55 protein-coding genes and 1 pseudogene (2 of these 56 cut by a window edge) are annotated in these 56,404 nt (G+C 58.2%); 27 read left to right on the forward strand and 29 right to left on the reverse strand.

The window, feature by feature from the left end; translation table 11 throughout:
* Positions 1–760, reverse strand: the 5' portion of a protein-coding gene (locus JFU47_RS32280) for a DEAD/DEAH box helicase (RefSeq protein ID WP_076027971.1). It extends 914 nt beyond the left edge of the window; only the first 760 of its 1,674 coding nucleotides appear in the window; it begins with the start codon at positions 758–760; the stop codon falls past the left edge of the window.
* Between the two features lie 110 nt (positions 761–870).
* Here JFU47_RS32280 and JFU47_RS33230 point away from each other — a divergent pair, with 110 nt between their 5' ends.
* Both JFU47_RS33230 and JFU47_RS32290 read left to right on the forward strand, forming a co-directional pair.
* Positions 871–1,104 (forward strand): hypothetical protein, encoded by a 234-nt coding sequence (locus tag JFU47_RS33230; protein ID WP_240050526.1) that lies wholly within the window; start codon positions 871–873, stop codon positions 1,102–1,104.
* Between the two features lie 88 nt (positions 1,105–1,192).
* On the forward strand, positions 1,193–1,984 hold the full coding sequence (locus JFU47_RS32290) for a crotonase/enoyl-CoA hydratase family protein (protein ID WP_201188427.1): 792 nt from the start codon (positions 1,193–1,195) through the stop codon (positions 1,982–1,984).
* A 112-nt stretch (positions 1,985–2,096) separates the two neighbouring features.
* Here the strand turns inward: JFU47_RS32290 and JFU47_RS32295 are convergent, their stop codons facing one another.
* Positions 2,097–2,852, reverse strand: a complete 756-nt coding sequence (locus JFU47_RS32295; RefSeq protein WP_201188429.1) for a spermidine synthase — start codon at positions 2,850–2,852, stop codon at positions 2,097–2,099.
* A gap of 149 nt (positions 2,853–3,001) precedes the next feature.
* On the opposite strand from JFU47_RS32295, the gene JFU47_RS32300 reads away from it, so the two are divergent.
* Positions 3,002–4,348, forward strand: a complete 1,347-nt coding sequence (locus JFU47_RS32300) for a class II 3-deoxy-7-phosphoheptulonate synthase (protein ID WP_201188431.1) — start codon at positions 3,002–3,004, stop codon at positions 4,346–4,348.
* A 117-nt stretch (positions 4,349–4,465) separates the two neighbouring features.
* Here JFU47_RS32300 and JFU47_RS32305 read toward each other — a convergent pair whose 3' ends face one another.
* Both JFU47_RS32305 and JFU47_RS32310 read right to left on the reverse strand, forming a co-directional pair.
* Complete coding sequence (locus tag JFU47_RS32305) at positions 4,466–5,695, reverse strand: winged helix-turn-helix domain-containing protein (RefSeq protein ID WP_201188433.1); 1,230 nt, start codon at positions 5,693–5,695, stop codon at positions 4,466–4,468.
* A gap of 64 nt (positions 5,696–5,759) precedes the next feature.
* On the reverse strand, positions 5,760–5,975 hold the full coding sequence (locus JFU47_RS32310; protein WP_033057173.1) for a DUF1127 domain-containing protein: 216 nt from the start codon (positions 5,973–5,975) through the stop codon (positions 5,760–5,762).
* 95 nt (positions 5,976–6,070) lie between these two features.
* Here JFU47_RS32310 and JFU47_RS32315 point away from each other — a divergent pair, with 95 nt between their 5' ends.
* Positions 6,071–6,925, forward strand: a complete 855-nt coding sequence (locus JFU47_RS32315) for a LysR substrate-binding domain-containing protein (RefSeq protein ID WP_140680114.1) — start codon at positions 6,071–6,073, stop codon at positions 6,923–6,925.
* Here JFU47_RS32315 and JFU47_RS32320 read toward each other — a convergent pair.
* Positions 6,915–7,664 (reverse strand): sulfite exporter TauE/SafE family protein, encoded by a 750-nt coding sequence (locus JFU47_RS32320; RefSeq protein WP_140680115.1) that lies wholly within the window; start codon positions 7,662–7,664, stop codon positions 6,915–6,917. The genes JFU47_RS32315 and JFU47_RS32320 overlap by 11 nt on opposite strands.
* A gap of 112 nt (positions 7,665–7,776) precedes the next feature.
* On the opposite strand from JFU47_RS32320, the gene JFU47_RS32325 reads away from it, so the two are divergent.
* The 4 genes and pseudogenes from JFU47_RS32325 to JFU47_RS32340 form a co-directional block, all read left to right on the forward strand.
* A complete protein-coding gene (locus JFU47_RS32325; RefSeq protein WP_095128929.1) occupies positions 7,777–8,733 on the forward strand; it encodes a LysR family transcriptional regulator in 957 nt (318 codons plus the stop codon).
* Between the two features lie 69 nt (positions 8,734–8,802).
* Positions 8,803–9,264, forward strand: coding sequence for a MarR family winged helix-turn-helix transcriptional regulator (locus tag JFU47_RS32330; protein WP_201188540.1), 462 nt, complete (start codon positions 8,803–8,805; stop codon positions 9,262–9,264).
* Between the two features lie 366 nt (positions 9,265–9,630).
* A complete protein-coding gene (locus tag JFU47_RS32335; protein WP_123366218.1) occupies positions 9,631–10,050 on the forward strand; it encodes an organic hydroperoxide resistance protein in 420 nt (139 codons plus the stop codon).
* 8 nt (positions 10,051–10,058) lie between these two features.
* A pseudogene (locus JFU47_RS32340) lies at positions 10,059–10,346 on the forward strand (alpha/beta hydrolase fold domain-containing protein); the annotation flags it as partial.
* Between the two features lie 122 nt (positions 10,347–10,468).
* Here JFU47_RS32340 and JFU47_RS32345 read toward each other — a convergent pair.
* Both JFU47_RS32345 and earP read right to left on the reverse strand, forming a co-directional pair.
* Positions 10,469–11,038, reverse strand: a complete 570-nt coding sequence (locus JFU47_RS32345) for an elongation factor P (protein WP_032626910.1) — start codon at positions 11,036–11,038, stop codon at positions 10,469–10,471.
* A 48-nt stretch (positions 11,039–11,086) separates the two neighbouring features.
* Positions 11,087–12,229: an elongation factor P maturation arginine rhamnosyltransferase EarP gene (gene earP, locus JFU47_RS32350; RefSeq protein ID WP_201188435.1), complete on the reverse strand. Its 1,143-nt coding sequence runs from the start codon at positions 12,227–12,229 to the stop codon at positions 11,087–11,089.
* A 124-nt stretch (positions 12,230–12,353) separates the two neighbouring features.
* On the opposite strand from earP, the gene JFU47_RS32355 reads away from it, so the two are divergent.
* Positions 12,354–12,764, forward strand: a complete 411-nt coding sequence (locus JFU47_RS32355; protein ID WP_201188436.1) for a hypothetical protein — start codon at positions 12,354–12,356, stop codon at positions 12,762–12,764.
* A gap of 14 nt (positions 12,765–12,778) precedes the next feature.
* On the forward strand, positions 12,779–13,261 hold the full coding sequence (locus JFU47_RS32360) for a GreA/GreB family elongation factor (RefSeq protein ID WP_056740335.1): 483 nt from the start codon (positions 12,779–12,781) through the stop codon (positions 13,259–13,261).
* Positions 13,262–13,270: 9 nt separating this feature from the next.
* Here JFU47_RS32360 and cysB read toward each other — a convergent pair whose 3' ends face one another.
* The 5 genes from cysB to JFU47_RS32385 all read right to left on the reverse strand — a co-directional run bounded on the left by cysB (position 13,271) and on the right by JFU47_RS32385 (position 17,260).
* Positions 13,271–14,245 (reverse strand): HTH-type transcriptional regulator CysB, encoded by a 975-nt coding sequence (cysB, locus tag JFU47_RS32365; protein WP_008148549.1) that lies wholly within the window; start codon positions 14,243–14,245, stop codon positions 13,271–13,273.
* 146 nt (positions 14,246–14,391) lie between these two features.
* A complete protein-coding gene (locus JFU47_RS32370; protein ID WP_129436980.1) occupies positions 14,392–14,895 on the reverse strand; it encodes a universal stress protein in 504 nt (167 codons plus the stop codon).
* Positions 14,896–14,989: 94 nt separating this feature from the next.
* Positions 14,990–15,895 carry a 5'-nucleotidase gene (locus tag JFU47_RS32375; RefSeq protein WP_008148545.1) on the reverse strand — a complete coding sequence of 302 codons (906 nt, stop codon included), beginning with the start codon at positions 15,893–15,895 and terminating at the stop codon, positions 14,990–14,992.
* Between the two features lie 25 nt (positions 15,896–15,920).
* On the reverse strand, positions 15,921–16,877 hold the full coding sequence (locus tag JFU47_RS32380) for a putative 2-dehydropantoate 2-reductase (protein ID WP_201188437.1): 957 nt from the start codon (positions 16,875–16,877) through the stop codon (positions 15,921–15,923).
* Positions 16,874–17,260 (reverse strand): thioredoxin family protein, encoded by a 387-nt coding sequence (locus JFU47_RS32385; protein WP_201188438.1) that lies wholly within the window; start codon positions 17,258–17,260, stop codon positions 16,874–16,876. Before JFU47_RS32385 ends, JFU47_RS32380 begins: the two co-directional genes overlap by 4 nt.
* Here JFU47_RS32385 and JFU47_RS32390 point away from each other — a divergent pair.
* Entirely contained in the window at positions 17,259–17,702 is a 444-nt protein-coding gene (locus JFU47_RS32390) for a PilZ domain-containing protein (protein ID WP_201188439.1), read from the forward strand. The genes JFU47_RS32385 and JFU47_RS32390 overlap by 2 nt on opposite strands.
* Before the next feature lie 182 nt (positions 17,703–17,884).
* Positions 17,885–18,961 carry a 3-deoxy-7-phosphoheptulonate synthase gene (locus tag JFU47_RS32395; protein ID WP_007899930.1) on the forward strand — a complete coding sequence of 359 codons (1,077 nt, stop codon included), beginning with the start codon at positions 17,885–17,887 and terminating at the stop codon, positions 18,959–18,961.
* 71 nt (positions 18,962–19,032) lie between these two features.
* Here the strand turns inward: JFU47_RS32395 and JFU47_RS32400 are convergent, their stop codons facing one another.
* A complete protein-coding gene (locus JFU47_RS32400) occupies positions 19,033–19,320 on the reverse strand; it encodes a GNAT family N-acetyltransferase (protein ID WP_008057026.1) in 288 nt (95 codons plus the stop codon).
* 638 nt (positions 19,321–19,958) lie between these two features.
* Here JFU47_RS32400 and oprI point away from each other — a divergent pair.
* A complete protein-coding gene (gene oprI, locus JFU47_RS32405; RefSeq protein WP_002553018.1) occupies positions 19,959–20,210 on the forward strand; it encodes an outer membrane lipoprotei OprI in 252 nt (83 codons plus the stop codon).
* Between the two features lie 124 nt (positions 20,211–20,334).
* Here oprI and JFU47_RS32410 read toward each other — a convergent pair whose 3' ends face one another.
* The 3 genes from JFU47_RS32410 to JFU47_RS32420 form a co-directional block, all read right to left on the reverse strand.
* The gene (locus tag JFU47_RS32410; protein ID WP_140680125.1) at positions 20,335–21,306 is read right to left on the reverse strand and encodes a L,D-transpeptidase family protein; all 972 of its coding nucleotides are present in this window, start codon (positions 21,304–21,306) and stop codon (positions 20,335–20,337) included.
* 102 nt (positions 21,307–21,408) lie between these two features.
* Positions 21,409–21,702 carry a hypothetical protein gene (locus tag JFU47_RS32415; RefSeq protein ID WP_003226812.1) on the reverse strand — a complete coding sequence of 98 codons (294 nt, stop codon included), beginning with the start codon at positions 21,700–21,702 and terminating at the stop codon, positions 21,409–21,411.
* 56 nt (positions 21,703–21,758) lie between these two features.
* Positions 21,759–22,364, reverse strand: coding sequence for an arylesterase (locus JFU47_RS32420; RefSeq protein ID WP_140680126.1), 606 nt, complete (start codon positions 22,362–22,364; stop codon positions 21,759–21,761).
* A gap of 10 nt (positions 22,365–22,374) precedes the next feature.
* On the opposite strand from JFU47_RS32420, the gene JFU47_RS32425 reads away from it, so the two are divergent.
* Genes JFU47_RS32425 through greB form a run of 3 tightly spaced genes read left to right on the forward strand, consistent with a single transcriptional unit; the run spans position 22,375 to position 26,094 of the window.
* A complete protein-coding gene (locus tag JFU47_RS32425; protein WP_140680127.1) occupies positions 22,375–23,058 on the forward strand; it encodes an ABC transporter ATP-binding protein in 684 nt (227 codons plus the stop codon).
* Entirely contained in the window at positions 23,058–25,562 is a 2,505-nt protein-coding gene (locus tag JFU47_RS32430; protein WP_201188440.1) for an ABC transporter permease, read from the forward strand. The genes JFU47_RS32425 and JFU47_RS32430 overlap by 1 nt, the downstream gene beginning before the upstream one ends.
* Before the next feature lie 34 nt (positions 25,563–25,596).
* On the forward strand, positions 25,597–26,094 hold the full coding sequence (gene greB, locus JFU47_RS32435; RefSeq protein WP_129436988.1) for a transcription elongation factor GreB: 498 nt from the start codon (positions 25,597–25,599) through the stop codon (positions 26,092–26,094).
* 18 nt (positions 26,095–26,112) lie between these two features.
* On the opposite strand, the gene JFU47_RS32440 is transcribed toward greB, so the two are convergent.
* From JFU47_RS32440 to JFU47_RS32450, 3 genes are all read right to left on the reverse strand, one after another.
* On the reverse strand, positions 26,113–26,421 hold the full coding sequence (locus JFU47_RS32440; protein WP_046056997.1) for a hypothetical protein: 309 nt from the start codon (positions 26,419–26,421) through the stop codon (positions 26,113–26,115).
* A gap of 247 nt (positions 26,422–26,668) precedes the next feature.
* Complete coding sequence (locus tag JFU47_RS32445) at positions 26,669–27,103, reverse strand: DoxX family protein (RefSeq protein ID WP_123366204.1); 435 nt, start codon at positions 27,101–27,103, stop codon at positions 26,669–26,671.
* A 103-nt stretch (positions 27,104–27,206) separates the two neighbouring features.
* The gene (locus JFU47_RS32450; protein WP_201188441.1) at positions 27,207–28,628 is read right to left on the reverse strand and encodes a transglycosylase SLT domain-containing protein; all 1,422 of its coding nucleotides are present in this window, start codon (positions 28,626–28,628) and stop codon (positions 27,207–27,209) included.
* Positions 28,629–28,863: 235 nt separating this feature from the next.
* Between JFU47_RS32450 and JFU47_RS32455 the strand changes: the two genes are divergently transcribed.
* Entirely contained in the window at positions 28,864–29,670 is an 807-nt protein-coding gene (locus tag JFU47_RS32455; RefSeq protein ID WP_046047539.1) for a TatD family hydrolase, read from the forward strand.
* A gap of 57 nt (positions 29,671–29,727) precedes the next feature.
* Here JFU47_RS32455 and JFU47_RS32460 read toward each other — a convergent pair whose 3' ends face one another.
* Positions 29,728–30,957, reverse strand: a complete 1,230-nt coding sequence (locus JFU47_RS32460) for an acyl-CoA dehydrogenase (RefSeq protein ID WP_033057213.1) — start codon at positions 30,955–30,957, stop codon at positions 29,728–29,730.
* Between the two features lie 165 nt (positions 30,958–31,122).
* Here JFU47_RS32460 and JFU47_RS32465 point away from each other — a divergent pair, with 165 nt between their 5' ends.
* From JFU47_RS32465 to JFU47_RS32475, 3 genes are all read left to right on the forward strand, one after another.
* Positions 31,123–32,052, forward strand: a complete 930-nt coding sequence (locus JFU47_RS32465; protein WP_008148497.1) for a LysR family transcriptional regulator — start codon at positions 31,123–31,125, stop codon at positions 32,050–32,052.
* 196 nt (positions 32,053–32,248) lie between these two features.
* Complete coding sequence (locus JFU47_RS32470) at positions 32,249–32,650, forward strand: MerR family transcriptional regulator (protein ID WP_076027992.1); 402 nt, start codon at positions 32,249–32,251, stop codon at positions 32,648–32,650.
* Positions 32,651–32,793: 143 nt separating this feature from the next.
* Positions 32,794–33,693, forward strand: a complete 900-nt coding sequence (locus JFU47_RS32475) for a hydroxymethylglutaryl-CoA lyase (RefSeq protein ID WP_140680134.1) — start codon at positions 32,794–32,796, stop codon at positions 33,691–33,693.
* Between the two features lie 663 nt (positions 33,694–34,356).
* On the opposite strand, the gene JFU47_RS32480 is transcribed toward JFU47_RS32475, so the two are convergent.
* Positions 34,357–36,051: an AMP-binding protein gene (locus JFU47_RS32480; RefSeq protein WP_201188442.1), complete on the reverse strand. Its 1,695-nt coding sequence runs from the start codon at positions 36,049–36,051 to the stop codon at positions 34,357–34,359.
* Positions 36,052–36,255: 204 nt separating this feature from the next.
* On the opposite strand from JFU47_RS32480, the gene JFU47_RS32485 reads away from it, so the two are divergent.
* From JFU47_RS32485 to JFU47_RS32500, 4 genes are read left to right on the forward strand one after another with little or no spacing between them, the layout of a single operon-like run.
* Complete coding sequence (locus JFU47_RS32485; protein ID WP_046047545.1) at positions 36,256–37,419, forward strand: isovaleryl-CoA dehydrogenase; 1,164 nt, start codon at positions 36,256–36,258, stop codon at positions 37,417–37,419.
* A 12-nt stretch (positions 37,420–37,431) separates the two neighbouring features.
* Positions 37,432–39,039, forward strand: coding sequence for a carboxyl transferase domain-containing protein (locus tag JFU47_RS32490; protein WP_201188443.1), 1,608 nt, complete (start codon positions 37,432–37,434; stop codon positions 39,037–39,039).
* A 13-nt stretch (positions 39,040–39,052) separates the two neighbouring features.
* Positions 39,053–39,868: a gamma-carboxygeranoyl-CoA hydratase gene (locus tag JFU47_RS32495; RefSeq protein ID WP_140680138.1), complete on the forward strand. Its 816-nt coding sequence runs from the start codon at positions 39,053–39,055 to the stop codon at positions 39,866–39,868.
* Positions 39,868–41,823 carry an acetyl/propionyl/methylcrotonyl-CoA carboxylase subunit alpha gene (locus tag JFU47_RS32500; RefSeq protein ID WP_201188444.1) on the forward strand — a complete coding sequence of 652 codons (1,956 nt, stop codon included), beginning with the start codon at positions 39,868–39,870 and terminating at the stop codon, positions 41,821–41,823. Before JFU47_RS32495 ends, JFU47_RS32500 begins: the two co-directional genes overlap by 1 nt.
* 39 nt (positions 41,824–41,862) lie before the next feature.
* Here the strand turns inward: JFU47_RS32500 and JFU47_RS32505 are convergent, their stop codons facing one another.
* Complete coding sequence (locus JFU47_RS32505; RefSeq protein WP_201188445.1) at positions 41,863–42,513, reverse strand: LexA family protein; 651 nt, start codon at positions 42,511–42,513, stop codon at positions 41,863–41,865.
* A gap of 129 nt (positions 42,514–42,642) precedes the next feature.
* Here JFU47_RS32505 and JFU47_RS32510 point away from each other — a divergent pair, with 129 nt between their 5' ends.
* Positions 42,643–42,984, forward strand: coding sequence for a DUF6124 family protein (locus tag JFU47_RS32510; protein ID WP_123366193.1), 342 nt, complete (start codon positions 42,643–42,645; stop codon positions 42,982–42,984).
* Between the two features lie 654 nt (positions 42,985–43,638).
* Here JFU47_RS32510 and JFU47_RS32515 read toward each other — a convergent pair.
* The 3 genes from JFU47_RS32515 to JFU47_RS32525 form a co-directional block, all read right to left on the reverse strand.
* Complete coding sequence (locus JFU47_RS32515) at positions 43,639–44,469, reverse strand: inositol monophosphatase family protein (RefSeq protein ID WP_201188541.1); 831 nt, start codon at positions 44,467–44,469, stop codon at positions 43,639–43,641.
* A 390-nt stretch (positions 44,470–44,859) separates the two neighbouring features.
* The gene (locus tag JFU47_RS32520; RefSeq protein WP_201188446.1) at positions 44,860–46,239 is read right to left on the reverse strand and encodes a DEAD/DEAH box helicase; all 1,380 of its coding nucleotides are present in this window, start codon (positions 46,237–46,239) and stop codon (positions 44,860–44,862) included.
* Complete coding sequence (locus JFU47_RS32525) at positions 46,236–46,817, reverse strand: hypothetical protein (protein WP_201188447.1); 582 nt, start codon at positions 46,815–46,817, stop codon at positions 46,236–46,238. Before JFU47_RS32525 ends, JFU47_RS32520 begins: the two co-directional genes overlap by 4 nt.
* A 111-nt stretch (positions 46,818–46,928) precedes the next feature.
* Here JFU47_RS32525 and JFU47_RS32530 point away from each other — a divergent pair, with 111 nt between their 5' ends.
* Together JFU47_RS32530 and JFU47_RS32535 are read left to right on the forward strand one after the other, a co-directional pair.
* Positions 46,929–47,180 (forward strand): helix-turn-helix domain-containing protein, encoded by a 252-nt coding sequence (locus JFU47_RS32530; RefSeq protein WP_201188448.1) that lies wholly within the window; start codon positions 46,929–46,931, stop codon positions 47,178–47,180.
* A 609-nt stretch (positions 47,181–47,789) separates the two neighbouring features.
* Positions 47,790–50,075, forward strand: a complete 2,286-nt coding sequence (locus JFU47_RS32535) for an AAA family ATPase (protein ID WP_201188449.1) — start codon at positions 47,790–47,792, stop codon at positions 50,073–50,075.
* Positions 50,076–50,226: 151 nt separating this feature from the next.
* Here the strand turns inward: JFU47_RS32535 and JFU47_RS32540 are convergent, their stop codons facing one another.
* The 4 genes from JFU47_RS32540 to JFU47_RS32555 form a co-directional block, all read right to left on the reverse strand.
* Positions 50,227–51,225, reverse strand: coding sequence for a bile acid:sodium symporter family protein (locus JFU47_RS32540; protein ID WP_201188450.1), 999 nt, complete (start codon positions 51,223–51,225; stop codon positions 50,227–50,229).
* A gap of 226 nt (positions 51,226–51,451) precedes the next feature.
* A complete protein-coding gene (locus JFU47_RS32545) occupies positions 51,452–54,532 on the reverse strand; it encodes an efflux RND transporter permease subunit (RefSeq protein WP_201188451.1) in 3,081 nt (1,026 codons plus the stop codon).
* Positions 54,529–55,716: an efflux RND transporter periplasmic adaptor subunit gene (locus JFU47_RS32550; protein WP_201188452.1), complete on the reverse strand. Its 1,188-nt coding sequence runs from the start codon at positions 55,714–55,716 to the stop codon at positions 54,529–54,531. Before JFU47_RS32550 ends, JFU47_RS32545 begins: the two co-directional genes overlap by 4 nt.
* A protein-coding gene (locus tag JFU47_RS32555) for an efflux transporter outer membrane subunit (RefSeq protein WP_342215407.1) crosses the window boundary here: on the reverse strand, positions 55,713–56,404 show its 3' portion. The gene runs 685 nt beyond the window's last position; 692 of the gene's 1,377 nt are visible here — the last part of the coding sequence; its start codon lies off the right edge, out of view; it ends in the stop codon at positions 55,713–55,715. Before JFU47_RS32555 ends, JFU47_RS32550 begins: the two co-directional genes overlap by 4 nt.

The raw sequence follows: 56,404 nt of genomic DNA on the forward strand, positions 1-56,404 counted from the left end.
TGCGCACGAACATGATCAGGGCATCGAAGTCTTCAACTTCCAGCAGGCTCAATACAGCCGAGGTCTTCTGGTCAGCGTGAACCAACAGGTGAGCCTGTTCGATCGCGGTAACGGTCTGAGTCTTGGTCTGGATCTTCACGTGTTGCGGATCGCGCAGATGGCGTTCGGCAATGGCACGGATCGACTGCGGCAAGGTGGCCGAGAACAATACGGTCTGACGGGTTGGAGGCAACGACTTGAAGATAACTTCGAGGTCGTCCATGAAACCCAGTTTGAGCATTTCGTCTGCTTCGTCGAGAACCAGGTGGTTCACGGTCGACAGAACTTTTTCGTCGCGACGCAGGTGGTCGCACAGACGGCCCGGAGTGGCGACAACGATCTGTGCGCCATTACGGATTGCTTTCAGTTGTGGACCCATAGGGGCGCCGCCGTAAACGGCCACAACGGTAACGCCTGGCATTTGCTTGGCGTAGGTTTCGAAAGCGGTTGCTACTTGCAGCGCCAACTCACGGGTTGGCGCCAGGATCAGGGCTTGCGGCTCGCGCTTAGCAGGATCGATGCGATGCAGGATCGGCAGGGCGAACGCAGCGGTTTTACCCGTACCGGTTTGCGCCTGACCAATCATGTCGTGACCGGCCATGATGATCGGGATCGATTGCTGCTGAATAGCCGAAGGTTCTTCGTAGCCAGTCGCGATGACGGCTGCAAGAATGTTCGGATTAAGATTAAAAGCGGCGAAGCCGCCGGTTTCCTGGGTCATGGGTCTGCCTCTAAGTGCATCCGCAAAGACCCATGCTCCAAAGCTGCGCATGCCGTGTAAGACTCAAGAGTCGCCCTGGCTGCTTTGTCGGCGGGGATTTGCGAAAACGAATGAATGAAAAAGATTCGTCAAGGGAGAGTCCGCTGTGCGGACGTGCAGCCGAAGCTGACTTCGGGGAATTGCGCTACCTAAACGCGGCCCGGTTAAAGGCCGGCGCGCACTATACCGGAATTCGCTCAAAAAGGGAGCTTTATTTGTCGGAAAACTGCCGTTTACAGCGTTCTGTCACACGCTTTGCGGATAATCGGGTAACGGTCTATTTTTCCAAGGCCCTGCCCTGCTGACGATCGCGCTAAAACGGTTCACCCTTGTGACGCCGACCTGCCATCTCACATACCCCTACCCATCCCTTCCCGCCCGAGGAAATGCACCATGAATCAGCCCTGCTCCAGTCGTGTGAGCCGTGAACGGCACGGTCATGTCCTGATGATCGGCCTGGATCGGGTGGCCAAACGCAACGCCTTCGATCTCGACCTGCTCAATGAATTGAGCCTGGCCTATGGCGAGTTCGAGGCCGACAGCGAAGCGCGGGTGGCGGTGGTATTCGGCCATGGTGAACATTTCACCGCAGGGCTGGACCTGGTCAGCGCCAGCGCGGCCCTGGCTGAAGGCTGGCAGGCCCCGCCCGGAGGCTGCGATCCGTGGGGGGTGTTCGCCGGCCCCAGAGTGAGCAAACCGGTAATTGTCGCCGCGCAAGGCTACTGCCTGACCATCGGTATCGAATTGATGCTGGCCGCCGATATCAACCTGTGCGCCAGCAACACCCGTTTCGCTCAGAAAGAGGTGCAACGCGGGCTCTTCCCGTTCGGCGGCGCCACGTTGCGCCTGCATCAGGTCGCTGGCTGGGGCAATGCCATGCGCTGGCTGCTGACCGGCGATGAATTCGATGCCCATGAGGCGCTGCACCTGGGGTTGGTGCAGGAAGTCATGGCCAGCGAGGATTTGCTGCCACGGGCGATTGAGCTGGCTGAGCGGATTGCCCGGCAGGCGCCGCTTGGGGTTCAGGCGACGTTGATGTCTGCCAGACAGGCGCGTTATGAAGGGGAAACCGCGGCGGCTCAGGCGTTACCGCCGATGGTGAAGAAGTTGCTGACCAGTGAGGATGCCCAGGAAGGCGTGCGGGCGATGATCGAGAAGCGACCCGGCGTGTTCAAAGGGCTTTGAGAGATGTATTGGCTGTGATGGCCTCTTCGCGAGCAGGCTCGCTCCCACATTTGAAATGCATTCCCCTGCGGGAGCGAGCCTGCTCGCGAAGAGGCCATCACAGGCGACAACATCACGTCGCCGGGCGAATTGCCTTGATCAATGACTGCAACGAATACCCCAACCGCGGCGCCAGCCCTTCGGCGCGGGCGATCAAGCCGTCCATGTCCAGGTCCTGATCCAGCTCCGAAGGCACGAGCAGAATCACATTGCCCTCCTTCACCGGCAGTTCCCAGTAATGCCGGTGATAGAGGCCGCGAAACAATGCGGCGCCCAACGGTTTGCCATCGTCGGTGGCCCACTGATTGATCACCAGCCAACCACCCGGGTTCAGGCGTTTCTGACAGTTTTCCAGGAAATTCCACGCCAGGTGCCCGACACCCGGCCCGACATCGGTATACAGGTCGACAAAAATCAGATCCGCCGACTCAGCGGTATCGAGCAGCTCCAGCGCATCGCCCACCCGGATATACAGCCGCGGATCGTCATCCAGCCCAAGGAATTCAATGGCCAGGCGCGGCACGTCGGGGCGCAGCTCTATGGCTTCGACGTCTTCCAGCGGCAAGAACTTGAGGCAGGCCTGGGTCAGGGTGCCAGCACCAAGGCCGAGGAACAGCGCGCTTTCCGGCTGCTCGTGGCACAACGCGCCAATCAGCATCGCCCGGGTGTAATCGTATTCGAGCCAGCTCGGGTCAGCCGTGAACACGCAGCTCTGTTCGATGGCATCACCAAACTCGAGAAAACGGTAATCAGCCACTTCCAGCACGCGAATCACGCCGAACTCATCCTGTACCTCGGCGAGCAGATGCTCGACGCGCTCCTCAGTCATTTCGTCTCCTGATCGTCGCCGTGCCCGGCAACGTACTAAAACCGCGTAGTGGCGCGGCAAAAGCGCGATTGTCCGCGAAGCGACGGGAACAGGTCACGCACTAATTGCTGATAACATGACAGTCCGAGCGTAAAACACTAGAGACCGTGATGAGCCAACCCTGGAGCCCTGACAGCTGGCGCGCCCTGCCGATCCAGCAACAACCCATTTACCCCGACGCAGCGCATTTGCTGCACGTCGAGCAAACACTGGCCAGTTATCCGCCGCTGGTGTTTGCCGGTGAAGCCCGGGAGTTGCGCCGTCAGTTTGCCGAAGTGACCCAGGGCCGCGCGTTTCTGCTGCAGGGCGGCGATTGTGCCGAAAGCTTCGCCGAGTTCTCCGCCGCGAAAATCCGCGACACCTTTAAAGTCCTGCTGCAAATGGCGATTGTCATGACCTTCGCCGCCGGTTGCCCGGTGGTCAAGGTCGGGCGCATGGCCGGGCAGTTCGCCAAACCGCGTTCGGCCAACGATGAAACCATCGACGGCGTCACCCTGCCGGCCTACCGTGGCGACATCGTCAACGGCATCGGCTTCGACGAAAAAAGCCGCGTGCCGGACCCGGAACGCTTGCTCCAGTCCTACCACCAGTCCACCGCGACCCTGAACCTGTTGCGCGCCTTCGCCCAGGGCGGTTTTGCCGACCTGCATCAGGTGCACAAGTGGAACCTGGACTTCATCGCCAACTCGGCGCTGGCCGAGAAGTACAGCCACCTGGCCGATCGCATCGATGAAACCCTGGCGTTCATGCGCGCCTGCGGCATGGACAGTTCGCCGCAACTGCGCGAAACGAGTTTCTTCACCGCCCACGAAGCGCTGTTGCTGAACTATGAAGAAGCCTTCGTGCGTCGCGACAGCCTGACCAACGATTACTACGATTGCTCGGCGCACATGCTGTGGATCGGCGACCGCACCCGTCAGCTCGACGGCGCTCACGTCGAGTTCCTGCGTGGCGTGAACAATCCGATCGGGGTCAAAGTCGGCCCAAGCATGAACCCCGAAGACCTGATTCGCCTGATCGACATGCTCAACCCGGACAACGATCCGGGGCGTCTGAACCTGATTGCGCGAATGGGTGCGAACAAGGTCGGCGATCACCTGCCGCAACTGATCCGTGCCGTGCAGCGCGAAGGCAAGCAAGTGCTGTGGAGTTGCGACCCGATGCACGGCAACACCATCAAGGCCAGCAGCGGCTACAAGACCCGCGACTTTGCCCAGATCCTTGGTGAGGTGAAGCAATTCTTCCAGGTTCACGAAGCGGAAGGCACGTATGCCGGCGGCATCCACATCGAGATGACCGGGCAGAATGTCACTGAGTGCATTGGTGGGGCGCGGCCGATTACCGAAGACGGGTTGTCGGACCGGTACCACACCCATTGCGACCCGCGGATGAATGCCGATCAGTCGCTGGAGTTGGCGTTTTTGATTGCCGAGACGTTGAAACAAGTCCGGCGGTGAATCTATAAATCTTGGGTTGCCTGATAGATTGCTTTCGCGAGCAGGCTCGCTCCCACACTGGATTTGTGAACAACACAGAACCAATGTGGGAGCGAGCCTGCTCGCGAAGGGGCCAGCTCAGTCACTATCAATCTGAGCCAATGCCACCCGCAACCGCGCCGCACTCGCCCGCGGGCAATTCAACTGAACCCGCTCAAGCCCCAACCAATCCGCCATCCGCCGCAGATTGATCGCCAACGCCAGCATTCCCTCGTCATCCAGCCCCGGCTCTTCTTCATGCACCGCGTGTACCGCCAGCCTGCCCAACGCCCGCTCGGCACGCAGATCCACCCGAGCGGCAATTCGTTCATTGTGCAAAAACGGCAACACGTAGTAGCCATAGACCCGCTTGTCCTGCGGCGTATAGATCTCCAACCGATAGCGGAAATCGAACAGACGCTCGGTGCGACTACGCTCCCAGATCAGTGAGTCGAAGGGTGAAAGCAAGGCGCTGGCTTCAACCTTGCGCGGCACTGTCGGCGCAGGCAGACAATAGGCCGGTTGCCGCCAGCCCTGGACTTCACAAGCGAGCAATTCACCCGCCTCCACCAGTTCCGCCAAGCGCGGACGGGCATCACCGGGACTCAGGCGAAAGTAATCCCGCAGGTCTTTTTCTGTTCCGACGCCCAACGCTGTCGCGGCATGCAGCAACAGGCCGCGCTGGGCCTCGGCCTCACTCAGCAGCGGCTGCGCAAGAATCGCCGAAGGAATCACCCGCTCCGGCAGATCATAAAGGCGCTCGAACCCGCGCCGCCCGGCCACGGTCACTTCACCGGCAGCGAACAACCATTCCAGCGCATGCTTTTCCGCGCTCCAGTCCCACCAGGGCCCTGCCCGTTCCTGACGGGTCGACAGGCTTCCGGCACCCAGTGCGCCCAACTCCTGAACCGAGGCCAGCACCCGGCGAATCGTGTCCTGCTGCTCCCGACCGAAACGTGCCAATTGCTGATAGATATCTTCGCCACGGGTCGCGCGCAGCATGCGCCAGCGCATCAACGGGTACATCGACAAGGGCAGCAACGAGGCTTCATGCCCCCAATACTCGAAGAGCGTGCGCCGCCGGCCCGAACTCCAGGCAGCCTGGTCGAGCAAGTCGGATGAGTAATTGCCGAGGCGGGAAAACAAGGGAAGGTAGTGCGAACGCACCAACGCATTGACCGAATCGATCTGCAGAATGCCCAGCCGCTCGATCAGACGATTGAGCTGAACCGGTTTGATCGCCGCTGGCGGCTGGCGCCCGTTGAACCCTTGGGCGGCCAGCGCCAGACGCCGAGCCTGTTTGATGGAAAAGGACAGTGTTGCGCGCATGAGCATCTCCTTGTCTGCTCGCAACCTACCTCACCGGGAGACGGTTTGTGTAGTTGTGTATAACTCATTTGTGCATCGGGTCATTCCAGAATGGTTTGACCGACTCGAACTCCACATCCGCACGACTCATGCCGATGTCCTTCAGTGCTTCATCGCTCAGACTCGCCAACAACTCGCGCTCCCGGTGAAGTTCGTACCAGCGACTGAATTTGTGCAGCAGATCGGATACCAGGTGGATCGAGTGCTTTTCTACTGCTGGATATTCATGTTGACCTTTCATCTTGTTGCCCTCCGTTTGGATGGCTCAAGTGTCGCGCCGGGGCTAAGATCAATCCAACGAATGTTTCTGATGTAATACATCTCGGAGATTGATGAATGTCTGCCTACCCGAGTATCGACACCGAAGTGCTGCGCACCTTTGTCGCCATCGCCGACCAGGGCGGTTTTACCCGTGCCGGCGAGTTGGTCAACCGCACTCAGTCCGCCGTGAGCATGCAGATGAAGCGGCTGGAAGAAGATGTGGTGCAGCGTCAATTGTTCCAGCGCGACGGACGGCAGGTGCGGCTGACGGCTGAGGGTCAGGTGTTGCTCGGCTATGCCCGGCGCATCCTCAAGCTGCACAGCGAGGTGTTCAATACGCTACGCGAGCCGCACATGGTCGGCATGGTGCGCATTGGCACGCCGGACGATTACGTGATGCGTTTTTTGCCGGGGATTCTGCGGCGATTTGCCCAGACGTATCCGCTGATCCAGATTGAAGTGCACTGCGAATCATCAAAACAATTGCTGCTGCGCCAGGACCTGGACTTGACCATCGTCACCCGCGAACCGGGCAACGAAATCGGCCAGTTACTGCGCAAGGAGCATTTTGTCTGGGCCGAGGCACAATGTTTCAGCGCCCATGAGCAAACACCGCTGCCACTGGCGATGTTCAACAGTGATTGTTTCTGCCGCTTATGGGCCTGCAATGCGCTGGACGCTATGGGTCGCGATTACCGCGTGGCGTACAACAGCGACAGCCTGTCGGCGATCATGGCGGTGGTCAGCGCCGGACTGGCTGTCACCGCGCAACTCGAAAGCCTGATCACGCCCGACATGCGCATACTCGGTGAGGCCGAAGATCTGCCGATCCTGCCCGAGGCCAGCATCATGCTGGTGCGCAACCTGCACAACCCGTCGCCGATCACTGAGTGCCTGGCCGATCACATCGTCGAAGGTTTCAAACTTTAAGGGCGAGCATCACCGCGCAGAACACCAGGAACCCACAGAACAACCCACGCAGCAGTCGCTCTGGCAGTGCGTGGGCGATCCTCACGCCCCAGCTGATGCTCATCAGACCACCGACCGCCAAGGGCAGGCCGATCATCCAGTCCACCTGATGGTGCACCGCGTAAGTCACCAGCGTGACGCCCGTGCTCGGCAGCGCCAACGCCAGCGACAACCCCTGCGCTACCACCTGACTGGTACCGAACAGACTGGTCAGCACTGGCGTTGCCACCACCGCCCCGCCCACGCCAAACAACCCGCCCATGGTGCCGGAGGCGGCGCCCAGCACGCCCAGCCATGGCCATGAGTAATTCATCTGCGCAGACACTGGCGCGTTGGCGCAGAACATTCGCACCAGGTTGTAGGCTGACAGAGCAATCAGGAACGCGACAAATCCGACGCGCATGGTTTGCGCATCAATGCCCACCGCCCAGATCGAACCGATCCAGGCGAAACAGAATCCCATCGACGCCAATGGCAGCGCGTGGCGCAATTCAATCCGGTTGCGCTGGTGATAGCGCCACAGCGCCAGCATCACGTTGGGCACCACCATCACCAGCGCCGTACCTTGGGCAATCTGCTGATCGAGGCCGAACAACACACCCAGCAACGGGATCGCGATCAAACCACCGCCAATGCCGAATAACCCACCGAGGGTGCCCAAGGCAACGCCAAACACCAGATACATCAAAAACTCAATCACAGGCGATTTTCCCTTCACGTCAGGCTATTCATCCTACGCAGTCGGCGCTGGCGGGGAAACGCACAGCAACGCACAATGGCTGTGCCAACTTTGCACAAGCGCAGACGACACCATGAACCCCAATCAATTGACCGAACAACTGGGTCTGTTCCTCGACGTGCTGGAAACCGGCAGTTTTTCCGCTGCGTCCCGCCGCCACCCGCTGACCCCTTCGGCGGTGGCCCGGCGCATCGACAGCCTGGAAAATGCCGTCGGCAGCCAGTTGTTCATTCGCAGCACCCACGCGGTGCGCGCTACCCCGGCGGGTTTGGCGTTTGCCGAGCGCGCGCGGCGGATCGTTGCTGAACTGCGGCTGGCTCGGGCTGAGGCAGTATCCTTGAGCAGCGCACCGGAAGGCTTGATTCGGATCGATGCACCGGCCGCGTTCGGGCGACGACATCTGGCGCCGGTGATTGCCGACTTTCTGATGCTCTACCCCGGCCTCGATGTGCAGTTGCACCTGATCGACAGTTTCGTCGACATGCAGGGTTTGAATCTGGGCAAGGTCGATCTGGTGCTGCGTGCCGGGCAAATGGCCGATACCCGGCTGGTGGCCACGCCGCTGGCGAGCATGGTGCGCATCGCCTGTGCCAGCCCCGAGTATTTGCAACGGCGTGGTGTGCCGACCGATCCGGCGCAGCTGATTGAGCATGATGGCCTCGACTGGGATGGCCTGGCTCCGCCGTTCGCCTGGCGTTTCGAGCGGGACGGGCAGATGCACTTGCACCGCCCTGCGCGCATCCGCATGAGTGCCAACAATGCCGAGGCTTTGGTCTGCGGCGCACTGGCCGGGCTGGGTATCGCACACTTGCCAACCTGGTTGACCAGCGAATACCTGTTACGCGGTGAACTGCTTCCGCTGTTCTGCGAACACGGCCTGCCACCACCGGAAACGACCGGCATTTATGCCTTGCGTCTTGAGCAACAACCCAATCCCCGCAGCCGCTTATTGCTGGAATACCTGAAGACCCGCTTCAGTCCGATCCCGCCGTGGGATCTGGCGCTGCAAAGTACCCTCGACCGGCACTAGGCTAGAATTGTCTGGTGCATTAAAGATTCGCCCGCTAGATTTATGACGATCACTGATCAAGGCTTCGAAATGACCACCGAGCGCAACACCACGGATAACTACGAAGAGCTGCTGCTGGACAACCAGATCTGCTTCGCCCTGCACTCCACTTCGCTCCTGATGACCAAGGTCTATAAGCCGCTCTTGCAAGCGCTGGGCCTGACTTATCCGCAATACCTGGCGATGATGGTGCTGTGGCAAAAGGATGGCTTGACCGTAGGTGAAATCAGCGCGCAACTGCTGACCGATCCTGGCTCACTGACGCCGCTGCTTAAACGCCTGGAAGTCGAAGGCCTGCTCAGCCGCACTCGCAGCCGCGAAGATGAACGGGTGGTGATTGTCGAGTTGACCGAAAAAGGTCGTGCGCTGCGGGACAAGGCCCGTGACATTCCGCAGTGCATCCTCGCCGCCAGTGGTCAGACGCTGGAGCATCTGCAGAAGCTGCAAAACGAACTCCAAGAGCTGCGCAGTAATCTGCAAGACAACCTCTAATCGTCAAACCAGCACAAATCCCCTGTGGGAGCGAGCCGGCTCCGGGCGGCGTTCCGACGAAAGCGGTATGACACTCACCGTGGATGTTGACTGACACACCGCTTTCGCGAGCAGGCTCGCTCCCACATTTGTTTTTTGTGGTGTGCTTCAAATCTTATTCGCCCTCCAGTCAAAAAAATTCTTCGCTGAAAATCCTGCCGCGACCGCTCTAATTCAACACATCCAATCAGCGTCCGCCCCTCAAACCAAAATCTCTTCAAAAATTTATCTTGCGCGCTAAATATTCGCGAGCTACATTTATTTCGCACTTACTTAGCGCGCAAATATTTAGCGCAAAAAAACCAAACCCCGAATGAGGCTTACACCATGCAAACTCTCTACACCGCTATCGCAACCTCCACTGGCGGCCGTGACGGTCGTGCGGTTTCCAGCGACAACATCCTCGATGTCAAACTCGCCACACCCAAAGAACTCGGTGGTGCTGGCGGTGCAGCGACCAACCCTGAGCAACTGTTCGCAGCCGGCTACTCCGCCTGCTTCATCGGCGCGCTGAAATTCGTCGCCAGCCAGACCAAACGCATCATCCCGAACGACGCCTCGATCACCGCCCATGTCGGCATCGGCCAGATCCCTGGCGGTTTCGGCCTCGACATCGACCTGCACATCAGCTTGCCGGGTCTTGAACAAGCCGACGCACAAAGCCTGGTCGACGCTGCACACCAAGTCTGCCCGTACTCCAACGCCACCCGTGGCAACGTCGATGTGCGCCTGCACGTTACCGTCTAACCGCTGCCGACGCCAAACAGCGTAACGAGATCTACGCGTCGCCGCTGCGGGCAACCACCGCGCAACTCAAGGGCCTGCCACCGGCCCTGGTGCAAACTGCCGGCGCCGACGTGTTGCGTGATGAAGGTGAAGCCTATGCCCGCGAACTGGACGAGGCTGGTGTGCCGGTCACGGCGGTGCGCTACAACGGCATGATCCACGACTATGGTTTGCTCAACGTGGTGAGCCAGGTGCCGGCCGTGCGCTCGGCGATGCTGCAGGCGTCCGAAGAACTCAAGCAACACCTGAAGAAATAACGCAGTAAAAAATGTGGTAGCGAGCCTGCTCGCTCCCACAAGGGGTTCATCGCTGGACCTGAAACTGCAGGTACAAAAAAGCCCGACTCAATGGTCGGGCTTTTTCATTCCTCAAGCAGTGCTTATTTAGCACGGCCTTTGTAGGAACCGCCTTCGCGGGTATCGATCTCGATTCTGTCACCGATTTCGATGAAGTCAGCAACTTGCAGCTCAGTACCGTTGCTCAGCTTGGCAGGCTTCATCACCTTGCCGGAAGTGTCGCCGCGAGCCGAACCTTCGGTGTAGTCAACTACGCGCACGATGGTGGTCGGCAGTTCTACGGAAACCAGACGCTCTTCGAAGAAGATCGCTTCGCAAACATCGGTCATGCCTTCTTCAACGAAAGGCAGAACGGCTTCGATGTCTTCAGCGTTCAGCTCGTACATGGTGTAGTCGGTGGTGTCCATGAACGTGTAGGTGTCGCCGCTGATGAAGGACAGGGTCGCTTCTTTGCGGTCGAGGATTACGTCGTCCAGCTTGTCGTCGGCGCTGTAAACGATCTCGGTCTTGTAACCGGTCAGCAGGTTTTTCAGCTTGGTCTTCATGATCGCGCTGTTACGACCAGACTTGGTGAATTCAGCTTTCTGAACCAGCCAAGGATCGTTTTCGAGACGGATCACGGTACCGGGTTTCAGTTCTTTACCAGTTTTCATTGCGAATATCCGAATTTGGATGGGATTTACAAAAATCTAGGCCGCGTATCATATCCAATTTACATAAAACTGTACCAGCGCTGCGGCAAGATCCGCCTGCAAAGCTTGTTCCAGACACCACGCTTCGGCGTGTTTTTGCAGTTCTGGCCAGTGTTTTCGGGTCGATTGCCAGTGCCCGGTCATATTGTCACCCGCATTCCACGCCCGCCAAAGACCGCTGATCGCCTCGCCGGCAGGCTCGGACAGGCCTTTGGTGTACAGCGCGAGGAAGGCGTCGAGCTTGTCCAGATGGATGTCTTCGTCCTGCTGATAGATGTGCCAGAGCAGTGGCCGGCCCGCCCATTGGGCGCGGACAAAGGAGTCTTCGCCGCGCACGGCATTGAAATCACAGCACCAGAGCAGATGATCGTATTGATCCTGTCGGACGAACGGCAGCACTTGCACGGTCAATTCACCGCGCACATACACCGCACCGGCCGCCAAACCATCCACACCGAGCCAACGTTCGACATCTCCAAGAATCCGGCCTACGGGTACCAGCAGATGAGTGGGCATCGAGTCGGCAGCCATTGCCTCGAGCCAGCTGGCCAGCCCGTTATTTTCGTAGGCAAACAGCGAGATCAACTGCGCACCTTGCGCACGATCAATCCCTAAGCCTTGCAGGAATTCTCGCTGAGCCTCGGGGGTTTGCTGAAACTGCTGACGACGCTCAAGCAATCCGCTTTCACGCAGCAAGCCACCCGTGCCCTTCTGAAATCCCGGGAAGAAGAAGAATTTTTGTACGCTCTTGTACTTCACCGACGGCAAACCGTGGCAGCCGACGATCCAGTCCTCGGCACTCAGATAGTCGAGATTCATCCACAGCGGCGGTTTTTCCCGCTCGGCCATGGCCTCCATGTAAGCACTCGGCAATTGGCAGGCAAACGCTGCGATCACTACATCAGCGGCTTCAGTGGGCTGCCAGTCGGCCGTCCACTGACACACTTCGACGCCCTGCTGCCATTGCTGTGAGGCGTTGATGTCGATTTCCGGGCACAAGCGCTCGAAGGCGCGCAGATCATCGACCCACAAACGCACCGCCACCGAATGTTCGGCCACCAGTTGTCGGGCCAGACGCCAGGTCACGCCGATGTCGCCAAAGTTGTCGACCACCGCGCAGAAGATATCCCAGCGGGCTTTCATTTCAGGCATTCCAGGCTCCCGTTGGCAAAGGCGCCGATTGTCCTCATAAATTACCCCGTGCAGAAGAGCCGACGACGATTAATCTTCATGCGACAATCGCCACTCGCCCGCGACCACCCGCCAGGAGGCAGCCATGCCCTACCGTCCCAACCCGCGCCGCCCGTTGCCGATCCAGCTCAACGCCTTGCAACTGACCGGCAGCATCGCCCTGGGTGTGTGGCTGGGGTTTATTGCGATCGCGCTGACGTGCTGGCTCGCCTCTCGACTGTTGTTCAGCGAGCAGCTCGCGCCCGTGGCTGAAGCCGTGCAGCAACTGGCCAAGCCACCGGTGGTGGTGCAACCGGCACCGGATATTCCACCGCAGAGCCCGTTGTTTGAACGGTACGAAGAGAACCTGCGCAAGAACGAGCAGCAGCAAAGGCTTGATCAGGCGCGCAGCAACAACCGCAATTTATCGAACCCCAAATGCCAGTTCTGGTTGCAACAGGACCAGACTGCACCCAGCGAAAAAAGCCGCGCCAACGTCCAGCAATTCTGCGATTGATCAAGAAGCTCTCTATGCACAAGCCGACCGTCCACCAACTGATTCTCGACAAGCTGCGGATCGACCTCGACATCGCCGAACGCGCCGCACAAACCGCTTACGAAACCGCGACCCACGAAGAAAACATCGCTGAGAACAAGTACGACACGCTGGGTCTGGAGGCGTCTTATCTGGCAGCAGGGCAGGCCAAACGAGTGGAAGAAATCAGGCAGTCACTGACGCTTTGCCAGAACCTGACGCTGCGACCTTACGACGATCAGCGTGGCATTGAAGTGGGCGCCCTGCTCGGTCTGGAAGACGAAAAGGGTCGTGAGCAATGGTTGTTTCTGGCCCCCGACGCGGCGGGTTTGAAGGTCGACCTGGTGGGGCAATGGATTACCGTCATCACCCCCCGCTCACCGCTGGGTAAAAGCCTGCTGGGCAAGTTCGAAGGGGACGAGGTGGAGATTCTGGTGGCGGGTGCTCGGCAACAGTTTTCTGTTACCGAGGTGGTTTAAAGCGGGAGATTAATGGACCGGCAGTTCTACGCCGTCGAACAGCTCTTCCAGCTCCTGCTTGTTGTGGCACTGGATGGCCTTGGCCATGACTTCGCGGGTCAGGTGCGGGGCGAACTTCTCGATGAAATCGCACATGAAGCCACGCAGGAACGTGCCACGACGGAAACCGATTTTAGTAATGCTGGACTCGAACAAGTCGCTGGCATCAAGCATGACCAGGTCGCTATCGAGTTTGGCATCGACCGCCATTTTCGCCACGATACCCACGCCCAGCCCCAGGCGAACGTACGTCTTGATCACGTCGGCGTCGGCGGCGGTAAACACCACTTTCGGCGTCAGGCCGCGATGACTGAACGCTTCGTCGAGTTTCGAGCGACCGGTGAAACCGAATACGTACGTCACGATCGGGTATTCGGCCAGGGCTTCGAGGGTCAACTTCGACAGCTTGGTCAGTGGGTGGCCCTGAGGCACGACCACGCAGCGGTTCCAGCGATAGCACGGCATCATCACCAGATCACCGAACAGCTCCAGCGCTTCGGTGGCGATGGCGAAATCGACGGTGCCGTCAGCGGCCATTTCAGCGATCTGCATCGGCGAACCCTGGTGCATATGCAGGGCAACGTCCGGGTATTGCTTGATGAAATTGCTGATCACCGGTGGCAACGCATAACGCGCCTGGGTGTGCGTGGTGGCGATCGACAGGGTGCCTTTCTTCTCGTTGGAGAATTCCTGGGCAATCTGCTTGATGCTTTCAACCTTGCGCAGGATCTCGCCGGCGGTGGTGATAATGCGCTCGCCGGCCGGGGTGACGCGGGTCAGATGCTTGCCGCTACGGGCGAAAACCTCAACCCCCAATTCGTCTTCCAGCAGACGGATCTGCTTACTGATGCCCGGTTGCGACGTGTAAAGGCTTTGGGCTGTAGCGGAAACGTTGAGGTCGTGGTGCGCCACTTCCCAGATGTAGCGCAATTGTTGAAGCTTCATATGAATCCCTCAAAGCAGGTAGACGCCACGGGCATCAGCGACGGTATATAACTATATTAATGGTTTGAAGAATAAATCTAGAACTTTTTATCAAGCTGCCACTATTCGTGTTCTGGTGTCCTGCCTCGTGAATACGAGGCAGGACACTAACGATCCCCTTGGCGACGACGTTCCACCAGCGGCACCAGATAGACCGGTACCCGAGACAGTTGCAACACCCGCGCCGCCGTTCGGCCCAAAGGCGTTTCTGCGCCAGCACCATGGCTATGACTACCTACGATCAACAAATCCACGGAGAGTTTCTGCGCCTGGTCGAGAATCACCTGTGACGGATCGCCCTGAAGCACCCGCACTGCTTTGATCCGCTCCAGATCCTGCGACCCTTCATCCCCCAATTCTTCACGAAAGCTGTCGAGTACCCGCTGCTCGATGTTGGCAATCACCGTGTTCAAGCCTTGGCTGTGAAACTCATTCAACGCCTGCTCATCGAGATAACTCTGAAGCACCGACTCGGCAAACAGCCCCATCGGTTCAACGGCGTGCACCACGTAGAGATCGGCATTGAATGTTCGCGCCAGCGCCAAGGCATGCTGCATCACCAAAGGCGCGTATAGACCGAGGTCAGTGGCGTACAGCATCGAATGAATCATATGACCTCCTTGAGTGCCAACATGGCGGAGATTGATTCAGCTTAGCAGTGCCTTGGCGAGTACGACGGCCCGCGTAACGCGTTGAACCGTGGGCTTAAACCTTTTGCTCGTTGCTTATGCCATGCGGCACGTGGCCGGTGGCGACCACCTCACGGGCCAACTCGCAATGACCGGCCTGATCGTCGAAAAACACATCGGCGGCAAAGGCTTCGAGAAACGCCGACTTGGTCAGGCCGCCCAGAAACAGCGACTCGTCCAGTCGAATGTCCCATTCGCGCAGGGTACGGATCACTCGTTCATGGGCCGGTGCCGATCGCGCTGTTACCAGCGCGGTGCGGATTGGACAGGCGTCTTCCGGGAACTCGCGCTGCAACAGATTGAGGGCGGCGAGGAAGCCTTTGAACGGTCCACCGCGCAAAGGCTCGCGGGCGGCTTCACGCTCGCTGGCCTGAAAAGCTTCCAGACCGCCGGACTGATAGACGCGCTCCGATTCGTCAGAAAACAGCACCGCGTCACCATCGAAGGCAATACGCAATTCATCACTGGCCGCACGGCTGGCGCCACCCGACAGAATGGTCGCCGCGGCGAAACCGGCATCCAGTGCACTGCGCACGTCTTCGGCATGCGTCGAAAGAAACAAGTCGCAGCCAAACGCCTTGAGGTACGGATAAGGACTGCGCCCACCGACAAACGCCGCGCGGGAAATCGCCAGGCCATAGTGGTGGATCGAATTGAAAACCCGCAGACCAGTGTCGGCACTGTTGCGCGACACCAGGATCACCTCGACCCGGGCGCGGCCAAGGCTGGTGTTCAAGTTGAGGAGTTTTTGTACTAACGGAAATGCATCACCGGGCTCGAGGATTTCGTCTTCGTGTTCAATCTGATATTGCCGATAGGCTTCGACACCGCTCGACAGATAGACCTTGTGGCTTTCGCTCAGGTCAAACAGCGCACGCGAAGAAATCGCCAGCACCAGTTTGTCGTCGATAGTTTTTGCCATGCCCTTCCCCCTCAGGATGATCGACTCAGGTGTTACGTCGATCGATAAAACTCAAACTGCGATACAAGGCTTCGATTCGCGGCAACTCGCACCCTGCGGCCTTGGCTGCCGCCAGTGGCCGGGCGTAAATCGCTTCCAGTTCAAGCGGTCGTTTGTGCAGAAAATCGTGGTACATGCTCGGCCAATAGTCCGGCATTTTCTCGGTCACCATGAACAGATGATCGGCATAACCGGCCGGTACGTCATGACCGCAGGCGATTGCTCCCTGAACCACTTCAGCCATCAGAGCCTTGATCAGTTCCCGACTGTCGGCATCGGCCATCAACGGCGTGGTGCTTGCCCCGAGCAGCACCGACAGACCGTTGTAGGGGATATTCCAGACCAGTTTTTGCCAGCGCGCCTGATGCAGGTTCGCCATGGCCTGGGAATCGATGCCGGCGGTGCGGAACAGTCCGGCGCCCTCCTCGACAATCGCCATGCGCGCCTGCTCATCAGCTGCAGGGCCACTGTGATAGCCAACATTCACCGCGCCGAGCGCCTGATGGGTGATGACGCCTGGTCCGTCGCGATGAACGCAGATAAAACAGAGCCCGCCAAGCAAATGCAGCGAATCAGGGAGCAACTCGCGCAGACTGTCCTCGACGTCCAGGCCATTTTGCAACAGCAGCACTTTGGCACCGGGCGCGGCCGCTTGAATGATGGCCGGCGCCAGTTGCGCGTTACTGGTGGTTTTCGCGCCCACCAGCAACCAGTCACAGGGCGGCATGTCTTCGGCCGTCGAATACGCCTGAACCGGATTCAACGTCAGCGCGCCGTGCACCGCACTGTCGAGCTTCAACCCTCGCTCGGCCACCGCCGAAAACTCGCTGCGTAACAGAAAATGCACATCGAAACCGGCACGCGCCAGCATCAATCCGTAGAAACCGCCGATCGCGCCGGTACCGATAATACCGATTGTCGGTTTGGTCACTGCCCCCATCATGGCAACTCCTCTGCAATTCGACTCAACGCCTGACCCACGGCTGCATTGAGCTCGGTGCGGGTCAGGCGCGATTTTAGTACCCCGAAGAATTCACCGTCGCGCACCACAAACAGCGCCGGCAAATAAAAAACCTGATAACGCTCGACCACCCCGCCATTGTTCCCGGCATCGATCCAGCACAGCCGATCGACGTCCAGATCGAGTCGTGGCAATTGCTCACGGGCAAAACGGCAACTGGCGCAGCCGACGCTGGTGAAAATGACCAGCGACACACCGCTCATCGCCAGCAGCCGTTGGTCGGCGTCGAAATCAGTCAGTTCCAATTCGACCACTATACTGGGGGAAACAATGTCAGATGGCCGACACATGGAGTCCGTGTTCATGGGACGTTTTATTCCTCACCCTGACGATGTGCCCGTCGAATTAACGTTGCTCAAACCTGAGTGTATTTCACGGCAACAGCTGCACACTATCAGCCTCGGGGGCATGGCTTGCAATTATCACCGGGCGTGGCGCCACGGTACGGCGCTGGAAGTTCGCATGCCGACCTTGAACCCCGACATGCGTTTTCTGGGCTATGTCGCCTGGTGCCTGCGACGCAAGCGCGGCTATCTGGTAGGCATTGCCTTTGTTGACGAACAGATGATGTTCAGTGCCCGGATGGGCGAGCAGGTGTGCCAGATCGAACGCTACTGCCGCCTGCATGACGCGCATGATGGTCTGCAGGAAACTCAGGCCCTGGCCCTCGAATGGGTCCAGGAACATGCCGACGAGTTCTCTCACGACACGGTTCGCAGGGCATTTTCGCAGGTTGTGCTGGATTAGGAGGGGCATTCTCAATGGGTTCCCCCGTGGAAACTAATTGAGAATGCCCTTTAAACCGGTGTCTGCCCATTGTCGAGCCACGGTGTAACGCGCTAAGGTTCTGCTCCCCGACGCGCTTAATTTGCTGTGCTCCGCCGCGCGGGTTCGCTGGCGGCCGGCACCCGTGACCTGACGAGTAAACGATGGCTGATTTACCGATCAACGACCTAAACGTCGCCTCCAACGAGACGCTGATCACTCCCGATCAGCTCAAGCGTGATATCCCTCTGAGCGACGCTGCCCTGCGCACTGTCACCAAGGGCCGCGAAGTCATTCGCAACATTCTTGATGGCACCGACCACCGCCTGTTTGTTGTCATCGGGCCTTGCTCGATCCACGACATCAAGGCAGCCCACGAATACGCCGAGCGCCTGAAAGCGCTTGCGGCAGAAGTGTCCGATACCCTGTATCTGGTCATGCGCGTGTATTTCGAGAAGCCACGCACCACCGTCGGCTGGAAAGGTTTGATCAACGATCCGTACCTGGACGACTCCTTCAAGATTCAGGACGGTCTGCACATCGGTCGTCAATTGTTGCTGGACCTGGCCGAGATGGGCCTGCCGACCGCAACTGAAGCCCTCGACCCGATCTCCCCGCAGTACTTGCAGGACCTGATCAGCTGGTCGGCCATCGGTGCGCGCACCACCGAATCCCAGACTCACCGTGAAATGGCCTCCGGCCTGTCCTCGGCAGTCGGCTTCAAGAACGGCACCGACGGCGGCTTGACGGTCGCTATCAACGCCCTGCAATCGGTTTCCAGCCCTCACCGCTTCCTGGGTATCAACCAGGAAGGTGGCGTGTCGATCGTCACCACCAAGGGCAATGCCTACGGTCACGTGGTTCTGCGCGGTGGCAACGGCAAGCCGAACTACGATTCGGTCAGCGTCGCGCTCTGCGAGCAAGCGCTGAACAAAGCGAAGATCAAGCCGAACATCATGGTCGATTGCAGCCACGCCAACTCCAACAAGGACCCGGCCCTGCAACCGCTGGTGATGGAGAACGTCGCCAACCAGATCCTCGAAGGCAACCAGTCGATCATCGGCCTGATGGTCGAAAGTCACCTGAACTGGGGCTGCCAGGCGATTCCGAAAGACCTCGCCGACCTGCAATACGGCGTGTCGATCACCGATGCCTGCATCGACTGGACCGCCACCGAAAATACCTTGCGCAGCATGCATGCCAAGCTCAAGGACGTGCTGCCGAAACGCGATCGCAGCTGATCACTTTTCGCCGCATAAAAAAACGCCGGGCTTAACCCGGCGTTTTTTTATGCGTTCGATTCTTTGAAAGGTTACTGGCTCAGCTTGGCTGCATGCCGCTGGTGGCGCTCCATGTAGCGTTCCACGTAGGAACACGATGGAATGACGGTGTAACCCATTTCTTCAGCGTACTCCAACGCCTTCTCGGTCAAGGCTGCCGCAATGCCGCGACCACGCAGCGCGTTGGGCACAAAGGTGCGATAGATATCCAGGGTCTGTTTCCCCAGATCCATATAGGTCAGGTAGGCACGATGACCGTCCACATTGGTCTCGAACTGATGACCAGCCTGGTCATGGTGGATGGACAACGCCTCGCTCATCACTACTCCTCGCGGGTCTGGAATTCTGACCCCTACCTTACCGATGTTTTTCCGGCGAAGGAACATCTACGCCACCCCGTGCCTGAAAGGACACCGAGAAGAACTGCACCCATCTCGCGCAACCGAGCACGTATCAAATAGTAGGCACCATTGGCAGAAATGCTCAAGGTACGCTCGTCATCACGCTGGGGGCGGGGTGCTGCTCCGGGTTGCGCAGAGACGGCTCGACCAAGATATCTGAAGGTCGACAGCCTGAACATTGCCGGATGTTGAGACTTAAGACGAGCGCCCTTTGTTAAAGTCACCTGAAGATGGATAAAGATATGAGAGACGCCACGCAAAATCCGAACAAAAGTGTGGACGAATCCATCTAGACAGACTTTAGCCAATACGGAGAAAAGAGCCCTGTGCTCGCTGAACTTTTCTTCGGCGGCTCGCTCAGCTCGGGCCTCCCAGCTGTATATTTTTTAAACAATGCAGTTAAAAGTTGCTCGAAAAAGAATCAACGCCTACAATTTTTTTGGCTTCCTGCTTTACGTCAGTTTACTTACGACAAGTAATGGGTAGTATGTACGCCGGCTATTTCCTCACTCTGAGGAGACAGCTAACTTAATAGAAAGTCCTTGAAGGGGAACACGATGAACAACGTTCTGAAATTCTCTGCTCTGGCTCTGGCCGCAGTTCTGGCTACCGGTTGCAGCAGCGTATCGAAAGAAACCGAAGCACGTCTGACCGCTACTGAAGACGCAGCAGCTCGCTCCCAGGCTCGTGCAGACGAAGCTTACCGTAAAGCTGATGAAGCTCTGGCTGCTGCTCAAAAAGCACAACAGACTGCTGACGAAGCTAACGAGCGTGCTCTGCGCATGCTGGACAAAGCTAGCCGCAAGTAATAATCCTTCGGGATTGTTATCAAGCCGACCCATTTTTTGGGTCGGCTTTTTTATTGCCCGCTATTTCGTACAGGCAATAAAAAACCCGCCGATGCGGTCAGCATCGGCGGGTTCCTTTCAAGCATTACTGCAACGGGTCGATCGGCGCACTCGTCACCATCGGCGCCGAGGAGTTCGGCACTCCGATTTCCACCGGCAGACCATCTTCGGCGGCAACCACGTCGCGGACCACATCCCAGTCCATGCGCAGGTTGTTGGTGATGTCCTCACGCTTGAGCATCGCGTTGATCACCGCGGTGTGTTTGTCGACCACAGAAGGGTTGCCCTTGTCGTCCAGCGGAGTGTGCGCTTCCAGATACACCTTGCCGCCACTGACACCGAACTTGTACGGGTCGCTGATAATCCGCACCGACGTCCCTACCGGCACCATGCCCGCCATTTCCAGCACGTTGTTATTGAACATGCGGAAGCAACCATGACTGGTGCGCATGCCGATGCCGAACTTCTTGTTCGAACCGTGGATCAGGTAGCCCGGCGTGCCCAACGTGAACTTGAACGGCCCCAGCGGGTTGTCCGGGCCGGCCGGCACCACGTTTGGCAGTGGATCGCCATCGGCGGCGTGCTCGGCCTTGATCGACGCTGGAGGGGTCCAGGTCGGGTTCGGCGTCTTGGCGGTGATGCTGGTATGGGCAATCGGCGAGCCCCAGCCTTCACGGCCGATACCCAGCGGGAAGGTGTACACCACGTTCCGGCCTTTCGGGAAGTAATAGAGGCGGTACTCGGCCAGGTTGATGACGATGCCTTCACGCGGGCCTGGTGGCAGGATGAAACGCGTCGGCAGCACCACTTCGGTGCCAGCGCCCGGCAGCCATGGATCGACACCAGGGTTGGCCGCGACCATTTCCAAATAGCCCAGATCGTAGGTGGTACCAAGGTCGGCGAAGGTATCTTCGTACTTGGCCTTGATCACCTGGACCTGACCGATGATGTCTTCACCGGGCGGTGGCAGGGGCAGCTCCAATGCTGCTACGGGACCCGCCACACAGAGGGCGGCGAGAGACAGGTAGCGGGTGACGGCAGGAAAGCGCGGCAACATCCGGAAAATCCTTCGCATGATCGACAAGGGTATAAAAACGGGATTGTACACCGGCGTCTGGAAAATCGGGGAGTTGACCGATAGCAAGCAATCTATCGGCTTCTAAAGCTCGAAACGCAGTTCCGGCCAGATCGGCGATGTGCCGCGTTTTTGCGATTCCAGAATGGCCCGACACAGCGAGCACAGGCGCTGATCCTGGAACACACGGCGATCGACGCTCGACCAGCGCGGCTGGGCTGGCAACAGGCTGCCGCACAAGGTCCGGTCCGCCGAGCCGCCCAACTCCAGTTGACGGGTCACCAGATGTACCCGCACTTCCTGGCAGGCGAACAGATCCAGCTGTTCGTCAGGCTCGATCAGTTGGTAGGCAAAAAGTGACCAGGCGGGACGCGGCATCGGGGGCTCCAAATCGGGGGCGCCACCTTAGCCGAAACACCGCCGCTAGAAAAGCGTCAAAGCAGCGGTTTCAGTGTCGGCCAGACATTTTCCAGTAACTTGTCCTGAGCTCCGGCAGCCGGGTGCAAGCCGTCAGCTTGCATCAAGTCCGGATGACCGCCCACGCCGTCGAGAAAAAACGGCACCAGCGGGATCTTTTTCTCCTCGGCCAGCGTGCTGTAGACCTTCGCAAAGGCCTCGGTATAACGGACGCCGTAGTTGGGTGGCAATTGCATGCCCAGCAGCAGCACCTTCGCTCCACTGGCGCGGGAGCTGTCGATCATTGCTGCAAGGTTTTGTTGCAATTGCGTTGGCAGCAATCCGCGCAGGCCATCGTTGCCGCCCAACTCGAGGATTACCAACTCAGGCTTATGCTCTGCAAGCAGCGCTGGCAGGCGCGCCTGGCCTCCGGCGCTGGTGTCGCCGCTGATGGACGCATTGACCACATTATCGTCGAAACCTTCGCGCTTGAGCCGTTGCTCAAGCAGCGACACCCACCCCAAGCGGGTATCCAGTCCGAAACCGGCGCTGATACTATCGCCAACGATCAGGACAGTACCCGCCGCTGCGTTCTGGGCCATGCACATCAAGGCCAGGCCAGCACTCAAAAACCACACACGCATCGGATTCTCCATGGGCGCAAGCATTCTCACCGCGAAGAACCTCAGCAAAGTGGTTCCCAGCGCGGAAGGTGAACTGACTATCCTGCACGAACTCAACCTGGAACTGAACAAGGGCGACAGTCTGGCCATCGTCGGCGCCTCCGGTTCCGGCAAATCCACCCTCCTGGGCCTGCTCGCCGGTCTCGATCTGCCGAGCAGCGGTGAAGTCACGCTCGCCGGGCAAGCCCTGAGCAATCTCGATGAAGACCAGCGCGCGCGCATCCGCGCCGAGCACGTGGGTTTTGTCTTTCAATCATTCCAGCTGCTGGACAGCCTCAACGCCCTGGAAAACGTCATGCTGCCGCTGGAACTCGATGGCCGCAAGGACGCCCGTGAGCGCGCTACCGAACTGCTGCAACGCGTCGGGCTGGGCCAACGGCTGACCCATTCGCCCCGCCAGCTCTCCGGCGGTGAACAGCAACGCGTGGCGATTGCCCGTGCGTTTGCCGCCGAACCCGATGTGCTGTTTGCCGACGAACCCACCGGTAACCTCGACAGCCATACCGGCGAGCGCATCAGCGATCTGCTGTTCGAGCTCAACCAGGAACGCGGTACAACCCTGGTGCTGGTGACCCATGACGAACGCCTGGCACATCGCTGCCGGCGTCTGATCCGCCTTGAAGCCGGCCTGCTGGTCGCCCCTCTGGAGCCTTGATGCCACGCCTGCCGCTGTTGCGCCTGTTCAGTCTTGCCATCCGCCAACTGCTGCGCGACGCCCGCGCCGGTGAGTTGCGCGTGTTGTTTTTTGCCTTGCTTGTGGCCGTTGCGGCAAGTACCGCCATTGGCTACTTCGGCGCCCGCCTGAACGGCGCCATGATGCTGCGCGCCACCGAGTTTCTCGGTGCCGACCTGCTGCTCGAAGGCAGTTCACCGGCACGGCCCGAACAGATTAAAAGCGGCACGGAGCTTGGGCTCGAACACGCTCAGGTAGTGGAATTCTCCAGTGTCATCGCCACTGACAATGGCATTCAGCTATCCAGCATCAAAGCTGCCGACGACGTTTACCCACTGCGCGGCGAACTGAAAAGTGCCCCGGCGCCCTTCGCCCCGGAAGAATCCGGTGGCGGACCGAAACCCGGTGAAGCCTGGGTCGAAGCACGACTGCTGACCGCGCTGGACCTGAAGATCGGCGACAGCATCGACGTCGGCATGCGAACCCTCAAACTGGCGCGAGTGTTGACCTACGAACCGGACCGCGCCGGGAATTTCTACAGCCTGACGCCGAGGGTGCTGATCAACCTCAGCGATCTCGCGGCGACCGGTGTGGTGCAACCCGGCAGCCGGGTCAGTTACCGCGAACTCTGGCGCGGTAAAGCCGAGACGCTGGAAACCTATCGTCAATTGATCAAACCCGGCCTGGCCGCCAACCAGCGTTTGCAGGATGCCCGTGATGGCAACCGACAGATCGGCGGTGCCTTGGGCAAGGCCGAGCGTTACTTGAACATGGCCAGTCTGGTGGCGGTTCTGTTGTCGGGTGTGGCGGTGGCGCTGTCGGCGACGCGCTTCGCCACCCGCCGATTCGATGCCAGTGCATTGCTGCGTTGCCTGGGGCTGTCCCGACGGGAAACCATGGTGCTGTTCAGTTTGCAGCTGACGGTGCTCGGGCTGCTTGCCAGCATCAGCGGCGCCCTCATCGGCTGGTTCGCGCAACTGGGACTGTTCGCGTTGCTGCATGATTTATTACCGACCGACGTTCCACCGGGCGGTCTGTTTCCTGCCATTGCCGGGATTGGCACCGGATTGGTGGCGCTGGCCGGTTTTGCCTTGCCGCCACTGGCTGCACTGGGCCGGGTTCCGCCATTGCGGGTGTTGCGTCGGGACATGCTGCCGATTCCTTCCAGCACCTGGGTGGTTTACGGCGCGGCGTTGGGTGCCCTCGGGCTGATCATGTGGCGTCTGAGCCTGGACCTGCTGCTGACGTTCGCCCTGCTCGGCGGTGGCGTGATTGCAGCGCTAATCCTTGGCGGTTTGTTGTTGCTGCTTCTGAAGAGTCTGCGCCGAATGCTGGCGCGCGCCTCTTTGCCGTGGCGCCTCGGCTTGGGCCAATTGCTGCGTCATCCGCTAGCGGCAGCGGGGCAATCCCTGGCCTTCGGTTTGATTCTGCTGTCCATGGCGCTGATCGCATTGCTGCGCGGCGAGTTGCTGGACACCTGGCAGAACCAGCTACCGAAAAACGCGCCCAACTATTTCGCGCTGAACATCCTGCCGGCGGACAAACAGGCGTTCATCGATCGCCTGATCAAATTGTCGGCGCAATCGGCGCCCCTATACCCGGTGGTACCTGGACGGCTGATCAGCATCAACGGCGAGCCGGTACAGGAAATCGTCAGCAAGGATTCGGCCGGTGACCGAGCAATACAGCGCGACCTGAGCCTGACCTGGGCGGCGGATTTGCCGGCGGGCAACAAGCTCACTGCGGGTAACTGGTGGACCGAACAGACACCGGACGAAATTCCCGGCGTATCGGTGGAAGGCAAAGTCGCCGAAAGCCTGAAGCTCAAGCTCGGCGATCACATGGTGTTTACCGTGGGTGGCGTCAATCGCGAAGCGAAAGTCACCAGCCTGCGGGACATCAACTGGGACAACTTCCAGCCTAACTTCTTCATGATTTTCCAGCCCGGAACCTTGAAGGATTTGCCGGCGACCTACCTGACCAGTTTTTATCTGGCGGCCGGTCACGATCAGCAGATTGTCGACCTGTCCCGGGCGTTTCCGGCGGTGACCATCTTGCAAGTCGAAGCCTTGCTCGAACAGCTGCGCAGCATCCTCGCCCAAGTCACCCTGGCGGTGGAATACGTGCTGTTGTTCGTGTTGGCGGCGGGGATGGCGGTGTTGTTTTCAGGCTTGCAAGCGACGCTCGATGAACGCATTCGCCAAGGCGCCTTGTTGCGAGCGCTAGGAGCCGAGCGGCAACTGTTGGTCAAGGCCCGGCGGATCGAGTTCGGTTTGCTTGGTGCGGTCAGCGGATTGTTGGCAGCGCTGGGTTCGGAGCTGGTGAGTATGGTGCTCTACCGCTACGCCTTCGACCTGCCGTGGCACCCGCATCCGTGGTTGTTGGTGCTTCCACTGATCGGTGCGGTGCTGATTGGGGGAGCCGGTGTGTTTGGTACGCGCCGTGCGCTGAACGCCAGCCCCCTGACAGTCTTGCGCGAGGGTTGATAGACTCAAGCTCTCTCTACCACAAGAAGTTGCCATGAGCCGTTATCGCCCTCCCCGCACCGCTGGCACCGCGCTGATCACCCCCGAAGGTGAAGCGCGGATGCGGGCCGAGTTTCATGAGCTCTGGCATGTTCGGCGGCCGCAGGTGACACAGTCAGTCAGCGAGGCCGCGGCACAGGGCGATCGCTCGGAAAACGCCGAATACACCTACGGCAAAAAGATGCTGCGCGAGATCGACAGTCGCGTACGTTTTCTCACCAAGCGGCTGGAAGCGCTCAAAGTCGTCAGCGAAAAACCGAGCGACCCGAACAAGGTTTATTTTGGCGCCTGGGTCACGATTGAAGACGAGGACGGCAAAGAGTCGCGCTATCGCATTGTCGGGCCGGATGAGCTGGACCTGAAGCTGGGTCTGATCAGCATCGACTCGCCACTGGCACGCGCCCTGATCGGCAAAGCGCTGGACGCCGAAGTTCGGGTCCAGACACCGACCGGTGAGCAGTGCGTGTATATCGTGGCGATCGACTACCTTTGAGCCGCAGCGCTCTAAGACTCAACGGCGGGTAATCAGCCCCTGTCGGGCAACGCGAGTCAATTGCTTGATCACTTCGGGGGCGTCCTCGAGGCTGGGTGATTGAATCACCGCCAGATCGAAACTGTCGCTGGCAAATCGAGCCAGCGATTCACCCTCTTCGACAAACTGGATCAGGAAGGCCGCAGGCCCACCGGTGCGACGTGGCCAGCCATCGAGATAACGCAAGAGTGTCGGCTGATGTTTGCCGCCAAGCAGAATTTTTGGATTGCGCTGGGTGAGGTGTGCCGTGATCGGCGCGGGGCGTATAACGGGGCTTAGTGCATTCATTGTGTCGTGTCTCTGCCTCAAAATTCTGCATGGCAGGTGAGAGGCAACACCGAACCAGCGCTTTAGCGGTATTTCGAAGCCTGTTTCAAGCTTCTGTCGGCAACTGAATGAGTCACCTGGCGCCCCGCAAGTAGCTGTTTAAATCGGCGCATGGGCAACATCCTAGAGAAGCTGACCGGACAGTGTCAAGAATGACGAGCAATAAAAAGGCCCGCGCAATGCGGGCCTTTTCATTGAGCCAGAGCGGTCAGCCGGCGATAGCGCGGTCAGCCGAGAGCTTGCCGGCGCCTTCGATCAACACCGCGATAGTGCCACCGAGCAGCGCCAGGGCGAATTCATAACCGTTGTTGACCATGAACAGACCGTGAGGGAGATGCACCGAGAAGATCGCCACCAGTGAAAGGATGGTCAGGCCGAGGGCTGCCGGGCGAACCAGCAAGCCAATGATCAATGCCAGACCGGCGAAGAACTCGGTACCGCCCGCCAGCGTCGCCATCAGATAGCCCGGCGCCAGACCGATGCTTTCCATGTACTGCGCGGTGCCCGCCAGGCCGTAACCACCGAACGCCCCAAAGAGTTTCTGCGAGCCGTGGGCAGCGAAGATGATGCCGACGAAAATCCGCAAGACCGTCAGGCCGTAGCCAGCGCGGGTAAACAGTACCTTGTTGATCAGTGTGCTCATGCTGTGTCATCCGTTGTCAGTGTGTGTTGGTTGGCCGCTATATTAATCAGTAAATCTCATGTTAAAAGCGCAATTAATGCGTCATAACAATCAGCTTATTCGATTATTTACGTGAGGCAACTTTCTGCCCCTGGGGCTCCAACGACTCCCGCTCCCGATCGAACGCCAGGTAATACTTGTTCACGCTATTAACATAGCTGACGGCGCCCATTCCCACCTGCTCCATGGCGATGCGTTCGACCTGGAAGAACCACTGATTGGGATTCAAACCGCGCCGACGAGCCTCGGCACGCATGCCCTGAACCCGCTCCGGCCCCATGTTGTAGGCCGCCAGCACGAACGCCATGCGCTCGCGCTCGTTGAGTTTGGGGCTGGCAAAGAACTTGCGACGAATCATTGCCAGGTACTTGGCCCCAGCCTGCACATTGGCGTCGAGATTCTGAATGTTGTTGACCCCCACCCGCTGAGCGGCGGACGGGGTAATCTGCATCAGGCCGGTAGGGCCGCCGCCACTGCGGGCATTGGGTTGCAGGGCCGATTCCTTGAACGCCAGCGCCGCCAGATTCAACCAGTCCATGCCTTGGGCTTCGGCGTGTTTCTGCAGCACCGGCCGAAGTTTCTCGAGGCGCTGCCGATCAGCCTTGGCCAATGGATAGTGCACTTGATACAGACGTCGATAGATCCGCAGGAACGCGGCATCCTGATCCGATGGTTTTTTGTAACCAGTCAGGAAGCGATCAATGCTCGCGCGCAACATTGAGGCGTCGCGGCGCACGAACCAGAACTCTTCGCCCGGTTCGCTGATGAGCACCTGCCGATCGAAACGCAACTTGGGCAAAATCTTGCCCCAGCGCTCGGCAATGGGTTGCTCGACGATGGTCAGGTGAAAGATTCCGCCCTGGACCATCTCCAGCACGTCCTCGACCGCCAGACTGGGATCGACCCACTCGATGGTCACCGGTGGCAGTTTAAGCAGCGCGAGCTTTTGATTGATCTGGCTGACCGCGTCCCCGGCGGCACTGCCAGTGGGCAACGCCAGGGTTTTGCCAGAGAGTTGTTCGAGACGAGTGTAACGTCGCTCGCCTTTGATCCCGACCAATATCAACGGGATGTTGCTGGCAATCGGTTCACTGGTGCTGACTGCGTGGCCCGGTTGCAGGTCCAGCAGTTCCCCCGGCGCGACCAGATCACCCTCGCCGCGCTGCAAAGCACCGATCAGTTGATCCTTGCCCTTGGGAATGATCTTGAGGGTAATTTCCTGACCGTCACGGGCGTGACCGTTGAGGTACTGCTCGAAGGCACGCAATCGGTGGTATTCAACACCGATGGCCTGGCCCTCAACTTCGCCGGAGCTGTTGCGGCTCTGGTTGACCAGCACCCGCAACACACGACTGCTGCGGATTTCCGCCAAGTCGCGCGCTTTGGTCGAAGGCACGGCTTGCAGCGGCCCGGCCAGACGTGCTACCGCCGGCATCGGCAGCAGCAACGAACAACACAGCAGTAGCAAAACCGAGGGACGTATCATCCACTCTCCAGAAAGAATACTGGGCCGATCTCAAGAATTTTCATGAAATCGAACGACAGAAACAGAGCGCCGTGAGCGCTGGCAAAGTGCGAAAGACTGGCACAGTGATGGCACCCAAGCCACCCTGACCTGTCTCGCGGCATCAAGAGACAGCTATAACTCGTTGTAGTTCTTGGTTTTTCTTATAAATCTACAGCTCTGATATGCTTTCCGGCCTTTGGTCCGAGGTAGCACCATGCAACTCATCGATATCGGCGTCAACCTGACCAACCCCAGTTTTGCCGACAAACACCAGGCTGTACTCGACCGCGCCTACGCTGCCGGGGTCTGCCAATTGGTGCTCACCGGCACCAGTGTCGAGGGCAGCGAGCAGGCGCTGGAACTGTGCCGGCAACTGGACGAAACGGCTCAACGGCTGTTCGCCACAGCCGGCATTCACCCCCACTGCGCCAGCGACTGGAACGCCGACAGCGCCCAGCGTCTGCGCAGTTTGCTCAAGGAGCCGAACGTCGTGGCGGTGGGTGAATGCGGGCTGGATTTCAATCGTGATTTCTCGCCGCGGCCGCAACAGGAAAAAGTCCTGGAAAAGCACTTGGAGTTGGCGGTCGAGCTGCAATTGCCGGTGTTCCTCCACGAGCGCGATGCCAGTCAGCGCTTGCTGGAGATCCTTCGCGATTACCGTGATCAGTTGCCAGCCGCCGTGGTGCATTGCTTCACGGGCGAAAAGAAGGCGCTGTTCAGTTACCTCGACCTGGATTTGCACATCGGTATCACCGGCTGGATTTGTGATGAGCGCCGGGGCACGCACCTGCATCCGTTGGTGAAAGAGATCAAGCGGGGACGGTTAATGCTGGAGAGCGATGCGCCGTATCTGTTGCCGCGCAGTCTGCGACCCAAGCCGAAGAATGGTCGCAACGAACCGGCGTATCTGACTGAAGTGTTGCGGGAAGTGGCGTTGCATCGCGGGGAGAGCGAGGAAGATCTGGCTGCTCACAGCACGGCGTGTGCGCGAGCATTCTACGGGTTGCCTTCTGTTGATTGATGCAGCCTCAACGCTATCGCGAGCCTGATCCAGGCCCGCGATACAAGCGTCGCGGTCTTAGTGACTGCTGCGCATCATCTCTTTAGGTACGTACTTGCCGATCTCGAACTTGCCGATCGCCGCGCGGTGCACTTCGTCCGGGCCGTCGGCCAGGCGCAGGGTGCGTTGCATCGCATACATGTAGGCCAGTGGGAAATCGTTGGACACCCCTGCCCCGCCATGGATCTGGATCGCCCGGTCAATCACCCGCAAGGCCACGTTCGGCGCGACAACCTTGATCTGAGCGATTTCGCTTTTCGCAATCTTGTTGCCGACGGTGTCCATCATGTACGCCGCTTTTAATGTCAGCAGGCGTGCCATGTCGATTTCCATCCGCGAGTCGGCGATTTTGTCGATGTTGCCGCCCAGACGTGCCAAAGGTTTACCGAACGCAGTACGGGTTACCGCCCGTTTGCACATCAGTTCCAATGCACGTTCCGCCATGCCGATTGAACGCATGCAGTGGTGAATCCGTCCCGGGCCAAGGCGACCCTGAGCAATTTCGAAGCCGCGGCCTTCGCCCAACAGGACGTTTTCGTACGGCACGCGGACGTTTTCGAACAGCACTTCGGCGTGGCCGTGGGGTGCGTCGTCGTAACCGAACACTGGCAGCGGACGAACGATCTTCACGCCCGGGGCATCCACCGGCACCAGAATCATCGAGTGCTGCGCATGACGCGGCGCGTCAGGATCGCTCAGGCCCATGAAGATCAGAATCTTGCAGCGTGGATCGCAGGCGCCTGAAGTCCACCATTTTTTGCCGTTGATCACCCACTCGTCGCCATCACGCACGGCGCGGGCGGCCATGTTGGTGGCGTCGGACGAGGCCACGTCGGGTTCTGTCATGGCGAACGCCGAGCGTATCTCGCCGCGCAGCAATGGTTCGAGCCAGCGTTGCTTCTGCTCTTCGTTGGCGTAACGCACCAGCACTTCCATGTTGCCCGTGTCTGGCGCAGAGCAGTTGAACGGCTCGGGGCCCAGCAGCGAACGGCCCATGATTTCTGCCAACGGCGCGTATTCGAGGTTGGTCAGGCCAGCGCCGAGTTCGGACTCAGGCAGAAACAAATTCCACAAACCTTCAGCCTTGGCCTTGAGTTTGAGCTCCTCCATGATTGCGGTCGGCTGCCAGCGATCGCCCTCGGCGACCTGGCGCTCGAACACCGCTTCAGCGGGATAAACGTAGGTGTCCATGAACGCGGTCACGCGCTCACGCAGTTCTTGCACCTTGGGCGAATAAGCGAAATCCATGGGCAGCTCTACCTTTTAACGGAGGGTTTTGATGAGTTGTTCAGGTCATGCAATCGATGCTAGAACAGCTACGAAAATTTACCTAGCCTATTCTCGGCGTGTATTAACATTCATCACCGATATATGATCGGCTGATCGAGAGCCCAACAATAAGAGTGCAGCGCAATGAATCTGAGCAAGGTCGACCTCAACCTTTTCATCGTCTTCGACGCGATCTACACCGAAGCCAACCTGACCCGTGCAGGGCAGATTGTCGGCATTACTCAACCGGCGGTCTCGAACGCTCTGGCCCGTCTGCGCGAGACCTTCAATGATCCATTGTTCGTGCGTACCGCTCAGGGCATGGTCCCGACGCCCATGGCGCAGAACATTATCGGACCAGTACGCAACGCCCTCTCCCTGCTGCGGGTGTCGGTGCAGGAAAGCCGTATTTTCAACCCGTTGCAGGCGGTCAAGACCTACCGCATCAGCATGACCGACCTCACCGAAGCGGTGATCCTGCCGCCGCTGTTTCAGCGCCTGCGGCGCCTGGCGCCGACGGTGATCATCGAAAGCTTCCTGTCCAAGCGCCGCGAAACCACCAAGGAGCTGGCGGCCGGGCGTCTTGATTTCGCCGTCGATGCCCCCCTCAACACTGACCCGCAAGTGCGCCACGTCAAGTTGATGGAAGACCGGTACGTGTGCGCCATGCGCAAGGGCCATCCGCTGGCAGGCAAAGAGAAATTCACCCTAGATGATTATCTGTCGCTGACCCATATCCATATTTCCAGCCGTCGTAGTGGTCTGGGCCATGTCGACCTGGCTTTGGGCAAAATGGGCATCCAGCGCAAGATCGCCCTGCGATCCCAGCATTACTTGATGGCATCCCAGGTGTTGCAGCAAACCGACATGGTGATGACCGTGCCGGAACGCTTCGCCCGTCGCCATGATTTGTACTCGGTGAACCTGCCGGTCAACGATGTGCCGCCGGTAGAAACCCACCTCTACTGGCACGAAAGCACCGACCAGGACCCGGCCAACCGCTGGATGCGCGAGCAGATGATCGAGTTGTGCCAGCAGGTGACGGCGCATGAGAAGAAGCTCGACAAAGTGTAGGACTTTGCACCGAGGCGCCTCATTCGCGAGCAGGCTCGCTCCCACATTTAACCCGGTTCTTCCAGAAAGAATGCGGTCGAATGTGGGAGCGAGCCTGCTCGCGAAGGGGCCGGCAATGACAGCAAAAATCCACGCCCCTTGACGTAAACGTCAACCTGCCATTAGCTTAGCGCCATGACCTTTTTCGAGCGCTTCCATGAGCAGCCAGACCTATAGCATTTCCGACCTCGCCCGCGAGCTCGACATCACCACCCGGGCCATTCGCTTTTATGAAGAGCAAGGCCTGCTCAGCCCCGAGCGACGCGGCCAGGAACGCATCTACTCGCCCCGTGACAAGGTCAGCCTGAAGCTGATCCTGCGGGGCAAGCGCATTGGTTTCTCCCTGGCCGAATGCCGCGAGCTGATCGAACTCTACGACCCCACCGGCGGCAATCAGAAACAGCTGCAAACCATGCTGACCAAAATCGCCGAACGCCGCGAACAGCTGGAGCAGCAGATGCTCGACATCGAACAGATGAAGCTGGAGCTGGACACCGCGCAGGAGCGCTGCACTCAGGCGCTGGAACAGACGATCAAAAACCAGCAGGTCATTCAGTAGGTCTACACAAATCTAATGTGGGAGCGGGCTTGCTCGCGAAGGCGATCAGTCAGCCAACATCAATGTTGAATGTAAGTCCGCTTTCGCGAGCAAGCCCTCTCCCACATTTGAACAGTGTTCGTCCATAACAATAGGTCAATCCCATGTCCCTACCCACTCACGTACGCCTGGTCGAAGTCGGCCCACGCGACGGCCTGCAAAACGAAGCCCAACCCATCAGCGTTGCGGACAAGGTGCAACTGGTCGACGCGCTGACCGCCGCCGGTCTCGGCTATATAGAAGTCGGCAGTTTCGTTTCGCCCAAATGGGTACCGCAAATGGCCGGTTCCGCCGACGTCTTCGCGCAGATCCAGCGCAAGCCGGGCGTGACTTATGGTGCACTCGCCCCCAACCTGCGCGGGTTTGAAGACGCCATTGCAGCCGGCGTCAAGGAAGTCGCGGTCTTCGCTGCCGCGTCGGAATCGTTTTCCCAGCGCAACATCAATTGCTCGATCAGCGAAAGCCTGGAGCGCTTCGTGCCGATTATGGACGCCGCCAGGCAACACGGTGTCAGCGTGCGCGGTTACGTGTCCTGTGTGCTGGGCTGCCCTTACGAAGGTAACGTTGCGCCTGCACAAGTCGCTCGGGTCGCTCGCGAGCTCTACGCGATGGGCTGCTATGAAGTTTCCCTCGGCGACACCATCGGCACCGGCACCGCTGGCGCGACCCGCAAGATGTTCGAGGTGGTGTCGGCCGACGTCCCCCGTGAAAAACTGGCCGGGCACTTCCACGACACCTATGGCCAGGCCATGGCCAACATTTACGCCAGTCTGCTGGAAGGCATCTCGGTGTTCGACAGCTCCATCGCCGGTCTCGGCGGCTGCCCGTACGCCAAGGGCGCCAGCGGTAACGTCGCTACCGAAGACGTGGTTTACCTGCTCAATGGCCTGGGTATCCAGACCGGTATCGACCTGGACGCCTTGATTCTGGCCGGTCAGCAGATTTGCACGGTGCTGGGGCGAGCGACCGGTTCGCGAGTGGCCAAGGCTCGTAGCGCCCAGTGAGTGCGCGGATGTGTCCGGGTGTTACCGCCGCGTCTGAAACGTGGGGCGCAAGCGAGTAACACGGAAACAAATTGCCGGGGTTTGACTGAACGAAAAATCCGTAAAAATCATAAATCATTGATATTAAATGATTTTTAAAAGTTGGCACGGCTTCTGCTATCTCTATGGCATAACAAGAACAAAAAAAGCGGCAAACCTAATAAAAATAAGACGTAACGACTCTGACATAACAAAAACAACACGGCAGAGACGCAGCTAACAGATTTTTTTGGAGAGGATGTGCTTTTCAGGGTGCTTTTCGGAGTAACCCGCAACCGGGCAGAGAACAATAAAACTACCCTCAGGTAGCTCCCGAACTGGTTGGATCGCTTAGCGAAAAAGTAGATCAGCGCTCAAAAAAATACGTTTGCTCTTGATCCCGGATGGGGATCGACAAAAACAGCGGTAAAGGGTCACGGTTTCCAAAAACAACAACAGACCGCCCCTCAATAATAAAAAAAGAGCACGTAACGACAAAATTAAAGGGGAGCTTCGGCTCCCCTTTGTGCTTTCTGGTGTTTGGGTTTTTCCAAAATATCGCAGTCTCGTAGGAGCTGGCGCAGCCTGCGATCTTTTGATCTGATCCTTTTGCGCCAAGCCCAAAAGATCGCAGCCTCCGGCATCCTACGGTATCGCTTTGAGCTCCTCGATACTGATCTCACGCATCCGAAACTTCTGGATCTTCCCGGTCACGGTCATCGGAAACTCATCGACGAATTTAAAGTAACGCGGTGTCTTGAAGTGCGCGATGCGTTCCTTGCACCACGTTTGCAGCTCCTGCTCGGTAGCACTGTGGCCCGGATGGAATTTGATCCAGGCAACAATCTCTTCGCCATACCGCGAACACGGAATCCCGATCACTTGCACATCCGCCACCGCCGGATGGGTGAAGAAGAACTCTTCCAGCTCCCGCGGGTAAATATTCTCACCGCCGCGGATGATCATGTCCTTGTTACGTCCGGCAATGCATACGTAGCCTTCGTCGTTCATGCTCGCCAGATCACCGGTGTGCATCCAGCCTGCCTGGTCGATGGCTTCCGCGGTGCCTTGCGGGTTGTTCCAGTAACCGAGCATCACGCTGTAGCCGCGGGTGCACAGCTCACCGATAGTGCCGCGCGGCACCAGGTTGCCCGCCTCGTCGATGATCTTGCTTTCCAGTTGTGGCTGGGTGCGACCGACGGTGGTGACGCGCAATTCCAGTTCGTCTGACGGACCGGTCTGCAACGACACCGGACTTGTTTCCGTCATGCCGTAGGCAATCTGCACTTCGCTCATGTGCATTTCACTGATGACCCGACGCATCACTTCGATCGGACAGGTCGCCCCGGCCATGATCCCGGTGCGCAGGCTCGACAGATCGAATTCACCGCGTTTGGGCTGATCGAGCATGGCGATGAACATGGTCGGCACGCCATAGAGCGCGGTGGCCTTTTCTTCGGCGACCGTGGTCAGGGTCAGCAGCGGATCGAAGGCATCGTTGGGGTAAATCATGGTGCTGCCGTGGGTCATGCAACCCAGGTTGCCCATGACCATGCCGAAGCAGTGATACAGCGGCACCGGGATGACCAGACGATCACTTGCGGTCAACCCCAGGCTTTCGCCGACCATGTAGCCGTTGTTGAGAATGTTGTAGTGGCTGAGGGTCGCGCCCTTGGGAAAACCGGTGGTGCCGGAGGTGTATTGAATGTTCACCGGTTGATCGAAATGAAGGCTGTCCCGGCGTTCACGCAACTGCTCGACCGACACGCTCCCCGCAAGATCGGTCAATTGCGACCACGGCAGGAAACCCGATGGCGGCTGTGCATCAAGGCTGATGACACCGCGCAGCTCCGGCAGTCGTTCGCTCTGCAACTTTCCGATGGAGTGCTCAGCCAGCTCGGGAACGAGGCCTTGCAGCATCCCGTGATAGTCGGAGGTCTTGAAGGCGCCTGCGCAGACCAGCCATTGGCAACCGGATTGCTTCAACACATATTCGAGTTCGGAGCTGCGGTAGGCCGGATTGATGTTGACCAGAATCACGCCGATTTTCGCGCTGGCGAACTGGCTGATACACCATTGGGCGCAGTTCGGTGCCCAGATACCCAGACGATCACCGGTCTGCAAACCCAGCGCCAACAGCGCTTTGGCATGCAGATCCACGGTTTCGGCCAGTTGCTGCCAGGTGTAACGCAACTGCTGATGACGCACGACCAGCGCCTCCCCGGTCGGGAACTGCGCGACAGTGTTATCGAACGCCTGGCCGATGGTCATCGCCAGCAAGGCTTTGTCCTGGGAACCACGGGTGTAACTGCGCTGCGGGCTTGCACTGGGTTGATCCATGACGACCCCTATTGTCTTTATTAGTGGGTTGTTGGAACGAGGCATATGGCTAGCCCCGATCATTCAGAACTGGCTCTACTCTCGCTCAAGTTGACGTTAACGTAAAGGGTGATTGACAGCCATTCGTCACAGGCTTACGTTAACGTAAAGGTGAGAACCAAATCACGGCCCTCCCTACCCTACAAAAAAGCCAAAAGGTGACCCATGAGCTACCCATCCCTGAACTTTGCCCTCGGTGAAACCATCGACATGCTGCGCGATCAGGTTCAGTCCTTCGTCGCCAAAGAGATCGCACCACGCGCTGCTCAAATCGACATCGACAACCTGTTCCCCGCCGACCTGTGGCGCAAGTTCGGCGACATGGGCCTGCTGGGCGTTACCGTCCCGGAAGAGTACGGCGGTGCTGGCCTGGGTTACCTGGCCCACGTAGTGATCATGGAAGAAATCAGCCGTGGTTCGGCCTCGGTCGCCCTGTCCTACGGCGCGCACTCCAACCTCTGCGTCAACCAGATCAACCGCAACGGCAATCACGAACAGAAAACCAAATACCTGCCGAAGCTGATCAGCGGCGAACACATCGGCGCCCTGGCCATGAGCGAACCGAATGCCGGTTCCGACGTGGTGTCGATGAAACTGCGCGCCGATAAACGCGGCGATCACTACGTGCTCAACGGCAGCAAGACCTGGATCACTAACGGCCCGGACGCCAACACCTACGTGATCTACGCCAAGACCGACCTGGAAAAAGGCCCCCACGGCATCACCGCGTTCATCGTAGAGCGTGATTCCAAAGGCTTCAGCCGCAGCAACAAATTCGACAAGCTCGGCATGCGCGGTTCCAACACCTGCGAGCTGTTCTTCGATGACGTCGAAGTGCCGGAAGAAAACATCCTCGGCGTGCTCAACGGTGGCGTGAAGGTGCTGATGAGCGGTCTCGATTACGAACGCGTTGTCCTGTCCGGCGGCCCGACCGGGATCATGCAAGCCTGCATGGACTTGATCGTGCCGTACATCCACGACCGCAAGCAGTTCGGCCAAAGCATCGGCGAATTCCAGCTGATCCAGGGCAAGGTCGCCGACATGTACACCCAACTCAACGCCAGCCGTGCCTACCTCTATGCGGTTGCGCAAGCGTGCGAACGCGGCGAAACCGCCCGCAAGGACGCCGCCGGAGTAATCCTCTACAGCGCCGAATGCGCGACCCGAATGGCCCTCGACGCGATCCAGATTCTCGGTGGCAATGGCTATATCAACGAATTCCCGGCCGGTCGTCTGCTGCGTGACGCCAAGCTGTACGAAATCGGCGCTGGCACCAGTGAGATCCGTCGCATGCTGATCGGTCGCGAACTGTTCAACGAAACCCGCTAAACGGAGCTGTCCATGGCTATCCTGCATACCCAGCTAAACCCCCGTTCGGCGGAGTTCGCGGCCAACAGCGCGGCGATGCTCAAACAGGTCGACGACCTGCACACCCTGCTCGCCAAAGTGCAGCAAGGTGGCGGCCCGAAGGCGCAAGAGCGCCACACCTCGCGGGGCAAACTGCTGCCTCGTGAACGGATCAATCGCCTGCTCGATCCGGGTTCGCCGTTTCTCGAGATCAGCCAATTGGCAGCCTACGAGGTGTATGGCGAAGACGTTCCGGCCGCTGGCGTGATTGCCGGGATCGGCCGGGTCGAAGGCGTCGAATGCATGATCGTCGCCAACGACGCCACCGTAAAAGGTGGCTCGTATTACCCGCTGACCGTGAAAAAACACCTGCGCGCCCAAACCATCGCCCAGCAGAACCGCTTGCCGTGCATTTACCTGGTGGACTCTGGCGGCGCCAACCTGCCACGTCAGGATGAAGTGTTCCCGGACCGTGAGCACTTCGGACGGATCTTCTTCAACCAGGCCAACATGAGCGCCATGGGCATCCCGCAAATAGCGGTGGTCATGGGTTCCTGCACCGCCGGTGGTGCGTACGTACCGGCCATGGCCGACGAAGCGATCATGGTGCGCGAACAAGCGACGATTTTCCTCGCCGGGCCACCGCTGGTGAAAGCCGCGACCGGTGAAGTGGTCAGCGCCGAAGACCTCGGCGGGGCCGATGTGCACTGCAAGATTTCCGGGGTTGCCGACCATTATGCCGAGAGCGACGAACACGCCTTGGCCATTGCGCGGCGCAGCATCGCCAACCTCAACTGGCGCAAGCTCGGTGAACTGCAACAGCGCACGCCCATCGCCCCGCTCTACAACAGCGACGAACTCTACGGCGTAGTCTCGGCCGACGCCAAGCAGCCGTTCGACGTGCGTGAAGTGATTGCGCGGTTGGTGGACGGTTCGGTGTTCGACGAATTCAAAGCGTTGTTCGGGACGACCCTGGTGTGCGGCTTTGCCCACCTGCACGGTTACCCGATCGCGATCCTCGCCAACAACGGCATTCTGTTCGCCGAAGCCGCGCAGAAAGGCGCGCACTTCATCGAGCTGGCCTGTCAGCGCGGTATTCCGTTGCTGTTCCTGCAAAACATCACCGGTTTCATGGTCGGCCAGAAATACGAGGCCGGCGGCATCGCCAAGCACGGCGCGAAACTGGTGACCGCCGTGGCGTGCGCCAAGGTGCCGAAATTCACCGTGATCATCGGCGGCAGTTTTGGTGCCGGTAACTACGGCATGTGCGGCCGGGCTTACGATCCACGTTTCCTGTGGATGTGGCCGAACGCACGCATCGGCGTGATGGGCGCCGAGCAGGCGGCGGGTGTTTTGGTGCAGGTGAAACGCGAGCAGGCCGAACGCGGTGGTCAGGGTTTCAGCGCCGAGCAGGAAGCGGAGATCAAGCAACCGATCCTCGACCAGTATGAAGAACAGGGTCATCCCTACTACTCCAGCGCCCGGTTGTGGGACGACGGCGTCATCGACCCGGCGCAAACCCGCGATGTATTGGCCCTGGCCTTGTCGGCGTCGCTGAATGCGCCTGTCGAACAGAGCCGCTTCGGCGTGTTCCGGATGTGATCGGGAGAAAATCATGAGCGACTTCAATACCCTCGAACTGCTGAGCGACCCGCGTGGTTTTGCAACCCTGTGGCTCAGCCGTGAAGAAAAGAACAACGCCTTCAACGCCGAAATGATCCGCGAACTGATCCTCGCACTGGACAAAGTGTCGAGCGATGCCAGTCTGCGTTTCCTGTTAGTGCGTGGACGCGGCAAGCATTTCAGCGCCGGCGCGGATCTGGCCTGGATGCAGCAATCGGCCGAACTCGATTACCACACCAACCTCGACGATGCCCGGGAACTGGCGGAGTTGATGTACAACCTCGCCAAGCTGAAAGTCCCGACGCTGGCGGTGGTGCAAGGCGCTGCATTCGGTGGTGCGCTGGGCCTGATCAGTTGCTGCGACATGGCCATCGGCGCCGATGACGCGCAGTTCTGCCTGTCGGAAGTGCGTATCGGCCTGGCCCCGGCGGTGATCAGTCCGTTCGTGGTGCAAGCCATCGGCGAACGCGCGGCACGTCGCTACGCGCTGACTGCCGAGCGTTTCGGCGGACAACGAGCGCGGGAAATCGGCTTGTTGTCGGAGAGTTATCCGATCGCTGAGCTGGAGCAAAAAGTCGAACAGTGGATCGACAACCTGCTGCTCAACAGCCCGGCCGCCCTGCGCGCCAGCAAGGAATTGCTGCGCGAAGTCGGCCACGGCGCGCTGACCCCGGCCCTACGCCGCTACACCGAAAACGCCATCGCCCGCATCCGTGTCAGCCCCGAAGGTCAGGAAGGCCTGCGGGCCTTTCTGCAAAAACGTCCACCGAGCTGGCAAGCCGAAACCACCACCAAGGAGCCGCGTTGATGAGCGCACCTGTCCTCACCACCTTGCTGGTGGCCAACCGCGGCGAAATCGCTTGCCGGGTGATGCGCACCGCCAAAGCCCTGGGCCTGACCACCGTGGCCGTTCACAGCGCCACTGACCGAGAAGCCCGACACAGCCGCGAAGCGGATATCCGCGTCGACCTCGGTGGCAGCAAAGCCGCTGACAGTTACCTGCAAATCGACAAACTGATCGCCGCCGCCAAGGCCAGCGGCGCTCAGGCGATTCATCCAGGTTATGGCTTTCTTTCCGAGAACGCCGGGTTCGCCCGTGCGATCGAAGAAGCCGGCCTGATTTTCCTCGGCCCGCCCGCCTCAGCCATCGATGCCATGGGCAGCAAATCCGCGGCCAAAGCCTTGATGGAAACCGCCGGCGTGCCGCTGGTGCCCGGCTATCACGGTGAGGCTCAGGACCTCGACACCTTCCGCGACGCCTGCGAACGCATCGGTTATCCGGTGCTGCTCAAGGCTACCGCTGGGGGCGGCGGCAAAGGCATGAAAGTGGTCGAGGATGTCAGCCAGTTGGCCGAAGCCTTGGCCTCGGCCCAACGTGAAGCGAAATCCTCGTTCGGTGATTCGCGGATGTTGGTGGAGAAGTACCTGCTCAAACCGCGCCACGTGGAAATCCAGGTCTTCGCCGACCAGCATGGCAACTGCCTGTACCTCAACGAACGTGATTGCTCGATCCAGCGTCGGCACCAAAAAGTCGTTGAAGAAGCACCCGCTCCAGGCTTGAGCCCGGAACTGCGTCGCGCCATGGGTGAGGCCGCCGTGCGATCGGCACAGGCCATCGGTTATGTCGGCGCCGGCACCGTGGAATTTCTGCTGGATTCGCGCGGGGAGTTCTTCTTTATGGAGATGAACACCCGCCTGCAAGTCGAACACCCGGTCACCGAAGCCATCACCGGCCTCGATCTGGTCGCCTGGCAGATTCGTGTGGCTCGTGGCGAAGCGCTGCCGATGACCCAAGCCGAGGTTCCGCTGATCGGCCATGCTATCGAAGTGCGGTTGTATGCCGAAGACCCGAGCAATGATTTCCTGCCAGCGACCGGTCGACTGGAGCTGTATCGCGAATCCGCGCAAGGTCCGGGACGGCGGGTGGACAGTGGCGTCGAAGAAGGCGATGAAATTTCACCGTTCTACGACCCGATGCTCGGCAAACTGATTGCCTGGGGCGAGGATCGTGAACAGGCGCGACTGCGGCTGCTGAGCATGCTCGATGAGTTTGCCATTGGCGGGCTCAAGACCAACATCAACTTCCTGCGCAGGATCGTCGGTCATCCGGCGTTTGCTGCGGCCGAACTGGATACCGGGTTCATTCCGCGTTATCAGGAAGAACTGCTGCCGGTCGCCTCGGACCTCAGTGACGAATTCTGGCAAGCCGCCGCCCAGGCGTTTACCCAAAGCCAGCCGAGTACGACCCGTGCCGATGACCCGATTTCGCCTTGGGCCAACAGCAATGGTTTCCGTGCCGGACTGCCGACAGAAATCACGCTGCATTTGAGTTGTGAAGGCCAGGATCGCGCGCTGACATTGGGCGACGATGATGCCCACACCGCTCAACTCAAGGGCGAGCAACTGCTGACCGAGCACAACGGCCTGCGCCGCCAGCATCGGGCAATCCGCCGGGGTGACGTTGTGTATCTGCAATGGGAAGGTGAATTGCGCCGCATCGAGCCCTACGACCCGATCAGCGCCGTTGAGGCCAGTCACAGCCATCACGGAGGGCTGACCGCGCCCATGAATGGCAGCATCGTGCGAGTACTGGTGGAAGCCGGGCAAACGGTCGAAGCCGGGGCGCAGTTGGTGGTGCTGGAGGCGATGAAGATGGAGCACAGCATTCGTGCGCCACACGCCGGGGTGATCAAAGCGCTGTATTGCCAGGAAGGCGAGATGGTCAGTGAAGGCAGTGCATTGGTCGAGTTTGAAGAAGCATGAAATGAAGATCGGTCCTACGTCTTGCGAGGACCGATCTGATTAGAACCTGGCTGTCGCCTGAACCACCACGCCGATAATTCGGCACTCCTCGGTGTAAAGGGCTTTCGGATACGTCGGATTGAGCGGGACCAGGTAACGCTGCCCGCCCTCTTCTATCAGTTTGCGGAAAACCGCCTCGGTACTGTCCGGCCAGTGGGCAATCACCAACTTTCCGGGCTCCGGCACAATGGCCGGGTCTACCAGGATCATCATGCCCTCGGCGATGCTGATGCCAGTAGGCGCGGTCATCGCATCGCCTCCCACACTCAGCCAGAAAGCCGGGCCCTGGGCGTGGTAGTCAGTCAGCTCGAAGCGTTCCTCCTTGCGGTACACCGTCAGCTCGCCATCGCGCAGTTGCGCCGGCTCCTTCCAGTCACTGACCGGGTAGCGGAAGTACGGGTTGTACTTGAGCGCCAGGGGCATTTCCTCCTCTTCCAAGACGAGTGGTTCGCGGATCACCAACGCCACTTCGAGAAAGTCCATGCCCAGCGCCTTCAACACACGGTTCATGTTGACGACGCCAGGATCGCGGCGTTTGTTCAGCCAGTGGCCGACGCCGCCCTGGGACATCCCGAGGCGATCTGCGAGTTCTTCTTGAGTGATTTTGAGTTCACTCATCTTGGCCTTGACCAATTCAATCCATTTATCCATGTGCGGCACGATACGTGGGCGCCTCCGGCCGTCAAAACACAAATTGTAGTATTTAATCTCTCGTCATAAATACAGTACGTACTAGGATTGGTTCACGGATCTGAATCTATCACGGAGTTTGCCATCGCCATGTCCATCCCCTGCAACGACCTGCCTGACATGCAAATCGACACTTCCCTCACCTCGCCAAAAGGCTCTGCCGCCGCGCAACGAGCACTGGACTATTACTTGAAACCAGCTGTTTCAGAGGAAGTGGTCGAAGAACGTTTCTTTGACGTAAACCGCAACATCAGCTGCGAAGAGGCGCTGGTCCATGCCACGGATTTGCTACGTTGTGCCGCCGCCATCGCGTACGAGTCAGCCAGCAATCTGCAGGGCGCAAGCCGGGACCTGGCGTTTTCAGCGGTGCACATGATCGACATGGCCAAAGCGATGGTGGATCGATCCCTGGAGGGCGATCAGAACGGGTGAGACACGGGTGCTTGCGAGGAGGACGGGAAAGATTTTTCCAATCGCGCAGATAAAAGCATTTGACTTGCAAACGAGAATGATTATTATTGCGTGCAGCTGGTCGCGAGATCAGTCGATTGTCCAAGTGACCTTAGGTCGGTCTCCTGGACGATCTCCTCATCAGGCTAATCACGGTTTTTGACCCGGCTTTTTGCCGGGTCTTTTTTTTGCCAGTTATTCTGGCTTTACCTTCAGGCTAATGAAGTCTTTAGGTGCTGCAAATTCGAATGGCTCGGATGATATCAAAAGAATATCCGTAGCCAAGAGAAGCCCGGCATCATTGGCCCAAACTAATCAAAAATAGCGCTTGAGAATCAATCGCGCAGTCTCTAAGCTGCGTCGGCGTCAAGGAGGACGCCCCCCGCTTCCCCCCCAGAATTTCCCCCGGTTTTTTTCCTATAGGCGTGGCGCATCGCTATACGGGTATTCCAACACCTTGCAATGATTGGTCCTATAGGCTCGTAGAGTGGTCGCTACGTTATATGGAAATCCTTGGACTGAGACGTGACGATCTTTCGTATAGTGCATACCGAAAGACAGCGTTGCTCAGCTCCATGCTCAGTTGGATCACCTACAAGAAACGGCAAGCATACCGAGGGTGTTGTAAGCACCATCTTAGGCTTGGCTATCATCCGCTGCGAAAACACGACTCCAATCCCGAACCACCAATTCCCGACACGCGGTTTCTGATCCACCGAAGCAGCGTCGCGAGACAGCCATCATCTTTGATTCAGTTACATAACAAATTGGCTCTCCATGTTCGTCAAGCAAAACTCCACCCGCTCCTCTTAACAATGCATGCCCGGCAACTACGTCATGTGCATATACCGCGCAGAGAGAAACAGCGCAGACACCATCTCCTGCGGCAACTTTTGCAAGCCTATAGGCAATTGAGGGCATCGCAACAAAGCGGCCGGGCGAGCAAAGTTCGCGATTGATACTTGGTTGGTTCACGGCGGCTGAACTGACCATCACGCAGGTGCTGCTCGACAACTGCGTACCCGTAAGCTTGGTCATTACGGGCTCGCCATTGCGCAACAAGTTGGGCAAGCCTTCAGCCCAAGCGATGTGGTCGGGAATACCCTCTATCGTCACGGGGGCATAAACCACACCCAATACTGGCGTCTGTTTGTATAGGAGGCCAACTGAAATGGCTGAACCTTTGAGACCCTTCAGAAAATCACTGGTGCCATCATTCGGGTCAACAACCCAACACCAGGGGTGTCCTGTAAGGGTGCGTCCGGTTTCCTCACCCCAGAAGTCGCAGGAATGAAGGTCAATTAATTGCTGACGCAAAGCATATTCAATTTCGACATCCACTACTGCCTTGTCGCCCTGCCCCCTTGGCCCATCAACCCGATCCCATTCTGAGGAAAGTAGCTTCCCTACCTGCGAAACCACTTCGATGACCTGGGAAAGCAGCGTTGGAAGGTCAGGGTGTATCAGTTGAGGTTTAATCGAAACGCCAGCAAGTCTTCCTGTTGGCTCATCTAACGAATCAACTCGCACAATGGCATCCAGAAAACGATTCGAAGCTTTAGCAGATCTCGTAGCCATCAATAGCCGGGCTTCTACCTCAAATTGAACCGTTACAGACCATTTCTTTGTTTTTGCTTTGCGTCTTCCTTTCATTGCCGCCCCCTGCACTTGATGAGAAATAGCGTCTCGTTGTCGTGCTAGTCGAAGCCAAATATCTACTTCCCCCACCCGCGCGATTTAGTAAGAATTTGGTCCGCCGCACTCAGACGCTGGGTGCTTGCAGCAGTAAGCAACAAAGGGAGCGTTCGGGCGATTCTGCTAAAAATGATACCTCTTGATCACTTTCAACAAAGCACATCAGAAAACGGCCAGCAGCTGCTGACGGTAATCTTTCGAAAAACTAATTTGATAGGACGTTACCGCTGCCAAATCATTCGTCGATAACCCAGCAGCAGCGGTAGAAGCAGAGCTGCATTTTTCGTCCAGCTCATCTTGCATGGAAAAAAACCCATCATCAGCTACCGACCACGCATCGGGCTCAGGTGTACCCAAGGCGCACAGTACTGCCAAATCATCAGGCAAATCATCAGCAATACGCTGGGAAAATCGCTTTAGTGTCGGCTCTGCCAACACAAACAACCAGGCTTGGTCATCAATCTCACCCATGCGTCGAAGAACCCTACCCAGAACCTGACGGTAGTGCAGTTCTGTACGTATTCGACTGAGATAACAGCAAATCTGTAGCCGAGGAATATCGGTTCCCTCACTGATCATTCCTACAGCAACTATCCAACGACAGTCACTATTTTTGAAGTCGTTGATCACTTGCTGTGCGTCTGGTGTTCTGGTGGTTACGACCTGGAAGCTTTCTCCTTTACTCTTCAGCGCCAAAGCGACTTGATGAGCGTGTTCAATATTCGTAGCCACTACCAAGCCAGCTGCATCCGGCTTGAGCTTACGCACGCTATCGAGCTTCTCTCTTCCCAAATTGAGTAACTGGTTGAGCGCATCGTCATGACAGAGTAGGTCTTCGTATGAGACTGGCGATTCCCGCAGCAGATTAGCGATACTAGGAAACGTTCTAACGGTACTGTCATTATCAACATCTTCCGTGAGCCTCAGCATCTGGTTATCCAACAGAACGATGCGAGGAGACCGGCAAACACCATCGGCAATGGCTTCTTTCAGCCCGTAGCGATAGTCGCAAATCAGTCGGCCTTCTGGGTTGGAGTAACGGGCAAGAGCAATGCGCCTGTCATCAGAGCGCCATGGCGTACCAGACAGGGCCAAAGTGAACGTTGCACGATCTTGCATTTTCTGGAGAATTTGCTGTCCCCAAGCATTGCTCAACAGCGGATCGTAACCAGAGCAATGGTGGATCTCGTCGAAAACGGCAAAAACGCGATAGTCGTCAAAAAGCCTCCAGAAGGCTTGATCTTGATATTCCATTGCCTGATAGGTGCGGGCAGCGCCGACGGCCCCAATAAGGCCATCCAGACGCTTACCAAGCACCGCTGAGAATGTAGAGCGAAAACTATCCACGACTTGGCATGACGGCGCAAAACAGAGCACCAGATCAATCTTGCCCTGCTCTAACAGGCATCGGGCCAACTCTGCGGCCATACGCGTCTTCCCAGCGCCTGGTGTCGCCTGACAGAAGAAGTGCGGCGTAGTTATGTAGTGGTCCAGCGCAGTATCAATACACTGAGTCTGCCATTTTCTCGTCGATACTCTCATCGCGTAGACAAAACCGTTTTGAGTGTCTTCTCGACAGCTCGGAGGTGGCCCAGAAGACGGGAGCTTCGGTCCCGTGCTTCGAGATACTCGCCCTCCATTTGGTCTTTGAGGTGCGGCATTTCGTCGAGGAGCTGCTTGTAACGCTCCGCCTCTCCCATCGACGAAAGGAAGTCGAGCCGAATCTCTTTGAGTATGGACTCCAAATGTTCAGTCACGTCTGACCCAGACAGCTCTGGGTCCGAGCTCTGAGGGCGCTCTTGCAGTTGCTTGCTCACAGACTTAACGCTGTTCTCATATCCATTATCAATGAGCTCCACCTGCAGGTTCGCCGGAAGGGGTTGCAAGTGGTAGATCTGGCCCCTTTTTCGTCGTTTTTCATCCTGAATTACCCACCCGATACGCAGCATGCGCCGGATTTGCTCATACACATATCTTCGCAGGTCACTACTACCAAAGGTCATGGCCTCCAAATGTTTGGCGTAGGCATCACGCAAATCCCGGGTCGTAAACTGGCGATAGTCCCCCTGCTGAAACAGGTCGTAGAGCCGCCTGTCGACGATGAATGAATCCGATTTCATGCAGGCACCTGGAAGGGAAATACGCGGAACAACAAAAATACGGATTATAATCCGTGGTTGATCTATCCGCAAACGCAGGATAGTGCCGCCTCAGTGGGAACCGAGGCGGTTATGCATCAGCTTGCAAAGGCATTGGGCGAAAAGATACGGGTACAAAGAAAGGCCAGAGGACTCTCTCAAGATGCCTTGGCACTTTCCTGCAAAGTGGATCGAAGCTATATGGGACGCATTGAGCGTGGCGAGGTGAACATCACTATTGAAAAGCTGTACCGCATAGCAAGCACATTGGAATGCGAGCCTAAGAGCCTCCTACCCGAAACGCTTCAACTTCACGAGTTAGCTTCCGATTGTTCGGAAAAGTAACTAATCCGCATTGAGCCAACAAACTCGGTGGATCTCAGCTCGAGCCTTTAATTTCTCCCCCTTCCATCTCTTTCGGCGTTCACCGTCTGGTTGATTGCACAGGGGGCATCCATTCCCCACTATCTGATGTGGCAGATCACTTTGCCGGGGCAAACAACCCGCAAGACCGATTTAAGGTGCTGCTCGTTCCTATGGTTGTTGCACTGACAGCCAAGCGGCCCATGAATTTTCACTACGTTTTAAATTTTGATCATTCCGACTTGAACTAGGGGTCAGCGCTCACGAACCTTCCACCGCGGATTCTCACTCAGAGCCCTAGAAAGTGGCGGTGCGAGCCCATTCGTTTTCCGTCCGAGAGGTGGACTGCTATCGGATCGATAGCGGCCTATGTGACAGGCAGAAAATCAGCCAGAAACGGCTACTAGGCTGTTCATGACGGTCATAGATTTTCCCTGCCGCGATAGTTGTCATATCGCGTCTAAACTCTGAAGAGCCCAAAGCGAAAAGCTACTGCACAATGGCATAGGTATCGGTCGTCTGACCTCGTTTGGTCGCCCGGCATAAACGCTAATCTGTGTTTTGTCTCAGTCCTATTGAAAGGAAGCCATCGTGCTGGAGAGAATTGAATGGATTCGCGGAATTGGGTTGCTCCACGACGTCGACGGGAGAGCTCTAAAGTTTTCTAACACCCAACTGATTTACGCCGACAATGGCCGAGGAAAATCGACTTTTGCCAGTGTCTTGCGATCAGTAGCTACTGGCGATGCCTCCGCCCTTCTTGAACGCAAGACTATTGACGGGACAATTGCACCGGATGCTTCTTTAACATTTGGTAGCGGTCATAAGGTCATCTTCACCAAAGGCAAGTGGTCTGAACAACGGCCTGAGCTTCTTGTATTCGACGCAGAGTTCATAGAAAAAAACGTGCATTCTGGAGGAGTCGTTACACCCGGCCAACGCAAAAATCTTCTGCAGTTCGCGTTGGGTGCATCCGCCGTAAAAGCGCGAGCCATTGAAGAGAAGGCGACCAAGGAGTCATCGGAAGCTAATGCTGCGGTTGCTCGCATAACGGCGCAGCTTGCCGGATATCATCAGGGCATGCTCCTTCCAGCGTTCCAGAAGTTAGCGCCTACAGCCGATGCTATAGCACAACCTCAGATCGATAATTTGCGCAAGCGAGTACAGGTCGCGCAGAACATAGACGCGGTGTTGCTAAGGTCGCTTCCAGAAGAAATTCCGGAACCGTCCTTCGACCTAGATGCCCTGTTCAACATCCTCAATCTTTCACTGAAAGATGTAGAGGAGAACGCAGAGCAAAAGGTATCTGCCCGTATTGCTAAGGCAGGCAACCCCACTATCGAACGATGGGTCAGCGAGGGCCAAGTGTTCGACGACGGATCGGTGTGTCCTTACTGTGAACAAGACACTACGGGAGTGGAGCTGGTACGGGCGTATAGGACCCATTTCAATAAAGAGTATGAGCAGCTCAAGAGCAGTGTGTCTGTGCTTGAGCGAGGCGTCCTGGCTCGGACCTCGGACGCGGTAGTCGACAAGCTTGGCTTAGGTACTGCTCACGCCTGTGCCGCCATCGGTTTGTGGGCGGTGGAAGTTCAATTCGACAGCCCTGTATTCGCCATCGAAAAAGCCAAGGCAGACATTGCGGTGTTGCGGGAAACCCTGCTGAGTCTGGTCCAGACTAAGCTGAACAAGCCATTGGAACCCATCGGCGATGACTCTGAGAAAACCCAGTGCAAACTCCAGTGGGGCACCGTGCTGCAGCATATCCAAGACACCAATGCCCAAATTTGCCACGCCCGTCTGCTGATCGACGCGTACCGCCAAGGTCTGAAATCCGAGAATATCGGTACGATGAACCAAGAGGTGTTGAGATTGCAACTAGGCGTGACTCGCGGAAAAACGGAAGTGAGCGAGCTGTTGACGTCCCTCGCCACCGCGAAGAAAAAGTCCCAAGAGGCCGAGGCTCAGAAAAAAACGGCACGAGCCACGCTTAATGATCAAATGACGACAACGCTGACTGTGTTCCAGACATCGATCAACAGGATCCTGAAAAAGTTTGGGGCATCGTTCAGCATAGAGAAAATGGACAGCAATTTCCGGGGCGGATTGCGAAGCGAATATGGCCTTTCGCTCCGTGGGATGTCTATCACGCTCGATGGAACACCTAAATTTGCCACTGCATTGAGTGAAGGTGATAAACGAACATTGGCCTTTGCCTTCTTCGTCGCCACAGTCAGTTCGGACCCCGATCTGAAGAACAAGGTCGTGGTGATCGACGATCCGATGTGTAGCCTGGATGCTAATCGCAAAACCCAGACAAAGGAGGTACTCAAGGTTATTAGCAGCCGCGCCGAACAGCTCATCGTGTTAGCGCATGACCCGTTTTTCGTTCGAGATCTGAAAGAGGCGCTTAGCCAAAAAGGCGCACCCGCTTTGCAGGTCCTGCAGCTGCAACACTCAGCGGACGGATACAGCCAGCTGGCGAGATTCAACGTTGAGCAGGAATGTGAGTCGCCATTCTTTAGACATCACCGTTTGCTCATGGAATTCTGCTCGGGTACCGCCCACGACTCTCGATCTGTTGCCAAAGCCATCCGTCCATTCCTGGAAGGATACCTACACAGAAGATTTCCTGGATTGGTGCCGAGGGATCTTATGTTTGGGGGCGTACTGATGCTCATTGGTACGGTGGGCGCGACAGACCCCTTGAGCTATGCCAATCCCCTCGTGGAAGAGCTGCAAGACATCAATAGCTATGCGGGCCAATTTCACCACGATACCAATCCTGGGGTTTGCGAAACACTGCCTGTCATCACTTCAGAGCTACTGGCCTATAGCCAGAGAGCGCTCACACTGGTTTACCGGGGCACAGTGTAGTGCGATTGCATAAGTCCGCTTGGAGTCCGGTTGGTGTGAAAACTCATGCGCCGTTTTGAAGTCTGCGTTGCTCCGTGAAATTGCAACGCAGCTTTGTGCATGAGTCGAGATGTAGCCTTGATCAGAACAGGCCGATAGCCGGCCCTGGTGGTCAAGGATCTACTTGCCCCATTAGTTTGGCCACCGATTCCTGGCGATTGGCATAGCGCTGCGCGAGCACCGCACAGACCATCAGCTGTATCTGATGGAACAGCATCAACGGCAGGATCAGCACACCGATGGTGCTGCCAGCGAACAACACCTGAGCCATCGGCACACCGGTAGCCAGGCTTTTCTTCGAACCACAGAAGAGGATGGTGATGCGGTCTTCCTGATTGAAGCCAAAGGCTTTGCCCAATACGGTGGCGGCCACCAGCACCAGCCCCAGCACCACACAGCAGGCCACCACCAGCCCAGCCAGGTCCCGGAGCGGGATCTGGTGCCAAATGCCTTCGTTCACCGCTTCGCTGAACGCCCCGTACACCACCAACAGAATCGAGCCCTGATCAACGAACTTCAGCCAACTCTTGTTGCGCCCTACCCAGGCGCCGATCCAGCGCCGCGCGATCTGTCCGGCAATAAACGGCAGCAACAGCTGCACGCTGATCTTCACAATCGCATCGAGGGTCGAGCCGCCTTCGCCATGCACATTAAACAGCATCGTCACCAACAACGGCGTCAGAAAAATCCCGAACAGACTGGACGCCGCCGCGCTGCAAATCGCCGCCGGAATGTTTCCGCGAGCCAGCGAGGTAAAGGCTATCGCCGACTGCACCGTTGCGGGCAACGCGCAGAGGTAAAGCATGCCCATGTACAGATCGTCGCCGATCAATGGCGACAGCAACGGTTTGAGCGCCAGACCGATGAGCGGGAACAACACAAAGGTCAAACCGAACACCAGTAAATGCAGACGCCAGTGGCCAGCCCCGGCGATGATCGACTCGCGCGACAGTTTGGCCCCATGCAGGAAAAACAGTAGGGCAATGGCGATGTTGGTCAACCAGCCGAAGCCCACCGCGACCTGACCGCTGGCGGGCAGCAAGCTTGCGAGAGTGACCACGCCGATCAGGGTCAGGGTGAAGTTATCGGGTAAGAAACGAGGCCGTGTCATCAGAATCATCCGGGGTTGCAAGAAACGTGAACACGACTCTAACGCGCCGGTGGATTACCGACTAACGCTAATAGCCCAGTAGATGTCGCTTAAAGGACATCATGATGGTTTAAGGTTCAGAATTCATCCGGCTTTCAGAGCGCACCAACCCCGGCATAAAGAACCAGCGGTGTATGGCAAACACTGAATCGACCCTGCTCCTGCAGACACATTACCAATCTCTGCGTCAGCCGATTGCCAGTTGTGCCGCAACATCTGGACGTCGTTTGCGCAGACGGTTGAACCAGAGATAGACCACTGGCGTTGTATATAACGTCAGAATCTGCGAGACAACCAAACCACCCACGATGGCGATCCCCAGCGGCTGACGCAACTCCGAGCCGGCACCTTGGCCGAATGCCAGGGGTATGGCACCGAGCAAGGCTGCCAGTGAAGTCATGAGGATTGGCCTGAGCCGCAGCAGGCAACCCTCGCGGACAGCATCCACGGAGGCCAACCCGCGCTGCTCGGCTTCTAATGTGAAGTCGACGATCATGATCGCGTTTTTCTTGACGATGCCGATCAGCAAGATAATGCCGATCATCCCAAGCACCGACAAATCCTGTCGGCAGAGAATCAAAGCAAGCAATGCGCCAAAACCTGCTGACGGCAGCGTCGAGATGATGGTCAATGGGTGAATGGCACTTTCATACAGCACGCCAAGCACGATGTAGACGGTGAGGATCGCCGCCAGAATCAACCACGGTTGAGACTTGAGTGAGTCCTGAAACGCTTGAGCCGTGCCCTGGAAACTACCCTGCACGCTGTCCGGCATGCCGATCGCCAGCGACGTTTGCTGGATCGCATCCACCGCCTCGCTCAAGGCATGCCCTGGCGCGAGGTCAAACGAGAGGGTGATCGCCGGGAATACGCCTTGATGGTTGATGACGATGGGCATCAGTTCGTTCTTGATGTCGGCCAACAGGCTCAGCGGCACCATGGCGCCTGAAGTGGACCGGACATAAAGATGGTTCAAGGTCTGGATCGACAGCTGCCAGCGCGGATCGACCTCAAGGATGACGTGATTCTGATCGAGTTGGGTGAACATCGTCGCCACCTGCCGCTGACCAAAGGCGTCATACAGCACATCGTCGATGGCCTGCACGGAAACCCCCATCCGTGCCGCGGTGGGTCGGTCAATGACCAGTGTCGCCTGAGTGGAAGCCTGCTGCTGGTCGGAGGTGACGTGCTGCAGTTGCGGTAATGTCTTGAGTTTGTCCAGCAACACACCGCTCCAGTGATCCAGCTCGACGCTGTTCGGGTCTTGCAAGGTGTACTGGTATTGCGTCTTGCTGGGGCGGCCACCGACCTGGATATCCTGGTTGGCCTGAAGGAACAAACGGATGCCCGACACCTGATTGAGCTTGGGCTGCAGCCGGGCGATCACCTGCTGTGCGGAGGCCGTACGTTCGCTGAACGGCTTGAGATTGATGATGACTCGCCCCTGGCTGATGGTCGGGCTCGGTCCGACCCACGAATACACCTTGGCGATATCCGGGTCCTGGCCTACGACGTCCACCAGCCGCGCGACCTGAGCATTCATCGCCTTGGGCGAAATGTCCGACGCCGCTTCGGCAATGCCCTGAATCAAACCCGTATCCTGCTGCGGAAAAAAGCCTTTAGGGATGTAAATGTAAAGCGCTGCTGTCGCGACGAAGGTAGCCAACGCGATGGTCAGGGTCATGCGTTGATGAGCCAGGACCCAATCCAAGCTGCGACGATAGCCGTTGTGAATACGGGTAAACGCGTCTTCGCAAGCGTGTGCAAAGCGACCGGGTTTGACGCCATTGTCATGATTGAGCAACCAAGCACAGAGCATCGGCGTCATGGTCAGGGATACGACGCACGACATCACAATCGCCACGCTGACGGTCACTGCAAATTCGCGCATCAGGCGCCCAACGATGCCGCCCATCAACAGGATCGGCAAGAACACAGCGATCAAGGAAAGGGTCATCGAGATGATGGTGAATCCCACCTCTCGCAAGCCATCAATGGCGGCCTGCAAGCGTGATTTGCCCATCTCCAAATGACGGACGATGTTTTCCATCACGACGATCGCGTCATCGACCACGAACCCGACCGCGATCGCCAGCCCCATGATCGACAGGTTGTCCAGGCTATATCCCAACAGGTACATCACGGCGAAGGTCGCCACCAGCGAAAGCGGAATGGTCATCGCAGGAATAAGCGTTGCGGTGGCCTTGCGCAGAAACACGAAGATCACAACAACCACGAGGGCAATGGACAGCAAGAGCGTGAATTGCACGTCGTTGACCGACGCCTCGATGGTTTGGGTCCGGTCGCCAATGACATGGACCTGGACGTCCTTGGGCAGCGATGCGGTCAAGGATGGAAGCGTATCGACGATATTCTGCGTGGTCGACAACACGTTGAAACCGGGCTGCTTATGGATGTCGACGATGATCGTCGGTTCCTTGCCAAGCGCGGCTGATTGCTGCGTGTCTTCGGCACCGTCGATGACCTTGCCTAGATCACCGAGTTTGATCGGCACTCCATTCTTGTAAGCAATCACCTGTTCGCGGTAATCCTTGGGGTCGAGCAACTGGTCGGTAGCCCCCAGCGTGATCGATCGATCCTGACCATCCAGGCCGCCCTTGGGCTGATCCAGAGTGTTGATGCCGATTACACTGCGCACATCTTCCAGGGTCAGGCCGCGAGCGGCCAAGGCATCGGGATCGATCTGAATGCGCACTGCCGGCTTCTGTTCACCATGGAAATCCACCAGCCCGACACCTGGCATTTGCGACAGACGCTGTGCCAGATAGTTATCGGCGTAAAGGTCCAGCTCATGCAACGTGCGAACCGGTGACGTCAGCGCCAGCGACAGCACAGTGCCCTCCGCCGGGTTGACCTTGTTGAAGGTCGGCGCGCTGGTCATGGTTTTCGGCAAGTTGGCGCTGGCAGTGTTGATGGCTGTTTGCACATCCTGCGCGGCACCATCGATGTCTCGCGACAGATCGAACTGCAGCACAATCTGACTTTTACCTGCCGCGCTGGTGGAAGTCATCGAAGTAACCTGCGGAACGGCTGCAAATGCCCGCTCCAGTGGCGTTGCCACCGAGGTCGCCATCGTCTCCGCGCTGGCGCCCGACAACTTGGCGGTGACTTGAATCGTCGGAAAATCCACGGTTGGAAGCGCCGCGACCGGCAGCTGAAAATAGGCGACCGTCCCCAACAACATAACTCCCAGCGCCAGCAGGCAAAGACCGACCCGGCGTGGTATCAAACCTGCCAATGCGTTCATCGGCTGGCCTCCATCGCAACGGGTGTCTGCGTTTGGCTGTCTGCCTTGACCGGCGAAACCTTTGTGCCCGGCGCGATTCGTGACTGCCCCTGAACGACCACCGTTTCCCCCGGCGTCAACCCTTCACGAATCCACTGTTGGCCAGCAACCACTGCGTTAGCGTCGACCTGCCGGGGCTCCACCCGCTGATCGGCATCCACCACATACACGTAAGGCCCTTTCTGTCCTTGTTGCACAGCCGTTACCGGAACCACCGTGGCGTCGAGCCGGGTATTGAGTAATACCCGGGCGCTGACCAGTTCGCCTGGCCACAACTGACTGTCATCGTTGTCGAACTGCGCCTTGAGCTGGATCTGGCCACTGGCCGCCGACACCTGACTGTCGATGAAACTGAGTGTGCCACTGGCGATCTGCTTCTTGCCGTCACGGCTCATCGCCACGACTTGCAACGGCTGGCGAGCATTCTCTTCAAGGATTTGCGCAAGATCGTCCTGAGAGACAGCAAACGCCACGGAAATAGGATTCATCTGAGTAATCGTCACCAATCCAGTCGCCTCGGCGCCGTGAGCGATGGAGCCGACATCCAGCAGTCGCTGCCCGGTACGTCCGGTAAGGGGAGCGGTGACTTGGGTGAAGCTCAGCTGCAGACGTGCGTTGTCCAGCTGGGCCTGATCGGCCTGTACCGTGGCCTGTTGCGCCGCGAGTTGCGCGCGATAGGTGTCGACGTCCTGTGTCGGGCCGGCCTTGGCATTGGCCAGATTGGTTGCCCGTTGCAAATTGACCTTGAGGTTCGCCAGCTGCGCCTGATCCTTGGCAACCAATGCCTGAGCCTGAGCGACCAGTGCTTGATACACCCGAGGGTCGACCTGCGCCAATGACGCCCCGGCCGTAACCATCTGCCCTTCGGTGAACATCACCTTCTGCAATTCGCCGTCGACCCGCACCCGCACATTCACAGTGTTGAGTGCCTGCACGCTGCCAATCGCGTCCAGCCAGATCGGCAGGTCCTTGCGCTGCGCCGCTTGCATCACCACGGGCACCGCGGCATCGGCCGACGCTGCCGGTGAAGCCTGCACCCGACCTGACCAGACGTAGTGAAGCAACAGCGCAATCGCGGTCAGCGCAATGAGTACGGCGATGATGCGCAGGCGGCGAGAAAACGAAGCGGTATTGTCCGGAGTCATAGGTGGGACGCCTGAAGAGTAGAGGAAGACGATGCGAGGGACGCAGAGGTGCCGGAAGCGGCATTGGCAACGTTGCTGGCGGCGAAGTCACCGCCCAGTGCGCGGAACAGGCCGACCGCCGATTGCAGGTGTTGCACGCGAACCTGCAGCAACGTGTCTTCGGCCTGGTACTGGGTTCGCTCCACGATCAGCAGCGTCTGGAAATCGGTGGAACCGAGGCGGTAACGCACCTGGGCCAGCCTCGCGGCTTCGCGGGCCGACATGACGGCGGCTTCGTTCAGTGAGAGCGCCTGATCGAGCTCGCGGGTCGCACTCAATTGTGTTTCCACGTCCTGCAAGGCTTCGATCACCGACTCGCGATAACTGTCGGCCAATTCCCGGACATGCGCCTGATCGAAGTGCAATTGGCCGTCGAGCCGGCCACCGGCAAACAGCGGTTGCGCCAGGGTGCCGACCAGGCCCCAGATCCCGCTACCTGTCAGGGTGTCGATGCCTTTTTGTAAATCCAGGGTCAGGCTCGGGAAGTACGCGGCGCGCGCCACACCGACATCGAAATTGGCCGACTGCAGGCGCGCTTCTGCCGCCTGGATATCCGGCCGCTGACGCAACAGTCCCATCGGCAAGCCGCTGTCGGGACTGGGAGTGGTGAGATTTTGTAGACTGGATTCTTTCAGTTTAAAGCCCTGCG

It is taken from the genome of Pseudomonas sp. TH39(2020), from assembly GCF_016650715.1.
Lineage (GTDB): Bacteria > Pseudomonadota > Gammaproteobacteria > Pseudomonadales > Pseudomonadaceae > Aquipseudomonas > Aquipseudomonas mandelii_C.

Coding starts and splice junctions, on each gene's coding strand:
- JFU47_RS33230 (WP_240050526.1), top strand. CDS start 871: ATGAATGAAAAAGATTCGTCAAGGGAGAGTCCGCTGTGCGGACGTGCA.
- JFU47_RS32290 (WP_201188427.1), top strand. CDS start 1,193: ATGAATCAGCCCTGCTCCAGTCGTGTGAGCCGTGAACGGCACGGTCAT.
- JFU47_RS32295 (WP_201188429.1), bottom strand. CDS start 2,852: ATGACTGAGGAGCGCGTCGAGCATCTGCTCGCCGAGGTACAGGATGAG.
- JFU47_RS32300 (WP_201188431.1), top strand. CDS start 3,002: ATGAGCCAACCCTGGAGCCCTGACAGCTGGCGCGCCCTGCCGATCCAG.
- JFU47_RS32305 (WP_201188433.1), bottom strand. CDS start 5,695: ATGCGCGCAACACTGTCCTTTTCCATCAAACAGGCTCGGCGTCTGGCG.
- JFU47_RS32310 (WP_033057173.1), bottom strand. CDS start 5,975: ATGAAAGGTCAACATGAATATCCAGCAGTAGAAAAGCACTCGATCCAC.
- JFU47_RS32315 (WP_140680114.1), top strand. CDS start 6,071: ATGTCTGCCTACCCGAGTATCGACACCGAAGTGCTGCGCACCTTTGTC.
- JFU47_RS32325 (WP_095128929.1), top strand. CDS start 7,777: ATGAACCCCAATCAATTGACCGAACAACTGGGTCTGTTCCTCGACGTG.
- JFU47_RS32330 (WP_201188540.1), top strand. CDS start 8,803: ATGACCACCGAGCGCAACACCACGGATAACTACGAAGAGCTGCTGCTG.
- JFU47_RS32335 (WP_123366218.1), top strand. CDS start 9,631: ATGCAAACTCTCTACACCGCTATCGCAACCTCCACTGGCGGCCGTGAC.
- JFU47_RS32345 (WP_032626910.1), bottom strand. CDS start 11,038: ATGAAAACTGGTAAAGAACTGAAACCCGGTACCGTGATCCGTCTCGAA.
- earP (WP_201188435.1), bottom strand. CDS start 12,229: ATGCCTGAAATGAAAGCCCGCTGGGATATCTTCTGCGCGGTGGTCGAC.
- JFU47_RS32355 (WP_201188436.1), top strand. CDS start 12,354: ATGCCCTACCGTCCCAACCCGCGCCGCCCGTTGCCGATCCAGCTCAAC.
- JFU47_RS32360 (WP_056740335.1), top strand. CDS start 12,779: ATGCACAAGCCGACCGTCCACCAACTGATTCTCGACAAGCTGCGGATC.
- cysB (WP_008148549.1), bottom strand. CDS start 14,245: ATGAAGCTTCAACAATTGCGCTACATCTGGGAAGTGGCGCACCACGAC.
- JFU47_RS32370 (WP_129436980.1), bottom strand. CDS start 14,895: ATGATTCATTCGATGCTGTACGCCACTGACCTCGGTCTATACGCGCCT.
- JFU47_RS32375 (WP_008148545.1), bottom strand. CDS start 15,895: ATGGCAAAAACTATCGACGACAAACTGGTGCTGGCGATTTCTTCGCGT.
- JFU47_RS32380 (WP_201188437.1), bottom strand. CDS start 16,877: ATGATGGGGGCAGTGACCAAACCGACAATCGGTATTATCGGTACCGGC.
- JFU47_RS32390 (WP_201188439.1), top strand. CDS start 17,259: ATGGGACGTTTTATTCCTCACCCTGACGATGTGCCCGTCGAATTAACG.
- JFU47_RS32385 (WP_201188438.1), bottom strand. CDS start 17,260: ATGAACACGGACTCCATGTGTCGGCCATCTGACATTGTTTCCCCCAGT.
- JFU47_RS32395 (WP_007899930.1), top strand. CDS start 17,885: ATGGCTGATTTACCGATCAACGACCTAAACGTCGCCTCCAACGAGACG.
- JFU47_RS32400 (WP_008057026.1), bottom strand. CDS start 19,320: ATGAGCGAGGCGTTGTCCATCCACCATGACCAGGCTGGTCATCAGTTC.
- oprI (WP_002553018.1), top strand. CDS start 19,959: ATGAACAACGTTCTGAAATTCTCTGCTCTGGCTCTGGCCGCAGTTCTG.
- JFU47_RS32410 (WP_140680125.1), bottom strand. CDS start 21,306: ATGTTGCCGCGCTTTCCTGCCGTCACCCGCTACCTGTCTCTCGCCGCC.
- JFU47_RS32415 (WP_003226812.1), bottom strand. CDS start 21,702: ATGCCGCGTCCCGCCTGGTCACTTTTTGCCTACCAACTGATCGAGCCT.
- JFU47_RS32420 (WP_140680126.1), bottom strand. CDS start 22,364: ATGCGTGTGTGGTTTTTGAGTGCTGGCCTGGCCTTGATGTGCATGGCC.
- JFU47_RS32425 (WP_140680127.1), top strand. CDS start 22,375: ATGGGCGCAAGCATTCTCACCGCGAAGAACCTCAGCAAAGTGGTTCCC.
- JFU47_RS32430 (WP_201188440.1), top strand. CDS start 23,058: ATGCCACGCCTGCCGCTGTTGCGCCTGTTCAGTCTTGCCATCCGCCAA.
- greB (WP_129436988.1), top strand. CDS start 25,597: ATGAGCCGTTATCGCCCTCCCCGCACCGCTGGCACCGCGCTGATCACC.
- JFU47_RS32440 (WP_046056997.1), bottom strand. CDS start 26,421: ATGAATGCACTAAGCCCCGTTATACGCCCCGCGCCGATCACGGCACAC.
- JFU47_RS32445 (WP_123366204.1), bottom strand. CDS start 27,103: ATGAGCACACTGATCAACAAGGTACTGTTTACCCGCGCTGGCTACGGC.
- JFU47_RS32450 (WP_201188441.1), bottom strand. CDS start 28,628: ATGATACGTCCCTCGGTTTTGCTACTGCTGTGTTGTTCGTTGCTGCTG.
- JFU47_RS32455 (WP_046047539.1), top strand. CDS start 28,864: ATGCAACTCATCGATATCGGCGTCAACCTGACCAACCCCAGTTTTGCC.
- JFU47_RS32460 (WP_033057213.1), bottom strand. CDS start 30,957: ATGGATTTCGCTTATTCGCCCAAGGTGCAAGAACTGCGTGAGCGCGTG.
- JFU47_RS32465 (WP_008148497.1), top strand. CDS start 31,123: ATGAATCTGAGCAAGGTCGACCTCAACCTTTTCATCGTCTTCGACGCG.
- JFU47_RS32470 (WP_076027992.1), top strand. CDS start 32,249: ATGAGCAGCCAGACCTATAGCATTTCCGACCTCGCCCGCGAGCTCGAC.
- JFU47_RS32475 (WP_140680134.1), top strand. CDS start 32,794: ATGTCCCTACCCACTCACGTACGCCTGGTCGAAGTCGGCCCACGCGAC.
- JFU47_RS32480 (WP_201188442.1), bottom strand. CDS start 36,051: ATGGATCAACCCAGTGCAAGCCCGCAGCGCAGTTACACCCGTGGTTCC.
- JFU47_RS32485 (WP_046047545.1), top strand. CDS start 36,256: ATGAGCTACCCATCCCTGAACTTTGCCCTCGGTGAAACCATCGACATG.
- JFU47_RS32490 (WP_201188443.1), top strand. CDS start 37,432: ATGGCTATCCTGCATACCCAGCTAAACCCCCGTTCGGCGGAGTTCGCG.
- JFU47_RS32495 (WP_140680138.1), top strand. CDS start 39,053: ATGAGCGACTTCAATACCCTCGAACTGCTGAGCGACCCGCGTGGTTTT.
- JFU47_RS32500 (WP_201188444.1), top strand. CDS start 39,868: ATGAGCGCACCTGTCCTCACCACCTTGCTGGTGGCCAACCGCGGCGAA.
- JFU47_RS32505 (WP_201188445.1), bottom strand. CDS start 42,513: ATGGATAAATGGATTGAATTGGTCAAGGCCAAGATGAGTGAACTCAAA.
- JFU47_RS32510 (WP_123366193.1), top strand. CDS start 42,643: ATGTCCATCCCCTGCAACGACCTGCCTGACATGCAAATCGACACTTCC.
- JFU47_RS32520 (WP_201188446.1), bottom strand. CDS start 46,239: ATGAGAGTATCGACGAGAAAATGGCAGACTCAGTGTATTGATACTGCG.
- JFU47_RS32525 (WP_201188447.1), bottom strand. CDS start 46,817: ATGAAATCGGATTCATTCATCGTCGACAGGCGGCTCTACGACCTGTTT.
- JFU47_RS32530 (WP_201188448.1), top strand. CDS start 46,929: ATGCATCAGCTTGCAAAGGCATTGGGCGAAAAGATACGGGTACAAAGA.
- JFU47_RS32540 (WP_201188450.1), bottom strand. CDS start 51,225: ATGACACGGCCTCGTTTCTTACCCGATAACTTCACCCTGACCCTGATC.
- JFU47_RS32545 (WP_201188451.1), bottom strand. CDS start 54,532: ATGAACGCATTGGCAGGTTTGATACCACGCCGGGTCGGTCTTTGCCTG.
- JFU47_RS32550 (WP_201188452.1), bottom strand. CDS start 55,716: ATGACTCCGGACAATACCGCTTCGTTTTCTCGCCGCCTGCGCATCATC.